Source organism: Miniphocaeibacter sp., assembly GCF_049276255.1.
Lineage (GTDB): Bacteria > Bacillota > Clostridia > Tissierellales > Peptoniphilaceae > Miniphocaeibacter.
Genome location: NZ_JBASWB010000035.1, coordinates 1 through 51,805 on the forward strand (window position 1 = coordinate 1; position 51,805 = coordinate 51,805).

Sequence of the window (51,805 nt, forward strand, 5' to 3'; positions counted from 1 at the left end):
ATTGTGTCTAAGATAAACTTGGTCAACAGATTGCATGAGACCTGTAACAAAATCAAAGATTTTGACTAGGGCTTCAGTCGTAATTTCAAGCCAATCGTAGCAAACTACTCTTGGAGAAATCTGACATTAGAGCTCAACAAAACTATATTTTTATGCCCATGATTTAAATAGAAAATAATAGTAAAACTACATAGAAACATAAACTTGGAGGTGATAAAATGGAAACTTTACATTATTAACTAATTAATAGAAAGGAGAGTTAATGTCTATAATAGATATAAAAAATTTAGAATTTACCTATATTGGTGATATAAAACCTATATTTGAAAATATTAGTTTACAACTGGATAGTAATTGGAAATTAGGTTTAATTGGTAGAAATGGTTATGGCAAATCCACATTTTTAAATATTTTATTGGGAAAATTGGATTATAGTGGTACTATTAGCAGTAAAGTTCATTTTGAATATTTTCCATATGAAATAAAAAATGAAGATTATTTAACTGTTGATGTAGTAGAGGAAATAAAGGGAAATTATGAGCTGTGGAAACTTGAAAGAGAATTAAATCTCTTAAATGTCGACTTGGATATTTTATATAGGCCCTTTAATACTTTAAGCGGCGGAGAACAAACTAAGGTATTAATTGCCTCTATGTTTATATCTGACAACAATTTTTTATTAATAGATGAGCCTACAAATAGTTTAGATATAAAGGGAAGAAGAATTTTAGCTGAATATTTAAATAAAAAATCAGGATTTATACTAGTTTCCCATGATAGAAATTTTCTAAACCATACAATAGATCATGTTCTTACAATAGAAAAGAAAAAAATAGTATTACAAAAAGGAAATTATGATACTTGGAAAGAAAACAAAGATGCTGAAGATGAATTTAATAGAAACAAAAACGAGAAACTAAAAAAGGAAATAAGCAGATTGGAAAAATCAGCTGAGGAAAAAGCTACTTGGTCTGATAGGGTAGAAGCTACAAAGGGACAAAAAATATCGGGAATAAAAGCAGATAAGGGGTATATTGGTCATAAATCTGCAAAAATGATGCAAAGGTCAAAAAATCTTGAGCAAAGATACAAAAAAACATTAAAGGAAAAAACAGGTCTACTTACTAACATAGAGTTTGAAGATGATCTAGTCCTAGAAACTGTAGCTCATCATAGTAAAAACCTTATAGTAGCAGAAAATTATTCAATATCATTTAACGATAAAAGTATATTTGAACCCTTTGATTTTGCAATAGAAAATGGGGAAATTGTAACAATTACTGGAGAAAACGGTGCGGGGAAAAGTAGTTTTTTAAAATCAATAGTAGGTTTTAATATAAAAAGAAATGGAAGCTTAAAATTAGCAAGTAATTTAAAAATTTCCTACTTACCTCAGGAATTCAACTGGATAAAAGGTTCCTTAGACGATTTTATTGAGGATAATAATATAAATAAGACAAAATTTCTAACACTGCTTAGAAAGATGGGCTTTGACAGAGATACCTTCAATAAGGACATAGGCTCCTATAGTAGTGGACAGAAGAAGAAAGTCCTAATATCTAAAAGTATATGTGAAGAAGCCAATATCTATATTTGGGATGAACCTTTAAACTATTTGGATATAATAACAAGACTACAAATAGAAAGAATGATTTTAAGCTATAAACCTACAATAATATTAGTAGAACATGATGAGGATTTTTTAAAAAATATAAATGCTAGAAATATAGAAATTAAAAAAATATAGGGAAAAAGTAGAAGACTTACTTAGGTCTTCTATTTTTTTGCTCTACTGTGTAGAGTATAGTCTATAATTGTAATAGGTGATGAAATGTATAAAATAAGTGAGTTTTCAAAAATTACTAATTTAACAATTAAGACCTTATATTATTATGATAAAGAAAAAATACTACAGCCTTTTTCAAGAGATGAAAAGGGACATAGACTTTATAATGAGAATAATTTTAAACAAGCTAAAATAATAAATATCTTAAGATATTTGGATTTTTCAATTTCTGAAATGAAAGAGGTTATGGAAAATTGTAAAGACCAAGAAGATTTGTCCTATTATTTACTTGAGAAAAAAGAAAATATACTGGCTAAGATAAAAAAAGGAGAGGAACAAATTAAATATATAGATTTATATTTAAGTAAAAAAATAAAGGAGGGGGAAAAGAAAGAGGATTATAGTTTTGAAGTGGTAGAAATAGAAGAAAAAATGGTTTTGTCCTATAAATATAAGGGAAAATATAGTGATGTTGGAAAATACATAGATGAAATATACAAAGTCGGTAAAGATAAGATAATAGGAAATTCATTTTGTTTATATTACGATTATGCTTTTGAAGAAGAGGCGGAAATAGAGGTTTGTTTGCCTGTTTGTAAAAAAATAGAAAACTATAATAACATTAAGTTTAAGGTAATTCCATCTGTAAAGGGAATTAAAACTACCCATATAGGTAGTTATGAATCAATTAATAAGGCTTATAAAAATATAATAGATTATTGTAATAACAATAATTATATTATGAAAACACCAACTAGAGAAATACATATTAAAGGACCAGGGAAAAATTTCAAGGGTAATCCTAAAAAATATATAACTGAAATAATAATACCAATAGGAGAGGAAAATGGAAAAGAAATTTGATTACAAAAAAGAATACAAGGATTTATACTTACCTAAGAAAAAGCCAAGTTTAATAGAAGTTCCAGAAATGGTTTTTATATCAGTCGATGGAAAGGGCAATCCAAATACATCTCAAGAATATAAAGAAGCAATGGAAATTCTCTATGGCTTATCATATACAATAAAAATGAGTAAAATGGATGGAAGCGAACCAAAGGATTATTTTGATTATGTTGTACCTCCACTAGAAGGATTATGGTGGTTTGATGATGAAAACTATAGGGGTGGAGCAATTAAAGATAAAAATGATTTTTTATGGACCTCATTAATTAGACAACCTGAATTTGTAACAGAAGAGGTTTTTTTATGGGCTAAAGAAAAATTACAAAATAAAAAACCCGACCTTAATCTATTAAAAGCAAAATATTTAAAATGGCGAGAAGGACTATGTGTTCAAATAATGCATATTGGCTCCTATGACAATGAAATAGAATCAATTAATAAGATGAATGAATATATAGAAAAAGAAGGCTTTCTTACTGACATTAACAACAATAGAAAACATCATGAAATTTACCTATCTGACCCTAGGCGATGTAAAGTTGAAAACTTAAGAACGGTAATACGCCATCCTATTAAAAAAATATAGAATATTTAAAAGTATTTTTTATAAATAATACTTAATAAAATTGAATTAAGGACATAATGGGTAGTAATAAAGTATACTTATTTATTATATAGATTTTTATAAATTTTATAACTAAGGATTTCATGAAAGGATTTTAATATGCTTTATAACTATTCATTACAAACAAAAAAGGAGTCATTTCATAATATTACTTCCTATGCTCAAAAATCCGTTTCAATTAGCGAAGTGAAAAATGGCCTTTGTGTAATTTTTTGTCCCCATACAACAGCAGGAATAACTATAAATGAAAATGCAGACCCTGATGTAGTAAAAGATATGCTTTATGGCTTAGAAAAGGCCTATCCAGACAGAAAGGAATTTCAACATTTTGAGGGAAATAGTTCTGCTCATTTAAAGGCAACAGCTGTAGGTTCATCAGTTACAGTTATAATTGAAAATGGAAAATTATTACTAGGAACATGGCAAGGTATTTATTTTTGTGAATTTGATGGTCCTAGGACGAGAAAATTCTATGTAAAAATATTATCACAATAATAACATATTTGGTTAAATATGTTATTATATATAAGGAAAATTTTTAGAAAAGGAAGGATATATATGAAAGACAAAATATTTGAAGTCTTACAACGTGTAGGGCGAAGTTTTATGTTGCCAATAGCAATTTTACCAGTTGCTGGATTGTTACTAGGAGTAGGAGGATCTTTTACTAATGAAACTATGATTGCCTCCTATGGACTAGAATCAATTTTAGGAAGTGGTACTGTATTAAATTCATTACTTACTGTAATGAGTAAGGCAGGAAGTGTAATATTCGATAATCTACCTCTTATTTTTGCAGTTGGTGTAGCAATAGGAATGGCAAAAAAAGAAAAAGAAGTATCAGCATTATCTGCTGTAATTGCTTTCTTTGTCATGCATACAGCAATTAACGCTATGTTGACTATATCAGGTAAAGTATTAGCAGATGGTTCAATAGCTCCATCAGTATTACCAGGAACAATAGCAGATGCAGTAGGAATACCATCATTACAAATGGGGGTTTTTGGCGGTATTATTGTAGGGCTTGGAGTTGCAGCACTACATAATAAATTCTACCGAATAGAATTACCAAGTGCTTTGTCGTTTTTTGGAGGTAGTAGATTTGTACCTATAATATCGACAGTAGTATATTTAGTAGTTGGAATATTAATGTTCTATTTATGGCCATTTATTCAAACAGGAATATATTCACTAGGAAAATTAGTTACAGGTACCGGATATATTGGAACATTAGCATTTGGAATAATTAAACGTGCCTTAATCCCATTTGGTTTACACCATGTATTTTATTTGCCATTCTGGCAAACTGCTGTTGGTGGAACAATGGAAGTTGCAGGACAGTTAGTAGAAGGTGGACAAAGAATATTCTTTGCTCAATTAGCTGACCCAAATACAGTACATTTTAGTGCAGAAGCTACTAGGTATTTTTCCGGTGAATTTATATTTATGATTTTCGGTTTACCTGGTGCAGCACTAGCCATGTATAAATGTGCAAAACCTGAAAACAAAAAACAGGCTAAGGGATTACTTTTATCAGCTTCATTAACAAGTATGTTTACAGGAATAACAGAACCATTGGAGTTTTCATTCCTTTTTGTTGCCCCTATGCTATTTGCAGTACAGGTTGTTTTAGCCGGAGCAGCATATATGATTGCCCATATATTTAACATTGCCGTAGGATTAACATTTTCAGGAGGATTAATAGATTTATTCCTATTTGGAATACTTCAAGGTAACGGTAAAACAAACTGGCTAAGAATTATACCAATAGGAATTATTTACTTTATACTATATTATGTAATTTTCAAATTTTTAATATTGAAATTTAACTTAAAAACTCCAGGAAGAGGAGAAGAAAGTGAAGTAAAATTATATACTAAGAAGGATGTAAAAGAACAAAAAGAAAAGGGAACTTCAACAGCTAGTGACCAAATTATAGATATTACTAGAGGCTTAGGTGGCTCTGGAAATATTGACAGTGTAGATTCTTGTGCAACTCGTTTAAGAATTACCGTAGGTGATTCAGCTAAGGTAGATGAAGAATTATTAAAACAAACAGGAGCAGCCGGAGTTATAGTAAAAGGTACAGGAGTTCAAGTAGTTTATGGACCAAAAGTATCTTTAATAAAAACTGAATTAGAAGAATATTTAGAAAGTGGTGAAGTTACTAGCCATGAGGCGGGAAAAGAAGAAGAAAAACAAGAAAAAGAACCGGTTGTAGAAGTTTCTTCAGAAATAATAACAGCACCAATAAAAGGTGAATTAAAACCAATTACTGAAACACCGGACCCAACATTTTCAGAAAAATTAATGGGTGATGGAGTGGTAATATTCCCGGATAATGGTGAAATAGTAGCACCTTGTAATGGTACTGTAAGCTTTGCCTTTGAAACAAAACATGCCGTAGGATTAACATCAGATTCAGGAGTTGAAATATTAATTCATGCTGGAATAAATACAGTAGAATTAAATGGAGAAGGCTTTGAAATGTTCGTTAATAATGGCGATAAAGTGAAGAAGGGTCAGAAATTAATTACCTTTGATTTGGATTTTGTTAATAAAAATGCAACATCATCAGCAGTTGTAATGATATTTACAAATATTGATGGAGAAAAAATTCATGTAGAAAATTATGGACCTGTAAATATAAATGATAATATTTTAGAAATTAAATAGTAATTACAAAAAAGCAGATAAATTTTATTATCTGCTTTTTTTGTGTTATTTTGGTAGTAAAAAGAACTATTAGAGAAATTATAAAAGATATTATAATGAAATTTTATTTTAAATATGATAATATGATAATTAATGTAAGCGCTTTACTTTTGTTATACATAATTATATTGGAGGATATTATGAAAGAAATTAAAAATTTTTTTGATGGATTATTGGAAAAGACTACTCCAAGTAGCCCTAAATGGGACAAAGAAATGGAAAAGGGAAATATAGAACCAAAGTGGAGTTATATAAACGGGTGTATGGTTATAGCGGCTCTTTATATGTTTGATGCTACTGGTGATAATAAATATTTTGAATTTGCAGATAATTTTATTGACTACTACATTGATGATGATGGAAAAATATTAGGTTATAATATTGATGATTACAATTCAGACAGTATTAATGAAGGAAAGACCTTATTTAAACTATATGACTTAACAGGTAAAGAAAAATATAAAAAAGCTTTAGATCTTTTATATTCACAGCTTGAAAACCACCCTAGAATAAAATCAGGGAATTTCTGGCATAAAAAAATATATCCAAACCAAGTTTGGTTAGATGGACTATATATGGTACAACCATTCCTACTAGAATATATAAATAGATATAAGAATGGTGAAGGATATGAAGATGTAATAAATCAATTTAAAAATGTTAATAAGTTTATGAAAGATGAAAAAACTGGCCTTTATTATCATGGTTATGATGAAAGTAGAGAAAGTTTTTGGGCAGATAAAGAGACAGGATTAAGTGAAAATTTCTGGACGAGATCCATTGGCTGGTATACTATGGCATTAATTGACGTTCTAGAAATATTAGACGAAGATTTAATTGAGGAAAGATTATTATTAAAGGGATATTTTAGAGAATTAATAGACTCTCTACTTAAATATGCTGATGAGAAAACAGGTATGTTTTATCAAGCTACAATTTATGGAGGTAGGGAAGGTAATTATTTAGAAACTAGCGGTAGTTGTGCAATTTCTTACTCTATTATGAAAGGTGCTAGATTAGGATATCTTCCAAAGGAATATTTTGAAAAAGGTAAAAGAATTTTAAATTCTGTAGTTAATAATAAATTAGTTAAAGAAAATGATGAATATATTCTTAAAGATATATGTCTAATTGCAGGTTTAGGTGGTATGCCAGGAATGGGCGATTATAAAATAAGAGATGGTAAATATGAGTATTATATTTCTGAACCAATTGTAGAAAATGATGCTAAAGGAATATCTACATTAGTCTATGCATATTCTGAATTAATAAGAGAAAATAAATAGTGAATAAATAAAAAATAGAAGTAGATGGTAACTACTTCTATTTTATTTAAATTTGACAAAACCGGTTTACCATATTATAATTCAAATTAAGAATAAAAAAGTAAACGCTTACAAAATAGGAGGATATTATGGAACTAAAAGAATTTAATAAAGATTTATTTAATTTAGAGGGGAAAGTTGCAATAGTTACAGGAGGATGTACAGGATTAGGTCAGGCTTATTCTTATGCATTGGCTTCATGTGGAGCTGATATTGTAGTTACATCCCATAGAATACCTTCAGATGAAACAAAAGATTTAATTGAAGGCTTAGGAAGAAAACTGTTAGTTGTACAATGTGATCTTTCGACAGAAGAAGGAAGAAATAAGTTAGTTGAGAGCACATTAAAAGAGTTTGGTAAAATAGATATTTTAGTAAACAATGCAGGAACAATAAAAAGAGCTCCTCTATTAGAGCATCCTGATGAGTATTGGGAAACTGTAATAGACTTGAATTTAAACTCCCTATATTATTTGGGAAAAAGAGTAGCTAAGGAAATGGTAGATCAAGGTGGAGGAAAAATCATTAATATAGCTTCAATGCTTTCATATCAAGGTGGAAAATTCGTTCCTGGATATGCAGCAAGTAAACATGGAGTTGTTGGACTTACACAATCCTTTTGTAATGAATTAGCAGGTTTAAATGTTCAAGTAAATGCAGTTGCACCAGGATATGTTATTACAAATAATACTGCACCAATATTAGAAAATGAAGAAAGAAAAGAATCTATATCTGCACGAATACCAGCAGGTAAATGGGCAAATCCAATAGACATTGCAGGAGCAGTTGTATTTTTAGCAAGTGGTGCTTCTGATTATGTTAATGGAATAGTAATACCTGTAGATGGCGGATGGTTAGCTAGTTAATTGTTAGGAGGATATTATGAAAATCGCATTAATAAATGAAAATTCACAAGCAGGTAAAAATGTTATAATATATGATGAACTTAAGAAAACAACAGATAAAAAAGGTTATGAGGTTATAAATTTTGGAATGTTTAATAATGAAGATCCAAATTCATTAACTTATGTTCAAATAGGTTTACTATCATCTATTTTATTATCAACTAAGGCTGTTGATTTTGTTGTAACAGGATGTGGAACAGGAGAAGGAGCCTGTGTTGCTTCTAATGCATTTCCAAATGTAGTTTGTGGACATGTAACGAATCCTCTTGATGCATATTTGTTCTCACAAGTAAATGGTGGTAATGCAGTGGCAATACCATTTGCACAAAATTATGGATGGGGTGGAGAATTAAACCTAAGGTATCTTTTTGAAAAATTATTTTTAGATGAAATGGGGGGAGGCTACCCTGTTGAAAGAAGAGAACCTGAACAAAAAAATGCTAAAATATTAGATGAAGTAAAGAAAGTTACTCATAGACCGCTAATAGATATATTAAAGAATATTGACAAAGAATTTTTAAAAGAAACTATAGATAGACCTTCTTTTAAAGAATATTTTTTTGAAAATTCAAAAGATGAAGAAATAAGCAATTATTTAAAAGAAATTATTTCTTAAAATAGGAGATACTCCTTCTTTAAGAAATATTAAAGGAGGAGCATCCTTATGAAAAAAATTACAATTAATGATATTGCAAAAATGGCAGGTACATCTAAAACTACTGTATCCTTTTATTTAAATGGCAAATATAATAAAATGAGTGAAGGTACTAAAAAGAGAATAGGAAAAGTTATAGAAGAGAACAACTATATACCTAATAATGCAGCAAGGGCTATTAATAATAAATCATCAAAAACAATAGGAGTAGTTATTTCCTCTATTACAAACGGATTCTCAAATAAGCTTGTTAGTGGAATTGAAGAATCTGCTTTAGAAAAAGATTATCAAATAATAGTAGGCTCGTCTCATTCTGAGCCTACTAGAGAATATAAGTGTGTAGAGAATATGATTAAATGTAATGTAGATGGTTTTATAGTTCAACCTTCAATGGAATTTAAAAAAACCTTGGATTTGATTAAAAGATATGATATTCCTATTGTATATGTAGATTCACACTTATATACTAATGATATTCCTTTAGTTAAAACCAACAATTATAAATCAACTTATGAATTTACTAAATATCTTATAAGAAAAGGATATAATAATTTTCTTATAATTGAAGCAGATCCAAGTAATCTATCAACAAGACTTGAAAGACATGATGGTTTTTATGATGCTTTAAATGGAACAAATTTACCTGTCCAAGAATTTGTAGTTAAAAATAAGAATGATAAAATGTTAGTAGAAAAACTAGTGGAATTTGCATCTAAAAATATAGATTTAACTAAGAGGACTGTAGTGTTTTCACCAAATTGTTGGATGTTACCTAAAGTGTATGAATCTTTAAAAAATTTTTATGGATTAATGCCAAATCAATTAGGACTATATGGATTTGACAACGATGAGTGGATTAATAGTGTTACACCTTCGGTATCTTCAATTATTCAGCCAGCATATGAGGAAGGGAAAGTTGCCTTTAAGTTATTATATGAATTAATTAAAGGCTATAGAAAAGGATATGTGAAAGAAGTTATAGATTGTGATTTAATTTTAAATCAATCAGTTTTATAATTTAATATTTACTATTGACAAACACAAGAAAAAAGTATATTATATCTGTAATAAGTAAACTGGTTTAACAAACATATAGAAATCTAGGTTTTGAAAGGAAAATGATTTCTTTACAATAGATTTCTATTTTTTTAAAAGAAAATGTAAGCGCTTTAAAAGTTAAGAAAGGATGATTAACAATGAAAATAATGTATACTCATTCACCTAAAGATATTCGTCATTATTCAACATCAGAATTAAGAGAGGAATTTCTAGCAACTGAAATATTTACACCAGGAACTATAAATAGTTATTATACATATAACGATAGAATGATTTTTGGTGGAATAATGCCACTGGATAAAACTTTAGAAATTGTAATGGATAAAGAATTGGGAGTAGAGTATTTTCTACAAAGAAGAGAACTTGGAGTTATTAATATTGGAGGGCCAGGTAAGATTATTGTAGATGGTAAAGAAGAAGAAATGGTAAAGCAAGATGGATATTATATTGGAATTGAAACTAAAGAACTTAAATTTCAATCATTAGATAAAAATAATCCTGCAAAATTTTACTTTGCATCAACACCAGGACATAAAAAACATCCAAATGTAAAAATAAGTATATCTCAAATTGTTCCTAGAGATATAGGTGAACAATCTACTATGAATAAGAGAAAAATTTATCAATATGTACATCCTAATAATTGTGAAAGTTGTCAATTACAAATGGGTTACACTATTTTAAATGAAGGAAGTGGTTGGAATACAATGCCAGTTCACACTCATGCAAGAAGGATGGAAACGTATTTTTATTTTGATATGGATGAAGACAGTATAGTTTTTCACTTTATGGGTTTACCAGATGAAACTAAACATATTGTTATGCAAAATGAACAAGCAGTTACATCGCCAAGTTGGTCAATTCATTCTGGTATAGGAACAAAAGCCTATTCTTTTATTTGGGCAATGTGTGGAGAAAATATTACTTATGATGACATGGATCATGTTGCAATGAAAGATATTAAATAAATAGAGGTGTATTATGGCAAATGTAATTTTAGAAAAAGTTGAAAAAACTTGTCCTAATGGATTTAAAGCTGTTCATGGAATCGATTTAGAAATTAAGGAAAACGAATTTATGGTTTTTGTTGGTCCTTCAGGCTGTGCTAAATCTACTACATTAAGAATGATAGCTGGTTTAGAAGAAATTACTGGTGGGAAAATTTATATTGGTGATGAGGTAGTAAACCAAGTAGAACCAAAAGATAGGGGAATAGCTATGGTGTTCCAAAATTATGCTCTTTATCCTCATATGACAACATATGATAATATGGCTTTTGGTTTAAAAATGCAAAAAGTTCCAAAAGATGAAATAAAAACTAGAGTTGAAGCAGCAGCAGAAAGACTACAAATAACTGACTTATTAGATAGAAAACCAAAGGAAATGTCAGGAGGACAAAAACAAAGGGTTGCTGTTGGAAGAGCAATAGTAAGAGAGCCTAAAGTATTCCTATTTGATGAACCTTTATCAAATCTAGATGCTAAACTACGTGTTTCCCTAAGAGTAAGTATTAAGGAGTTACATACTCAACTTAAAACAGAAGGTAAACCTGCAACTATGATATACGTTACTCATGATCAGGTAGAAGCAATGACTATGGGGGATAGAATTTGTGTTATGGAGACAGGGGTTATAAAACAAGTTGATACTCCAATGAATTTATACAATTATCCAGCAAATAAATTCGTTGCTACATTTATAGGTTCACCAATGATGAATATGTTAGAAGTAGAATTAGAGAAGGATAACAATGGAATATACTGTAATATTAAAGCTTGTGAGGGAGTTAAAAATTGTAAGGATTTTAAACTTTACTTAAATGATGACAAGGCAAAAAAAGTAGAATCCTATGTTGGTAAAAGAGTATGGTTAGGTTTTAGACCAGAAGCAGTAAAATATGAAAAAACAAGAACAGAAAATACTGTAACTGGCTTAATAGATGTTATTGAAAGAATGGGAAATGAAGAATATATATATTTTCATATAAATGATATGAAGTTAATTTCTAGAGAAGAAGCAAATACCAGTATGGGATTAAATATTGGTGATGAATTTGACTTTAGAATAGATGCAGATAAAATACATATATTCGACATGGAAACTGAAGATAATATCACTTTATAAGTAAATCTAAACTAAAACGGAGGATAACAATGAATAGCAAAAAAAATAGATTTATTAGTTTGCTTTTAGTAATGGTTATGTTAATGACAACTTTAACAGCCTGTGGAGAAAAGAAAAAGAACACAAGCAATACTTCGACCGGTGTAAGTGGAGATCAAGTTGAATTAAGATTTTCCTGGTGGGGAGGAGATTCCCGTCATGAAAAAACATTAAAAGTTATAGAATTATTTGAAGAAAAACATCCTAATATAAAAATAAAGGCAGAATATGCTGGTTGGGATGGATATCAAGAAAAACAAACTACTCAAATAGCTGGTGGAACAGAAGCAGATATAATGCAAGTAAACTGGAACTGGTTAACTCAGTATTCAGCAGATGGTTCAGGTTTTTATGATTTAAATGAAGTAAAAGACATTTTAAAATTAGAAAATTATGATGAAGATATGCTAGAATTAGTAACTCAAAATGGTGTATTAAATGCAATGCCAGTTGCCAAAACAGGAAAAGTATTTTATTGGAATAAAACTACCTTTGATAAAGCGGGAGTTGAAATACCAACTAACTTTGATGAGCTGAAAGTAGTAGCTGAAGATATGAAAGAAAAACTAGGGGATAATTTCTATCCGTTTGCTAGTATTGGTCCTTATTCAACATTTTTATTGACATTATACATAGCAGAACAGGAAACAGGAAAAACTTTTATAGAAAATAATGAAGTAGCATATACAGAAAAAGAATTATCACAGGCTTTAAAAGATTGTATGTCTTTAGTTAAAACAGGTATCTCACCATCAGTTGAAGAAACAGCTGGTGGAGGAAATGTAAGTGCGGATCAAATGCCAGCTTGGATAGAGGGTAGATATGCTGGTATTTATGAATGGGACAGTACTATAAATAAATATGAATCAGCCTTAGCAGAAGGTCAAGAGTTAGTTGTGGGAGAGTATTTAACAGGATTTGGAACTCATGATGCAGCGTTGACTAAGTTATCAATGGCTTTTGCTATTAGTAAAAATACAAAATATCCAGAAGAAGCTGCTACATTTATAAACTTCCTATTGTCAGACCCAGAAGCAGTAAAAATTATGGAAACAGATAGAGGAATTCCAGTAAATAAAGAAGCTATAAAAACTTTAGAGGATGAAGGTTTATTAACAGGAATAGCTTATGAAGGAAATAAATTAGCTTTTGAACACAAGGGTAAAGACATAAGTCCATATTTTGAAGATACTCAATTAAAGAAGTCCTATGAGGAGACTTTGGATCAATTAGGATATGGAAAGATAAATGAAGATGAGGCAGCTAAACAGATTATTGAAGTTGTAAATAATAAATTAGAATCTGTTAAGTAGTAATTGGGATAATTTTAGAAATAAGGAGGATAATAATGAAAAAGAGAAAAATTACATTTTTGAGTTTAGTATTAGTGTTGGTTTTAATGTTACCATTACTAACAGCATGTGGTGAGAAGAAGAAAGGTTCTGGTGGATCTGAAGGAGCTAGTGGCGATCAAGTTGAATTAAGATTTTCCTGGTGGGGAGGAGATTCCCGTCATGAAAAAACATTGGAAGTTATAAAACTATTTGAAGAAAAATATCCTAATATAAAAATAAAGGCAGAATATGCTGGTTGGGATGGATATCAAGAAAAACAAACTACTCAAATAGCTGGTGGAACAGAAGCAGATATAATGCAAGTAAACTGGAACTGGTTAACCCAGTATTCAGCAGATGGCTCAGGTTTTTATGATTTAAATGAAGTAAAAGACATTTTAAAATTAGAAAATTATGATGAAGATATGCTAGAATTAGTAACTCAAAATGGTGTATTAAATGCAATGCCAGTTGCTAAAACAGGTAGAGTATTTTATTGGAACAAAACTACCTTTGATAAAGCTGGAGTTGAAATACCAACAACATTTGACGAGTTATTACAAGCAGCAAAAGATATGAAGAGTAAATTAGGAGAAGACTTTTTCCCATTTGTTAATATAGATACATACTCATCATTCTTAATGACTCTATATATTGCAGAACAGGAAACAGGAAAAACTTTTATAGAAGATAATAAAGTAGCGTACACAGAAGAAGAACTAACTAAGGCATTAAAGAATTATATGTCATTAGTTGATGGTGGAGCAATGCCATCTGTTGAATATCTAGCTGGAGCAGGAAATGTAAGTGCAGATCAAATGCCAGGTTGGATTGAAGGAAAATATGCAGGAACTTATGAATGGGATAGTTCAATTAATAAATTTGTTTCAGCCTTAGCAGAAGGTCAAGAATTAGTTACAGGAACATACTTAAAAGGCTTTGGAGATAGTGATTCAGCAATAACAAAACTGTCAATGGCTTTTGCTATTAGTAAAAATACAAAACATCCAGAAGAGGCAGCAACATTTGTTAACTTCTTATTGTCAGATCCAGAAGCGGTAAAAATTATGGAAACAGATAGAGGAATTCCAGTAAATAAAGAAGCTATAAAAACTTTAGAGGATGAGGGACTATTAACAGGAATAGCTTATGAAGGAAATATATTAGCTTATGAGCATAAGGGAAAAGATATAAGTCCTTATTTTGAAGATACTCAACTAAAGAAATTATATGAGGAAACTCTTGAAGAAGTAGGATACGGTAGAATTGATGAAGCACAAGCAGCTAAGAAAATCATTGATGGTGTAAATCAAAAATTAGCAACTGTAAAATAGGATAAAGGCTAGTTTTCTAGCCTGATTATCTTATTAATAAGATAGGAGGTTATCTACCTATGAAAAAGAAAAAGGTAGGATTAATATATTTAACACCTTGGTTAATAGGGTTAATAGTTTTTACAGCATTTCCTTTTTTAGCATCTTTAGTTCTTAGTTTTACTGAGTACGATTTAATAACTGCACCTAAATTTATAGGATTTGATAATTTTATAAGGATGTTTAAAGATCCTGCATTTATTAAATCTTTTGGAGTAACGATTAAATATGTATTTATGACAGTTCCATTGAAACTGATATTTGCATTATTTATTGCATTTATTTTAAACTTTAAATTAAAAGGTGTAAACTTATTTAGAACTGCTTATTACTTACCTTCAATATTAGGAGGAAGTGTTGCAATAGCTGTATTATGGAGATTTTTATTTGCAGATACAGGTATTATTAATATGATTTTAGATAATTTTGGAATAGGTCCTGTTCCATGGTTAAATAGTGAGAAATATGCCTTAGTGACATTATCCTTACTTAGGATTTGGCAGTTTGGGTCACCAATGGTAATATTTTTATCAGCCTTACAGTCAATACCAGATTATTTATATGAAGCAGCAAGAATTGATGGGGCATCAAAATGGAAACAATTTTTCCAAATTACAGTTCCAATGATAAGTCCAACAATATTCTTTAACTTTATTATGCAATTAATACAAGCATTTCAAGAGTTTAATGGACCATATATTATTACAGGAGGAGGACCTTTAAATTCTACATATTTATTCCCACTATATATTTATGATAGTGCATTTAAATATTTTGATATGGGATATGCTAGTGCAATGGCATGGTTCTTATTCCTAGTAATAATGGTTATGACTGTGTTGGTATTTAAAACTGAAAAATACTGGGTTTATTATGATGGTGGTGACGAATAATGAAAAATATAGAACAAAAATATGATTTTGAAAAAGCGGAAAAGAAAAGAAAATTTAAAAATACAATTAATAAAACCATTAGATATACAGTATTAATATTAGTAGGTTTAATAATGCTTTATCCACTACTTTGGATGATAGGTTCATCATTTAAGGAAAATTCTGAAATATTTACTTCAATAGGTATTATTCCAAAGAAATTAGATTTTAGTGGATATGTAAAAGGTTGGGAGACATCTACTGAATATACATTTGCAAGGTATTTTTCCAATTCATTAATGATAGCAATACCAAAGGTAATCTTAACAGTAATTTCAGCAACATTATCAGCATATGCTTTTGCCAGATTTGACTTTCCAGGCAAGAAAATATTCTTTGCCTTATTGATTGCAACGCTAATGTTACCAAACTTAGTGTTGAGAATACCACAATATTTAATGTTTAAACAGTTTAACTGGTTAGATACTTTTAAACCACTAGTAGTACCCGCCGCCTTTGCGACGGAGGGGTTCTTCGTATTCATGATAGTTCAATATATAAAAGGACTGCCAACAGATTTGGAACAGGCAGCAAAAATTGATGGATGTAATTCGCTACAAACTTTAATATATGTATTGGTTCCAATTATAAAGCCATCTATGATTTCAGCAGGATTATTCCAGTTTATGTGGACAATGAATGACTTCTTAGGACCATTAATATATATATCTTCCGTAGGAAAGTATCCAATATCAATAGCACTAAAAATGTCCATGGATGCTACAACATCTGTACAGTGGTCATCAGTATTGGCAATGTCCGTAATAGCATTAATACCATCTTTACTAGTATTTTTCTTAGGACAAAAATACTTTGTTGATGGTGTATCTTCAACAGGTATGAAATAAAGGGTAGGTAATATGATAAAATACAAAATTTTAAAAGTAACAGATCGTTCTGTTACTTTTGAATTATTAAATAATAATTGTTATTTTAATGATGAAGAAATAACAGTACTTATTAATGACGAAGTAGCTTTAAAAACTACAAAAAATGTTAATTCGATTTATGGTTTAGACGAGGATACAGAATACAGAATAAAACTAGAATCCTCTACAAAAAATAGTGAAGAAATTATTTTCAAAACGAAAGAATATAAATTTGTTTTGGATATTTCAGAATTTGGTGCAAAAGGGAATGGAATAGAGGATGATACTATTTATATTCAAACGGCAATTAATGTTGCACCAAAAGGCTCACTAGTTGAAATAAATAAAGGTAAATATAATATAACATCTCTATTTATGAAATCAGGAGTAGATTTATATATTGATAAAGATGCTGAGCTTATTTCAGTTGGAAATAGAGAAAATCTTCCTATATTTCCTAGTAATATAGAAAAAAATGAAGATAGACTATACTTAGGAACATGGGAAGGTATTACAAGACAGTGTTTTGCTGGAACTTTAAATATCGTAGAATCCAGTGATGTATCTGTATTTGGACAAGGTAGCATTAATGGAATGGCTTCATATGAAAATTGGTGGAAGGATTTTGAAACTTTTAATATTGCCTGGAGACCAAGGCTTATAAGCATTTTAAATAGTAAAAATATTACACTAATGGATATAAATGTAAAAAATTCTCCTTCTTGGACAATACATCCAGTTTTATCTAAAAAATTAGAATTTATTAATTTGTATGTTGAAAATCCTAAAGATGCTCCTAATACAGATGGATTAGACCCAGAATTTTGTAAGGATGTTTTAATTAAAGGAGTTCATTTCTCTGTAGGGGATGATTGCGTAGCATTAAAGTCAGGAAAATTTGATTTTGCCATGGAAACTAAAGAAACAACAGAAAATGTTTTAATAGAAAATTGTTTTATGGAAGATGGTCATGGTGCAGTTACAATGGGAAGTGAAATGTCTGGTGGAATAAAAGATGTAACAATTAAAAATTGCTTTTTTAAGGGAACAGATAGAGGTTTTAGAGTAAAAACCAGAAGAGGAAGAGGAATAAGGGGAGTTATAGAAAATATAAAAATGAAAAATGTTATTATGGATGATGTGGATACAGCAATAGCATTAAATTCTTTTTATTTCTGCTGTGATCCTGATGGTAAAAGTGAATATGTATGGTCAAAAGAAAAACTTCCAATAGATGAAAGAACTCCACATATAAAGAGCTTATACTTAGAAGATGTGGAATGTAGAAACTTAAATGCCTGTTCAGCTTTTATATATGGACTTCCTGAAAAAATGGTAGAAGAAATTAGTTTAAAAAATGTTAAATTTAGTTTTAGAGAAGATGCAAGACCAGCATATCCAGAGATGTTATCATTCCAAGATAAAGTTTCAAAAAGAGGAATTATGGGTTTAAATATAAAGAAATTATATTTAGAAAATGTTGTGTTTGAAAATATTGAGGGAGAGCATTTAGAAATAGAAAATGTAGAAGAGCTAATTGAAAAATAGGAGGATGATATTATTATGATAGGTGTTAGATTACATGATGTAGGAAATTTTGACATAGATAATATAGGTAGTGAAGTAATTAAAAGAGACTTTACTACAATTCAATTAGCCTTTCAAAAAGCAATAAAGGGTTTTAAATATAAAGAGGGAATTTTAAATCAGGGATTAATTAGGAGAATAAATAAATCATTAAAGGATAATGGAGTATCGGTGGCAGTACTGGGATGCTATATTGATCCTGCAGCGGAAACACAAGAAAAAAGAGATGCGGAACTGGTGAAATTTAAAGAACATTTACGATATGCGAGACAATTAGATGCCTATGTTGTTGGGACAGAAACAGGACATATGAAAGAATGTTTTACTAGAGAAGAACAATTTAAATATTTAATAAATTTCATGCAAGATGCTTTAAAAGTTGCAGAGAGTTTTGGAGTTTTTATAGCTTTGGAAGCTGTTAGTATTGACACTATTAATAATGAATATATGATGAAGGCAGCTTTGGATATTTTAGATTCACCAAATTTAGTTGTTATATTTGATCCTGTAAATATGCTAGATGAAAATAATTATAAAAATCAAAGAGAAATATTTACAAGAGTATTTGAATTCTATGGTAATAAAATAGAGATAATGCATGCTAAGGATTTTAAAATGGGAGAAGATGGAAAGTTAATAAAAACTTTACCAGCTGGAACAGGAGACCTAGATTATAAATTCATTCTAAAGAAAATGCTAGACTATAAACCGGATATAGACATATTATTGGAAAATGCAACAGAAGAAACTTTTCATTCTAGTAAGAGGTATTTGGAAAAAATAATAGAGGATTATTAAAGGATAAGGATAATAATAAAGTTTTTGCTTTATTCTTATCCTTTGTTTAGGTATTGGAGTTAGTATGGAAAAGAAAGAGCAGTTAAAAAAGAACTATATTTTAAATGGAAATGTATGGAAGGTAATATTGTCAGTTTCATTTCCTTTGATTGTCTATAATCTATTTTTACAATTAGTAAGTTTTTTTGATTCATTAATGGCTAGTGAAATTGGAGCGACGGCAGTTTCTGCAATTAGTATAGTCGGTCAGGTTAATAATATTACCTTTGCCATAAGTACTTCTTTATCTATTGGGGGAACAATTTTCATATCTAGATTTATAGGAAGTGGAAAAAGTAAAAAGGCTAGTGAATATTCAAATCAATTATTCTTGATTTCTATAATTATGAGTTTCTTGCTTTTAATAATAATTTTGCCATTTTCAAAAAATATTTTAAAATTGCTAAATACTCCTGATAGTATTTTGGATATCTCCTTAGAATATTATGTAACGAGTATGATATATTTGCCAATTTTGTTTTTTAACAATGCCTATATAGCAATTATTAAGGCAACAGCCAATAATAAAAAAATATTGTTTTTAAACTTAATAGTATTAACAATAAAATTAATTTTAAATTACATATTTGTATATATACTTCGATTAGGAATAATTATGTTAGCTGTATCAACATTATTAAGTCAGCTAATAATAACATTTATAGCTATTAGAGAAATTAAATACGATAAAATAGGAATTAAAATAAATATATTCAGTACAAAATTAAATGCAAAAATATTGAAAAATATGGCTAGACTATCTCTTCCAATTTTTGTAGAGAAAGGTTCATTTTTTGCAGGTAAAATAATGGTTAATTCAATAGGAACTTTTTATGGGGAATTGGCAGCAGGAGCATTAGGTATATCAAATACCTTAAGTGGAATAGTAACAATAATGTTTTCAGCAATTCAAGATGCAGAATCTACATTAATTAGTCAAAATATTGGAAACAATAATTGGAATAGAGCTAAAGAAGTAATGAAAAAGTCATTAGTTTATCAGATTGGATTAGCAATATTAGGTATATTATTTTATACATTTTTTATGGATAAAATAATAGGATTATTTGCAAAGGGAGATTTAGAATTTTTCGAATTAATAAAACAGATATTTAGACTTGAATATTTAGGGTTTGTTACTTTAGCTATAACTGATGGTGTTATTGGTTTATTTTACGGAATTGGGTTAACTAAAATAACTTTTGTAATAAACTTTTTAAGACTATTTTTATTTAGATTGCCAGTATTATTATATATAATTAACTTTACAAACTTAGGCCCAGTAGCCTTAGGTTGGGCAATGCTAATAAGTAATTTCTGCGTTGGCATAGTTGCAGTCATAGTAGTTTTATATTATTTGAAACAAATTAAAATGAAAAAAATAGATGTTTATAATCAGATATAAATAGAATAAGATATTTAAAATACAAGAGTTAGTTTAAGCGCTCTTGTATTTTAAATTACTTAAATCTAATCAAATAAATAATTTTCTAAAACCTGGCTACTATAGTTAAAATTATTCATTTGTAAATAATAGATAGCTGAATCAACTAATGCTTTTCCAGGGGTTATTCCAACTATTTCACTTTCTAAAACAGTAACGCCGTATTTTTTAGCTTCAAATTTTATAATTTCAAAAACTCTATAAAGTGGGAGTTTATTATAGTTCATCATATTTATAGAAACTTGTACTATATTTTTATCTTCTAAGAAAAGACTAATTGCCTTACAATCTTTAAAACCACCACTTGAACCCCTTATTATTTTTGCAATATTGTTTGCTATTTCCAAGTTATTGGTATTTAAATTTACATTAAAGGCAATCATGGGATTTCTTGTACCAACTGCTGTAATACCGGCTGTAGGATGTATTTTACTCTCTCCAAAATCTGGAGTCCATTCCTCTTTTAATAATTTCTTTGCCATATTTTCAAATTCGCCTTTTCTAATACTGGCTAAATTATATCTATTTTCATTTTTTGCAGAATTTGCATAGAGCATAACCGGTATAGATAATTCATTATAAATTCTTTTTCCAATTTTTTCAGACAATTTAATTGTTTCTTCCATAGTAACATTTTTAATTGGAACTAAGGCTATAACATCTGTTGAGCCCATTCTTGGATGTTTACCGGTATGTTTAGTCATATCTATATTATCCCTTGCAACTTTACAAAGTTTAATAACAACGTCCTCAATGCCTTCCGGGGAACCTATTAAGGTAAATACAGACCTATTATGGTTTTCATCTGAAGAGTAGTCAAGAAGAAAAACACTAGCAGTGGATTTTGCAGCTTCGACTAATTTATTAATTGTTGTTAAATTTTTTCCTTCACTAAAATTAGGTATACATTGAACTATTTTTGTCATCGATTATCCTTTCTTACATAAAACTTAATTGCCTTATATTATCTTTTTGTAAATTTGCCATAGTAACTCCTAGCAGTCTTATAGGTTTTTCCAGTTTAATATTATCCAGTAAATAACAAGCATTATGATAAATTTCCTCAAAGTCATTTCTAGGATTTTCTAAAGTAATACTACGGGTAATAACCTTAAAGTCATTAAATTTTATTTTTATAGAAATGGTTTTTCCTATTATTTTTCTTGACTTTAATTCCTTGGATAAATCCATGGAAAATTCAAGAATTTTATTTTTAATATCGTCTTTATTGTCAATATCCTCTGAAAAAGTTCTTTCAATTCCTATGCTTTTTCTTTTTCTGGTAGTTTCGACTTCTCTATTGTCAATGCCTCGTATTCTGTCATAAATAACCAGTCCAAGTTTACCAAAATGATATTCCAACATTTCCTTATTTATTTGCATTAAATCCTTTACTGTATAAATTCCCATTTTATGAAATTTTTCCTCGGATTTTTTACCAATTCCGGCAATTTTACCAATAGGTAGGTTTAGAAGAATACCGGGAACCATATTCCTTGTTATTATTTTAATTCCTTGAGGCTTATTCCAATCGGAAGCCATTTTAGCAAGGGATTTATTATAACTTATACCAATGGAAACAGTAAGTCCTGTATTTTTGAAAATATCTTTTTGTATTTTTTTTGCCAGTACAGTAGGATTTAAATTAATATGAGAAATATCCATACAAGCTTCATCAATGGACATTTTTTCAATACGATTAGAGTATTTGTAAAGAATTGCAAAGACTTTTTTACTCATTTCCTCATATTTGTCATGTCTAGTAGGAACAATAATAACATGGGGGCAAAGTTTTTTTGCTTTAAAAATAGGCATAGCTGAATGAAGGCCATATTTTCTAGCCTCATAATTTGCAGTGGTAATAATACCTCTTTGACTTCTACCACCAACAACCATTGGCTTTCCTTTAAGGGAAGGGTTGTCAAGTTCTTCAACAGAAGCGAAAAAAGCATCTAAATCTATATGTAAAAAATTCAAATCATCATTCATACTATTCACCTACTTTAATTATATCAATAAAGAAGAAAAACATAAACGTATGTTCTGGAAATTAGAATTAATTTTACTTTACATACTATATAAATCATGACTGAAATTACAAATATTACAAAAAAGTCATTATTAGCCTAGTAAATGATAATTGTTATCAAATACTATTGACCTAGTATTTTTTTGATTATATTATAATGGTAAGAAATAGCTAAAAAGGAAGACTAAGTTACATAGAGTAGTTTATAAAATGAAAAAATCTACAAACTTTTACTAACATAGCTTTTAGGAGGAGGAAGATGAACTATAAAAATTATATTAAAAGACAATTTCAAACATTAATTCTTATTATATTAGTAATTGCTATAGCATGTATTTATTCTTTAATTAAAAATTAAAATAATTAGGTAAATTAATAAGATTACCTAATTATTTTTTAATTTCAACAAATTATTTTCTTTTATTAAATGTGATTTCCATCTATTTCCAAGAACTTCGTTAGTATCAAAAACTAAACAAAAGGCACTAGGATCAATTCTATATATGGCATTTTTTACAGCTAAAATAGTTTTTTCAGGAAAAGTACATAGTAAAATTTCTTTTCTATCTCCGGTATAGGCTCCTTTTCCATCTAAAATAGTTACTCCTAAATATAAGGGTCCGGTTAATTCATGAACTAGGTCATCAGTTTTATTTGAAATAACAATACAGGTTTTTGCCGGTTGCCCACCTGATTGAGTTATATCAACCATTTTTCCAATAATAAATAATGATATTAGGGAGTATAATCCTGATGATAGGTCAAAGAAATAAAAAGCTCCTAATAAGATAAATCCGTCTACTAATAGTACCGATGTACTTAGTGGAATTCTTAAATAATCATGAATAATCTGTTCAGGAATAGCAGTTCCACCAGTTGAACTACCACCTTTAAAGGTTAAACCAATTCCTAAACCTGTAATAATTCCACCAAAGATAGATGCTAAAATCGTATCTCCTACAAAGGGAGGTATATTTATTATTAATCGAACAAATACAGGTAGTAAAAATGAACAAAAAATAGTATTAAGGGTATATTTTTTTCCTAAAAAAATTAAACTTAAAATAATAAGTGGAAAGTTGGAAAAAAACAGAGTTTTATCGGGAGAAATGCCGAAAATATGGTAAAGTATTACACTTATACCATTTACTCCACCTGAAACTATTTCGTAGGGAATAAAAAACATATTTATGCCTAAAGCTATTAAAAAAGTTCCAATTATCATATAAATAAGATTTATAATTTCGTTTTTCTTAAAAAACTTCATTTTACACCTTCGTAAGTAATTTTATATATAAAACCTAAGTAATACGTTTCTATATTATAAGTAAATTGTAACATAATTATCAATAAAAAGAAATAAATAAAATACTTAGTTAAATTATAATTTATTACATTAAAGTGATTTAAAGGATTTAAAATAAAAAAACTGCCAAGTGGCAGTTTTTAAATACTAATATTTAGCTTTATAAATTCATGAATTTTTCCAATAATCTTACCATTTGACAAGTAAAACCATATTCATTGTCATACCATGAAACAGTTTTAACTAATTGGTAATCTCCAGCTGAAGTTACTTCTGTTTGAGTAGGATCAAAAACAGAACCGTAGGTGCTACCAATAATATCGGTAGAAACTATTTCTCTTTCCTCATAACCAAAGGAAGGATTGTCAATAGTATGTTTCTTTATTGCTTCATTTACTTCTTCAGCAGTTACTTTCTTCTTTAATATAGTTACAAGTTCAGTTAAAGAACCATCTACTACAGGAACCCTTTGAGCGTGACCTTGTAATTTGCTATTTAATTCAGGAATAACTAAACCAATAGCTTTAGCTGCTCCTGTTGAATGTGGAATAATATTATCTGCTGCAGAACGTGCTGCTCTTAAATTGCCACCTCTTACAGGTCCGTCTAAAACCATTTGAGTGGAAGTATAGGCATGAACAGTAGTCATTGTACCAACTTCAATGCCAAACTCCTTATTTAAAGCATATGCCATAGGAGCTAGGCAGTTTGTAGTACAGGACCCAGCTGAAATTATTTTATCGTCACTATTTAAAATATCGTCATTTACATTATAAACTATGGTTTTCATTGGTCCTGCTGGAGCAGAAATTACAACTTTTTTAACGCCGGCGTCAATATGTGCTTGAGCTTTTTCTTCAGAAGTATAAAAACCAGTACATTCTAAAACAATATCTACACCATTTTCCTTAACCCAAGGAATTTTACTAGCATCTGGTTCTGCATAAACAACTGTTTCTTTCCCATCAACTATTATGGAGTTTTCAGTTGCTGTAACTTCTCCAGGATATCTTCCATGAGTTGAATCAAATTGTAATAAGTGTGCTAATAATTTAGGACTTGTTAGGTCATTAATTGCAACAACTTCAATATCACTTGAAACTTCTCTAATTCTACGAAAAGCCAATCTTCCTATTCTACCAAAACCATTTATTCCAACTTTTATTGTCATAATAAAACCTCCTTAGTTTTATCATCACTATTAAAGATACCCTATACATATATAATATATTCAAAGTAGTGAATATATTATATTTCAAGATAATCCTGCCATCTATTTCCAAGGACTTCCTTTGTATCGATTAAAATACAGAAAGCCTTAGGATCTATACTATAGATGGCATTTTTAACATCAATAATTGTTTTTTCTGGGAAAGTACATAGTAATATATCCTTATCCTCCCTATTATATGCTCCTTTTCCTTTAGAATAGTAACACCAAGATAGAGAGGAACTGTTAATTTATGAATTAGTTCTTCAGTTTGGTTTGTTATGACTATAGCAGTTTTAGCAGGACGACCACCCATTTGAGTAATATCTACCATTTTTCCGATTATAAATAGAGAAATTATAGAGTATAATCCTGTTGAAAGATCAAAAAAGAAAAATGCACCTAGTAACACAAGACCATCAATTAAAATAACAGCAAAACTTAGTGGAATTTTAAAGTATTTATGTACTATCTGTTGAATAATAGCTGTGCCTCCAGTGGAGCTTCCGCCTTTAAAAACAAGACCGATGCCAAGTCCTGTAATACAAGCGCCAAAAATTGATGCTAGTATAGTATCCCCTTGAAATACAGGAATATTATTTATTAGTTTAACAAATACAGGAAGCAAAAAGGAACAGAAAATCGTATTTACTGTATACTTCTTACCTAAAAATAAAATACTAAGTAATAATAGGGGAAAATTTGAAACAAATAGGGTAATATCCGGTGAAATTTTTAAAATATGAAATAGTATGACACTAACTCCATTCATGCCGCCTGATACAATTCCATAGGGAATAAAGAATACATTTATTCCTAAAGCTATTAAAAATGTTCCAAATATCATATATATATAATTTAAAACCGTATTATTTGTAAGATTTTTCATATAGACCTTCCTAATTTATATTATTCGTATTTTCAAGTAAATTGTAATATAAATAACGATTAATCTATATAATTATTAAAATATAGTTAATTAAATATTTCATACCATATTTAATTGATCTTAAAAAAATAAAAAGCTTTAATTTATTAAAGACTTTATTTTAAATAGGTTAAGAATAGAAATATTATAAATTTATAGATATTAAAGGGTAGTTTAGGAATAATAAATGACAAATTGGGAATTTTAATAATAAAATTTACAGTTTAAACTATAATATAGATATAAGGTAAATTGGAGTAGAAATATGATTGATATTTATATATGTGAAGATAATTTAGTTTTCCAAAATATTTTAGTTACTGAAATAGAAAAATATATTCTAATACAGCAGTATGATATGAAAATAAGGAAAGGCTTTGAATCACCGGAAACTATGTTAAAGGAATTAAAGGATAATACTAGAAGAAATATATATTTTTTAGATATTGGGTTTAAAGAGAATGAGCAAAATGGTCTAGGTCTTGCAATGGAATTAAGAAGAAAAGACCCTAGAGGGTTTATAGTTTTTGTAACTGTACATGATGAACTGGCTTTGGACACCTTTAAATATAATATAGAGGCTTTAGACTATATTATAAAAGATAATAGGGATAGTTTTAGGAAAAGATTGAATAGGGTATTAGACAGTATTCATAATAGAATAATTTCAGAAAAAAATAGTGATAAAAGCTACTTCACTATAGAACTACATGGTGAAATAAGATATGTGCCTGTAGAGGATATTCTATATTTTAAAACTTCAGATAATAAGCATAGAATAAATTTGTATATGGAAAATAAAGTAATGGAATTTTATGGAAATTTAAATGAAATTGAAGGGGAATTAAATAAAAAATTCTTTAGAGTTCATCGTTCCTATTTAGTATCTTTAGATAAAATTATAAATCTAAACTCAAAAGAATATTATATAGTTTTAAGTAATGGAGATAGGTGCAGAGTATCAAGAAAGAAAGTTAAAACATTGAAAGAGATACTAAAATAGGAGAAAACCATGGAAAGAGAAATTATTTATCAGATTATTATATTGTTAGTATATTGTTTATTTTATTTTTTTACTCTTTATATGTCAATAAAGACAGTAGAGTTGTTATTTAACAAAAAATTCAAGAATATTGCTAGAATAACCCTATCTTTTATAATTTTAATAATATCCTTAGCCTTAAATATAAAAATCTCCTATGAAATGTTTTTTGGAAGTAGAAGTATTTTTTATTATATTGTGCTAGGTAGTATTGTAAGCATTATATACTATCCTATAATTTTTAAAATATGGAAATACAATAGAGAATCTAAATATAGATTGCTCTTGTCCATTTTAATTTCTTATATTAGCTATGGATTTTTTTACAGTATGTCAAGTATTTTATTAATGACTGGAGAATATGTAGTGGAAAACATATCATTAAATGGGTACTTAATAGGGTTATTAACCTATGTTATAACCTTATCATTACAGATAATACTGTATAGGATATTACGAAGGAAAGAATTAAATAAATTATTATATAGTATTGAATTTAATGGTTTACTGGAGTTATTTATAATAATTTCCTTTCTTATAGGCGTTGCTACGAGTATATATACCGATGAACTATTTTTAGAATCTTTATATAGCGGTGAGGTTAAGGATAATATAGTCTTTATTAAAATAGCTATTAGTTTTTTAGTGGAAATTTTAATAATTATGATTTTAATAGGGATTTCATCCTATATTGTATTCAAAAACAAACAGTTGAAAATAAAAGAGACAGAGTTGTTAAATCAAAAGTTCTATATAAGAAAAATGGAGAAGGTACAAGAGGTAAGTAGTGCTTTAAAGCATGATTATAAGAATGTTGTTTCAGGAATATATTATTATGTTCAACAGGGGAATTTAGAGGAAATAAAGGAATACTTAGATAATGTAATTTTAAATTTCAAGGATGAAACTGGTAAAAGCATAGATGAAATAAACAGTCTGGGAAAAATAAAAATTGTTGAGTTAAAGGGTTTGATACTTTCTAAATTAATTAATATGGAGGATAGGAATATTGACTATAGCTTATATATTTTAGATGAAATTGACCATATTGAGATGGATATTATAGATTGTATTAGAGCTATAGGGATTTTAATAGACAATGCCATAGACCAGGTTAAGGAACTAAAAAATGGTAAAGTAGATATTTCCATAGTACAGAATAACTTAGGCTTTACTATTATAATAAAGAATACAATAAGGGATGAAATAGAGCTATCAAAAATTTTTAATAGAAACTATTCTACAAAGGGAGTGGACAGGGGAATAGGGCTATTTAATTATAAAAATATCATTAATAGATATTCCAATGCAAACAGAGAAACTATTGTAGATAGTAATAATTTTATTCAAATTTTACGTATTTATAATAAATAATGTTAAATGAGAATAAAAATAAGCCGTTCAGGATTAAAATAATCCAAAACGGCTTTTTTTAGTTATTATTGTTATATGGTAATAAAAAATTAGGAGGAATTAGATGGCAAAAGAAGGAAGGGTTTTAGAAGTAATTGAAGAACTAGGTTTTACTCCAGAGGAAGACAGAAACATTATTGTAAAATACAGGTCTGATAATTTAGCTGGGAAAATAGAGGATTTTTTCTCTGGGGATTTTTATATATTACAAATATGTGAAAATGAAATAATTTTATTAAAAGTTTTAAAGGGAATGTTAGGTTTTAAAACGAATTTAAAGAAAGAAAAAATAAGTTTGGCAATACCTAAAGATGAAATAGAGAAGGTAGATGTTACAGAAGGCCAGTTTAACTATGATATAGATATTTATACTAGGAATAGTGTAATAAAGTTAACGGCACAAGTAAAGGGATTAAGTAGTTTAAGAACAAGTGGAAGTCTATCAATAGAAAGCTTTTTTAAAGGAACAACATGGCATGGGGAAAATGTAGATGAAACAGTTAAGGAGCTTAAGACAATAAAAAATCAATAAAAATCCTGATTTATCAGGATTTTTATTGATTAATCATATAATATTAAAATGTTTTTATAAAACACAGTCGTATTTATAAATATAACAAAGGCAGAACGCTAATTCTACATTATATAGTATACCCATTATATTTTTTAATATTACAATATAATAAGTTTTTTAGTTGTTATTTTATTAAATTTTTTAATCGATCTCTAACGGTTTGTGTTATTGAGTTACTTCCTCCAACAATAGTTATGTCTGTTACTTGACCTTTAATAAAATTTTCAACAGATGGTTTCATTGAATTTTTAGCTACCATTATAGTAGGAATGTCATTTTTAGTAGCATATGGAACAGCTACTAAAGCATCTGCATATTGCTCGCCACTGGCTATAACAATTCTACTAGCTTCTGGATACACTCTTTTAGCAACAGCAAGAGATGTTTCATATCTATCAGAACCATAGATTCTTTCAACCTTATACTTATTGCTTAAAGATATTTCAATATCTTTTGATACAGAGTTACTTCCGCCACCAATAAAAATATTGGATAAGTTAAAATCGGATATAGCTTTAATTGTTACATTAGGAAGTGAGCTTGGAGATGTTAATAAAATAGGGGCATTTTCAGATACTGCTAAACTTACTACTGAAACAGCATCTGGGAAATTAGTTCCATCTACTAAAACAGAATTTTCATTTTCTCCTGTTATGGCTCTTATTTTTTTAGCTACTTCAACAGCGGTTTCAAATCTATTGGAACCAGATAGTCTTTCAACATTATCTTTATCATATTCACTTAAAGAATTTTCTACCGCTTTAGATATGGATGAATATCCACCAGATAAAATAATGTCTTTAGCACCTAAACGATCAATTTCTGTAAATACTTCTGCAGAAACACTGTTGCCATTTATTAAAATAACAGGTGCATCGATTTTAGCACCAAGAACCGTTGCAGTTAAAATATCCGTATCTTTATAACCGTTTGCTAATATAACAGTATCTGCTGATTTATATTCCCTAGATACTTTTAAGGAAGTGTCAAATCTATCTTTACCAGATAGTTCTAAAATATTATCTTTATTAGAAGGTTTATCAGGTTTATCCACATCAGGTCTAGAGTTATCAGGACTAGTATTATCAGGTTTACTATCATCAGGAGTTGTAATATTTTCTAATACCGGTATGGTTTCTTTTACAATAGCTGAGATATTTAAGTCCTTTTCTTTAGCAGAGACCTCAAGCCTTTGTTCAACATCTTTTTTGTCAACAATTGCTTGATAATATTCACTATTAACAGGGTTTAATTTAACTGAAACATTATCTATTTTGGCAGCAATATATACTGTATTTCCTATATTACTAGGATAAACCTTTATAATTGCCTTACTGGAATCTGAAGGATCAGTGCTAATAACAACTTTAGGAGCTGGTGTTGGACCAATATAAGGTATAATTCCTTTAACTATATCAGAAAGAGCCATTCCTTCTTCTTGAACAGAAACTTCTACTTTTTGGTCTTTATCTATTCTGTCTACAGAAACAGTATAGTAAGCTCCACCGGATTGTTGTGTTAATTGAACTTCTTTACCATCTATTTCAAGAATTATTTTCTTAACTTTATCTGGATTTTTAGGAGTCACCTTTACTATTACACGAGTATCTTGTGCAGCATCTGTTTTTATTTCCAATTTTGGAGCAATGGTTTTTAGTACAGGGATTTTCCCTTTTGCAATCTCTGAAAACTTTCCCCCTTTATAGACTTCTGCAACTTCAACTAATTGTTCAACGTCTTTTTTAGGAATAGTAGCAGTATAATAATTCCCTCCATCTTTAGCCTCTAATTTATATTTTTTAGAGCTGTTGTCTACTTTCATATTTACTCCACTTATTTCATCAGGGTTATTTGGTGTTACTGTTATAACCGATTTAGTTTCATCAGTCGAGTCATCAGTTATTTCCAACTTAGGAGCTGGAGGTTTACTGTTTGCAGATGAAATATTAAATAAAAAGAATGTAGTTAATATTCCAACAAACAATACAAATAAAAATCTTCTTAAACTTATACTTTTCATTGTGAATCTTCCTTTCAAATAATAAAATTTAAATTGATATATAATATAAAAATAAATCAATATATAGTATAACATATATTATATGATAAATATATTCTATATTATATTTATCTAAAAATCAATTATATAAAATAAAGACTAGCTATTATTTGTTAACAAATAATAGCTAGTCTTTATTTTCAAATAGTATTCTATTTCACTATAATTTTTATTTTTTCTTTTAATAAGATAAATTCTGCCCAATTACTTTTTCCAACTTGTTCTCCATCTGTATGACAGTGAAGCTCTTTAGAAGTTTCAATTTTAAAATATTTTCCCTTTGAAATATAAACATCCTTACTTTTAACATGCTTGCCTGAAAATGCTCTAAGGGTTAAAAATGCCAATTTAAATTTATTTCTAGTATTTATTATACAAAAATCAAAAATATCATCGTAACCTTTTGCATCAGGACAGAACTTTACTCCCTTACCTTCATATGGTGTATTCATAATTACAGAAAAAAAGGGAGAATTGAAAATATTTGTTTTTCCTTCCTCTATAACTGTAAAAGCTACTGGCTTAAACTGAAAAATTACCTTTAAAGTACTAAAGATATAGACTAATTTACTAATAGGTGTATTTTTAAATATTTTCCTAAATTTTGAATTATTAACAGTGTAGGTTATTTGGGCATCAAATCCAATTCCGGAAGATACAATAAATTTTCTTTCAGAAAAACTATTTTTAGTTTTCCCAATATTATAATTAAGGATTTTTTTAGGAGACAAAATTATTTCCAAGTAATTTTGCAAACTTGTTTTATAACCATAGGACCTTACAAAATCATTACCAGAACCTATGGGAATAACTCCTAAGGTAACTAAATCAAAGTTTTTCAAACCGTTAATTACTTCATTTATAGTACCATCTCCACCAATAATACCAATGGTTATTGGTTTCACTAAATTCTTAGAAATTTCATCAGCAATAAAATCTGCTCTTTTTTCCCTAGTAGTTAAGGCAAAATCATATTCTATTTTTCTATTATCTAAAATTTTTTTTAATTCTTCCCAAGTTTTCTCACCTAGTCCTGAACTAGCATTGGGATTAATAATAAAATAAATCATATATCCAACTCCATTACTTCATTAATTATAACCTATTTAGAAATAAAAGATATATATTGACAAAAAAAAGAAAAATCATATAATATGTTAGGGAGCTAACTAGAAAAGGTGAAATTATGAATAAAATATATTGTGGGAAAAAAATTAATATAGCGTCAAAAAAAATTAAGTGGGGTTTTGACCAAATGGCAGAAAAATACGGTGTAACTGGTACACAAGCTAGAATTTTAAATTTTATTGTCAGAAAAGGTAAAAACTATGAGATTTATCAAAAAGAAATAGAGGAAGAATTTAATTTAAGACGTTCAACAGTAACTGGAATAATTCAATTAATAGAGGGAAAAGAACTTATTACCAGGACAATTTCTAAAGAAGATGCTAGAGTAAAAAAAATAAAATTAACAAAAAAGGGGATAGACTTACAGAAGAAAATATCTGTTGAAATTAATAATTACGAGAAAATACTAACAAATGGAATTAGTAAAGGGGATTTGGAAATACTTTCAAAAGTATTAGATAAAATAATGAGTAATATAGAAGAGAATATTTAGGGGGTGCATATGTTAAAAAATATTTTAAAATCCGTAAGGGAATATAAAAAAGATAGTTTTTTAGCGCCGTTATTTGTTTCCTTTGAAGTTATATTAGAAGTTTTAATGCCTTTTATGATGGCATGGATAATAGACAAGGGCCTGGCAAAACAGGACATGGAATATATAACAAAAATAGGAATAATTCTAATAATAATGGCAATTTTGTCTTTAATATCAGGAGTTTTAGCAGGTAGATTTGCCGCTAGTTCATCAGCTGGATTTGCAAAAAACTTAAGACTTGATATATTTAAAAAAATTCAAACATTTTCTTTTCAAAACATTGATGAATTTTCAACATCAGGATTAGTAACAAGATTAACAACAGATGTTACAAATATACAAAATGCCTATCAGATGTTAGTTAGAACAGTAGTTAGGTCACCGTTGATGTTAATATTTGCCTTAGTTATGGCACTAAGAATTAATTTTAAAGTTGCAATGATATTTTTAATTATTATTCCATTTTTAGGAGTAATATTATTTCTTATAATATTAAAAGCCCATCCAATTTTTGAAAAAGTCTTTGATGAGTATGATAACTTAAACAAGGTTGTACAAGAAAATGTTTCAGGAATAAGAGTTGTAAAATCCTATGTAAGAGAAGATGAGGAAATTAAAAAATTTGACAAAATGTCACTTTTAATTTTCAACCTATTTAAAAAGGCAGAAAAAATAGTTGTTTTCAACAATCCGGTTATACAGTTTTCAATATTTACAGCAATAATTTTTATTTCATGGATTGGCTCAACACAAATAATTTCAGAAACTATGACAACAGGTCAACTTATGAGTTTAATAACCTATGCTTGGCAAATATTAAATAGTCTAGTAATGTTTTCAATGTTATTTGTAATGATAATTATTGCAAGAACATCTATGGAAAGAATATCGGAAGTATTAAATACTAACCCAAATCTAGTTAATGGAGAAAATCCAATAGAAGAAGTGGAAAATGGGGAAATAGTATTTGAAAATGTTGGATTTAGCTATGTTGATGATATAAATAAACTAGCCTTAAGGGATATAGACTTTAAAATAGAATCAGGGGAAACAGTAGGAATAATTGGTGGAACAGGTACTGGTAAATCTACCTTAGTTCAATTAATTCCAAGATTATACGATGTAACATTAGGACAGGTTAAAATAGCCGGTAAAAATGTTAAGGACTATGATTTAACTGTTTTAAGGGATTCTGTAGCCATGGTATTACAAAAAAATGTACTTTTCTCTGGAACTATTAAAGAAAATTTAAAATGGGGAAATAAAGATGCTAGTGATGATGAAATAATTCATGCATGTAAATTAGCTCAAGCCCATGATTTTATTATGAGTCTACCAGATGGTTATAGTACTATATTAGACCAGGGAGGAACAAATCTTTCTGGAGGACAAAGACAAAGGGTTTGTATAGCAAGGGCCTTGTTAAAAAATCCTAAAATCTTAATTCTAGATGATTCTACTTCAGCTGTCGATACTAAAACCGATGCATCGATTAGAAAAGCCTTTAGGGAGGAAATTCCTAATGTTACTAAAATAATAATAGCTCAAAGAATTCATTCTATTGAAGATTCAGATAAAATTATTATTTTAGACCGAGGGAAAATTGTGGCTATTGGCTCACCAGAAGAGCTAATGAAAACCAATAAAATATACCAAGAAATATATAACTCTCAACAGAAAGGAGGATTATTTGATGAACAGTAGTAGAGGAAAAACTGCAAAAAGATTATTAAAGTATGTATTTGGAACATATAAAATACAATCTGTAGTTGTAGCAATTACAATATTTATTAGTTCAATTTCCTATCTAGTAGGACCTTTGTTTGTAATGTATCTTATAGATAATGTAATAACTCCTTTAATTGGAAGTCAAAATCCTGACCTTTCACATTTAATAAGAACAATTATTTTAATGGGAGCCTTGTATTATACAGGAGTAATAGCAAATTATATCTACAGTAGATTAATGGTAAATATTGGCCAAGGGGTCTTAAAAAGAATTAGAGATGACCTTTTCAAACATATGCAAAGTTTACCAATAGAATTTTTTGATAAAAATAGCCATGGGGATTTAATGTCACTTTATACAAATGATGTTGATGCTTTAAGACAGATGATTACCCAAAGTATACCAGATACCTTCTCGTCTTTAATAACAATAGTAACTGTATTTATAGCAATGGTTATAATAAACATACCACTTTCTATTTTAGCAGTTGTTATGGTAATAATAATGATGATTGCAGCAAAAACAATAACATCAAGAAGTGGAAAATATTTTGTTAGACAACAAACGGACATTGCAAATGTAAATGGTTTTATAGAGGAAATGATTAATGGTCAAAAAGTTATAAAGGTTTTTAACCATGAAAATAGCACAGTAGAGGATTTTGAAAAATTAAATGACAGACTTTGCCACAGTGCTACAAATGCCAATAGATTTGCCAATATAATGATGCCAGTAGTAAATAATATTGGTTTTATCCAGTATGTTTTAACTGCCTTTGTCGGCTCTGTTTTAATAGTAACAGGCTTTAGTGCAATAACAGTTGGAACAATTGCATCATTCTTACAACTAACAAGAAGTTTTGCCATGCCATTTGGAAGAATATCAAACCAGGCCAACTTTATAATAATGGCATTAGCAGGAGCAGAGAGAATTTTCAATGTTATAGACATAGAACCGGAAGTTGATGAAGGTAATGTAACACTGGTTAATGCAGAATTTAAAGACGGAGAATGTACAGAAACCGATTGTAAAACAAGAACATGGGCTTGGAAAGTTCCAGTAGAAGATGGCTATAAATATGTAGAATTAAAAGGTGATGTAAGATTTAAAGACGTAACCTTTAGTTATGATGGTAAAAAAACCATCCTTCATGATATAAACCTTTTTGCAAAACCGGGACAGAAAATTGCCTTTGTAGGTTCAACAGGAGCAGGAAAAACCACAATAACAAATTTAATAAATAGATTTTATGACATTCAAAAGGGACAAATTCTTTATGATGGAATAGACATTAAAAGAATAAAGAAAGATGATTTAAGACGTTCACTTGGAATGGTACTACAAGATACTAATCTTTTTACAGGAACAATAATGGAAAATATTCGTTACGGTAGATTAGATGCAACAGATGAAGAAGTTAAAATGGCAGCAAAACTTGCTAATGCAGATTTCTTTATTAATCTTTTACCTGACGGGTACAACACCATGCTTACAGACAATGGAGAGGAACTATCCCAAGGACAAAGACAACTACTGTCAATAGCAAGAGCAGCAGTAGCAGACCCACCGGTTTTAATACTAGATGAAGCAACATCCAGTATAGACACTAGAACAGAAGCAATAGTTCAAAAGGGAATGGACAGCCTTATGATAGGTAGAACTGTATTTGTAATAGCCCACAGACTTTCAACAATTAGAAATTCCAATGCAATTATGGTACTTGAAAATGGAAAAATAATTGAAAGAGGGGACCATGAGGACTTAATAAAAGAACATGGAACATATTATCAACTATATACAGGAGCTTTGGAGTTAGATTAATAATAATTACAAGAAAAAGGATATGGTTAAACTTAAATAGTTTACTATATCCTTTTGTAATTAAGATTTTCATTATATTGATAAATTAAACAAACTTAACCTGACTAGTAATAAATAGAAGTACAATTAAAAGTACAAAAGCTATTATAATAAGCTTATTTCATTTTTTCCACTTTTTTCCATCTTTAACATTTTCGTCAATATTTTTAACCATTTTAATATCCTCCTTTATAAGCTCGTCTAAGGAAAGATTTAAAAAATCCCTTAGTTGTATTAACATTTCAATATCAGGGTAGGTCCTTTCATTTTCCCAACTGGAAATTGTCTTGTCAGAGACATTTAAATTTTCAGCTAATGTTTTTTGTGTAAGTCCTAAATCCTTTCGTTTATTCATTATATTTTTTTCGATTGTCATATTCATCTCTTTTTATTAACATCATATACTTGTGTATTACAAAAACCTACCTATGATTTGTAGAATGGCTAAAAATAAAGGAATTCTATAATTAATAGAGTTGGTTTTATTGCTGTAATGGAATATATTATATAATAAAAATATAAAATTATACTAATTAGTAAATTAAATTATGATATAATTACTAGTAAAATTATAAACAAGGGGGGAATTATGAGAAGAATTAAAGCTGAAATTATTTCAATAGAAAATACAGAAGAAGATTACTATTCAATAAAATTAAAACCTTTAGATGAATTTAGCTGGAAAGCCGGACAATTTGTTATTGTAAAAATGCCGGAAAGTAAAATAAATGAAAATGATAAAAGAACCTTGTCCATAGCCTCAGCACCGGAAGAGGGTTTCATAATGCTAGGAACAAGAACAGGGGAAAATATTAGTGATTTTAAAAGGGAATTACTGTCAAAAAAACCAGGAGATATTATAGCAATTGAAGGACCTATGGGGATGTTTGTTAAAAAGGAAGAAATGTGTCCAATGGTTTTAGTAGCCGGTGGAATTGGTATAACACCTGTTAGGGGATTACTAAAATCCCTAGAAGATGAAATAGGCTGTATGATGGAGTTGGTATATTCTTCAAAGAATTACTATATGTACCTAGATGACCTTGAAGAAATTTCCGAAAAGAATAATAGACTTGTTCTACATACAACTAAAAATCGAGTGGAAACAAACGAAGAAATAGATAAAATAATAGAAAAATATGGAAACGAACCTTATTATTACATTTCTGGAACAACAGGAATGGTTCAAAGTGTAAAAGATAAGCTTAAAGAAAATAATATAGAAAAAACCAGGGTAATAGCCGATATGATGATTGGGTATTAATGACCTAACCCAATTTGTGAAACAAATTGTAGGTAGGTCAGCAGATTGTTGTAAACAAATATAAAATTTGACAACAAGTTGCATGAGACCTGTAGCAAAATCAAAGCTTTTAACTAGGGCTTCAGTCGTAATTTCAAACCAATCGTAGCAAACTACTATTGTAGAAATCTGACATGAGACCTGTAACAAAATCAAAGATTTTGACTAGGGCTTCAATATGCAGGGAAGTCCAAATCTATGATTTGGCAAACGTAGCCTGCTAATGACGAAAATAAAGTAAGCCAATTTGTGAAACAAATTGTAGGTAGGTCAGCAGATTGTTGTAAACAAATATGAAATTTGACAACAAGTTGCATGAGACCTGTAACAAAATCAAAGATTTTGACTAGGGTAAGGAAGTCTAAATCTATCTGCTAAGTACGAAATCTATTAACCAATATGTAAGGTGGATATTATACCTATTTTGAAATTTAAAAACCCCAAAATCCTTATTTGGATTTTGGGGTTCGTTTAATTTTTTTACTTTTCTCTTATCTTAAGAAACCATTTACTATTTCTTGTTCAGCTTCTTCTTCAGTCATTCCAAGAGTTAACAGTTTATTTATTTGTGCACCGGCTATTTTACCTATTGCAGCTTCATGAATAAGGGAAGCGTCAACATGGTTTGCAGTAACATCTGGAACAGCCTTAACCATGGCATTGTCCATAATTATAGCATCACATTCAGAATGTCCTGTACATGAGTTATTTCCATTAATTACAGAGTAGAAATACTGTTTTGAATTATCCTTTGCTACAGAACGGGAAGAAAGTGCTGCACTTGAATTTTCGCCATTTAAGTCAACTTTAAAATCCGTAATAGCTGATTGAGTTCCACTAGTCATAATTATTTCTTTTATTGTTAAAGAAGCATCGTCTGCAATAGTAGCCTCAGTAACTCTTTTAGTAGAATTAACTCCTTCAATTTGAACGGATTCCATTTCTAAATTACTGCCTTCATCTAGATGGATAATAGTAACAGGGTTTAGAACATTTTCACCACTGCCACCACCTTCGCCATAGTGTTTTTCCACATATTTAACCTTAGAATTCTTACCTATATGAAAAGTATGAATACCGTCATGTTGTGTTAAATGGGTACCGTCGTTATGAATACCACAACCGGCAATAATTTGTATATCACAATTATCGCCAATGTAGAAGTCGTTGTAAACCATATCAACTACTCCACTATTGTCAATAACAACAGGAATATGGGCAAATTCATTTTTAGTTCCCGGTTTTACATAAATATTAATGCCTTTTCCATCTTCTCTGCCTTCTATTTGAATATTTTTAGTACTGGCCCTACCTTCACTTTTACCATTTACTCTTATATTATATGCACCGGTAGGTTCGCCGGACATGTCCGCAACAGTATTTAAAATACGTTCTCTAACTTCGTTCATATTAAACCCCCTTTACATATAATTCACAAATATCTTGTGTACTTAATAAACTAGGTAAAATTTCATCCTTTTTACCTTCAGCAGTAATTGTTCCATTTGCAAGAACAACAACTTTATCAGCAATATCAAGAATTCTTTCTTGATGGGAAATAATCATAATAGAACCCTTAGTAGTTTCTTTTAACTTTTTAAAAACTTCTATTAAATTATTAAAGCTCCATAAATCTATACCCGCTTCCGGTTCATCGAAAATTGAAAGTTTAACTTGTCTTGCCATTAACATAGCAATTTCAATTCTTTTCATTTCTCCACCGGAAAGACTATCATTTAATTCTCGGTTTACATAATTAATTGCACATAGGCCTACTTGAGACAAATAATCACAAGCTTCATGTGTACTTAGGTTTTTACCGGCAGCAAATCTTAAAAGATCCCTTACAGTTAGCCCCTTAAATCTAACAGGTTGTTGAAAAGCAAAGCCAATACCTGTGTTTGCTCTATCGGTTATATTTAAATTGGTTACATCCTTACCATCAAGAAAAATTTGTCCGGTAGTAGGTTTTTCTAAACCCATAATAATTTTAGCTAAAGTAGATTTTCCACTACCATTTGGACCTGTTATAACAACAAAACTGTCAGTGTCTACAGTTAAATTAACATTTTTTAATATTTCCTTAATAGAACCATCTTCATCAATGGCATTATAACCAATGTTTCTAAGTTCTAACATTAAATTACCCCCTTTAGTAATTCATTATCAAAATAACATTTACCGGAATCGAAATTACATTTCGTAACAGGTAAATCGGATATTCTGTCTAAAAATTCTGTAATTGTAGATATTTCTTCCGGTGTTAAACTAGAAAGATAATTACAAATTTCCTTATTAGCATCTTTATGGTATTGAATAAACCCTGAAACTATTTTATAACCTAGTTCAGTTAATTTATAATATTTTTCTTTCTTATTTCCTTCTTTTAAATATCTTGTAACAATACCTTTTTCCTCTAATTTGTTACCATATTGTGTAACAGCACCTCTAGTTATATTTAACTTTTTTGATAACTCCATTGCATTTGATTCAGGATTATTATATATTGCATTTATGAAGTTAATCTCAGATTGGTATAATAGTTGCCCTGAACCATAATCTCTTGGTGATTTTTCATCATTTAAATAAGAATCTAAATTATTAAAGTATTTACTTATAACTTCACACAACATAAATATTCCTCCCCACTAGAAGAGTATAGTCTTTTTTAACCAATAAGTCAATATTGTTTAGTCGCTAAACAAAAATAAATTTATAATAAATAAAACATTTAAAAGACATATAAAATAGGTATATATAATGTAGTAGAATTTTAGAGGAGATTGTAATGAAAATTTTAATTGCAGATGATAATAAAAAAATAAATGAAAACTTAGCAAGTTATTTAGAAAAATCCGGCTTTGAAACTATATCTACCTATGATGGAGAAGAAACACTAAAGGTATTTGAAGAAGAAAACCCGGACCTGATATTGTTGGATATAATGATGCCAAAAAAAGATGGATTTGAGGTTTGTAGGGAAATTAGAAAAACCTCTATGGTTCCGGTAATAATGGTAACAGCAAGAGGAGAGGATTTTGAAAGAATAATGGGTCTGGAAATAGGAGCCGATGACTATATAGTAAAGCCTTTTTCACTAGAGGAAATACTTGCCAGAATAAAAGCCATAATTAGAAGGATTTCCTTTGAAGAAGATAAAAGTCAAATATTGGAGTATGATAATCTATATATGGATTTAGACACCTATATAGTAAAATTAAATGGAGAAGTTATTCCTTTAACAAAAAAGGAAACGGAAATTCTTTGGACATTAGCAAGTAATAAAAACAAGGTTTTTAGTAGAAATAATCTTTTAGACTCCCTTTGGGGCTATGATTATTATGGTGACACTAGAACTATAGACAGTCATATAAAAAGACTAAGGGCAAAGTTAAACAAATATGACCATCCAAGTTGGGACATTGAAACAATAAGAGGAGTAGGATACAAATTTGAAGAGAAAAAAGAAAAATAATGTATCAGCAAAAAGACTTAGTTTATATTTTGGTATAGTACTGGTTATATTTTCATTAATAATTGGATTTATTTTCTTTGGAATATCTAAAAAACAGACAATAGAATTACAAGAAAATTTATTAATAGAAAGAGCTGAAACAATAGCTGAAAATATTAGCACCTTAGACTTAGGAAAAGGGCAAATGGGTGGTTATGGCATGTATTTAAAATCCATTAACTCAATTGCCGGTGCAGATGCTTGGTTAGTAGATGAAAATTTAAATGTAATAACATCCCACTCACAAATGCATAATAATATGCATTCCCATGAAAATGGTAACGGCACAGGTATGGGGAGAATGTATAAAAGAAATATGCAAAATAATGAAGAGGATAATTTACCGGAAGATGATATATACGACACAGAAATAAATTTACCGGAAAATGCAGAAAAAATAATTAAACAGGCATTATCAGGTCAAGTAGAGGTAAGTGAAGTTTTTTCAGATATTTTAGGGGAACAAACAATTACCGTTGGTGTTCCAATAGTATCGGACAATGGTGACAACAAGCAAGTAGTACTTCTTCATTCTCCGGTAACAGGAATAGAAGATGCAGTGGAGCAGGGAGTAAAAGCCCTGGTTATGTCAATAGGAATTGGGCTTCTAATAGCAATACTCCTATCAATATATCTTTCAAAGGTTTTTACCGGACCAATTCTTTTAAAAGAAGCAGAGGATATTATAAAATTAGAAAATGATAGGAAAAATTTTTTAGCACAAATTGCCCATGAATTAAAAACTCCAATAACTGTAATGAAAAGTACCTTGGAAAACTTTAATATAAAAGAAAACCCAACAGTAGAAGAACTACAAGAATATAATTCACAGGTATTGGGAGAGGTAAATTCCCTCCAAAGACTAGTTGGAGATTTACTTGATCTAACAAAATTAGAATCACCTGATTTTTCAATAGAAATATCGGAAATATCCCTAACGGATTTAATTGACGATATTATAAGAAGTAGTAGGAAATTAGCATTGGGAAAAAATATAACAATAATTAAAGAAAATATTCCTAACGTTTTAATAAGGGGTGACTATGGTAGACTGAGACAGATGTTTTTAATATTAATAGATAATGCAATAAAATTTTCTGAAGAAAATGCTGAAATAAAAGTAATAGGTGAAAAAAACAGTATTTCAATTTGTGATAATGGTATAGGAATAAAAGAGAGGGATTTAGAGCTTGTTTTTAATAGATTCTATAAAGATAATTCTGAAAAAAATTCTAAGGGAACAGGCTTAGGACTTTCCATAGCAAGGGAAATAGCAGAAAAACATTCAGGTCAACTAACAGTAAAGTCCCGATATAAAAAAGGAACTTGTTTTATATTTAATTACGAAAAAATATTAAAATGACACATAAATGACATTATGTCTTTATATAATGTATTTAAACAAAGACATAAGGGGGAATAAAATGAAGAAAATAAGTAAAAAATTAATAGTAATATTGGCTTTAGTAATGGCACTAGGAGTTGGAACAACTGCCTTAGCAGTAGAAAATAACAGGGTTTCCCATCCGGACATTCTTTCAAATATTACTAATAAACCACTAGAGGAAATAATAGAAATAAGAAACAATACCGGAAAAACCTACGGACAAATAGCTGAAGATTTTGGTGTATTGGAAGAATATAAAGAAGAAATGTTTACAATAAAGAAGAACTTTATAAATGAAAAAGTAGACAATGGCTATTTAGATAGAGAAGAAGCTGACAGAATAATTGCAAATATGGAAAGCAATAAAGATCTTTGTGATGGTGAAAATTTAGGTTATAGAAAACTATGTGGAAACTATGGTTTAGGAATTGGCATGTTAAACAAAAAAGGTAGAGGTAACGGTTTAGGAACCGGACAAAGATTACAAGATGGTACAGGAAGAGTTGAAAATAATAATTCTGGAAGAAATAAAAATAATCCTGTAAATAATGGAACAGAACAAAAACAAAATACAAATGTTAACGCTCAAAATGCTAACGTAACTACCGGTAACACTGCTAATCAAAACAATGCACAACAAGGTAATGTAAATAATAATACACAACAAGAAAACAATAATCAAAACACTAGACCAAGAAATAATAGCCAAAACAACAACTATTATGGACACCATGGTAATAATGGAGGAGGCAACGGACAAAGACTACAAGATGGTTCTTGTGGAAACACTCCAAGTGGACAAGGTAGGAATTGTAGAAGATAAGTTAATAAAACTTAAAAAGATACTGGATTTTCCAGTATCTTTTTTACTATTAAATATTATTTTTTTGGATAGTACTTTCTAAAATTAAAGATTAAATTTAATATTACTGAAGAAAAGGCTACGACAAATAATCCGTTACTAAACAACATGGAAAGTACAGAAGGTAATTTTTCCAAAGCTTCAGATGCAAAATTTGCACCAACACCTAAAGCAATACTTGTACCAACTATAATGGAGTTAGCATTATCATTAAAGTCTACTGATGACAAAATAGATATCCCTGCTGCAGTAATTGTACCAAAAAGTCCAAGAGTAGCTCCACCAATAACAGGTTTTGGTATACATGTTATTAAGGCACATAGTTTAGGTGATAAACTTATACCTAAAAGTATAATTCCACTGGTAATTACAGTTGATCTTGCACCAATACCTGATAGCTTAATAATTCCAATATTTTCATTAAACATAGAAGAAGGAAAGGAGTTAAAACCCCCGGAAATAATTTGGCTAAAAGCTTGGCCTCTAATACCATCAATTTTCTGTTTATCTGTAGTTTTATATTTTGTTACTTCATCATGAAAAGCATATGCCCCAAAACATTGAATCATATTTATAAAACAAAACAATGTCATTATAAATATGGCGCCTATTCTAAATTCCGGAAAACCCAGTTTAAAAGGAACAATTAACTCAAATAATTTTGCTTCGCCTACTGAGCTTAAATCCAGAAGTCCAAGAGGAATAGATATTATAGTTCCGGCTACAATACTTATTAAAATAGATAAATTTTTAATTAGTTCACTTCCAAAGTAACTAAGTAAAATGATAATTAAAAGTACAATCATCCCTAAAATTAGATTTTTAATACTTCCAAAACCTTCAATATGAGCACCACCACCTGCCAGGTCAGTAAAAGCTGTAGGTGCTAAAGTTATACCGATAACTGTTACGAAAGAACCAACAACTACAGGTGGAAAAAATTTAATTAATCTTTCTAAAAAAAATGTACTTAAAAACAGTAATACACCGGATCCAATAACCGCTCCAAATATTGTTGGGAAATTGTATTCACTACCTATAGCTATCATAGGAGCTAAGGGAGCAAAAGCTGAACCTAAAACAATAGGTAATTTAGATCCAATGTGTTTTCCAACACCAATAACCTGTATAAAAATTGCTAAAGCACTTGTAAATAAATTTGAGGCTATTAAAATAGTAATCATTGTTGAGTCTAACTGTAAAGCGTTTCCCAATATTAAAGGTACTGCTATAGTACCCGGAAACATAGTTAGAACATGTTGTAACCCCATAATAATATTTTTACTTAAAGATACCTTAGCATTAATATCAATACCTTTAGTTTTTTCCATAGTTATACCTTTTTAATCCCAAAAACCTTTATGTACTTCAGCTGCTTCTACTTCTAATTCCGGGAAAGGTCCTATAACCTTAATATCCTTTTGACCCTTTGCAAAAACATCTCTACATGGTAAATCAAAAGTAGGGTTAATGTCGTTACTACCTGTTAATTCCAACAATCTTTTTTCTTCCATTGCATAAACAACAGTTCCTATATTACCCCAATATATTGCGCCTGAACACATAGCACATGGCTCAGCAGTTGTATATAAAGTACAGTCCCATAAAAAATCTTTAGAATATTTTTGAGATGCCCTTTGAACTAATGTACATTCAGCATGTCCGGTACAAATATTTTCTGTAAGTTCAATATTTTCTTGCTCCATTAAAATATTTCCGTCTTTATCTACTAGTAAAGCTCCAAATGGAGTATTGTTGTTAGCTCTTGAATTTTTTGAAATCTCAATAGCTCTCTTTAAAAATTCTTTGTGTTGTTCATTAGTAAACATAAAATCCCCCTAAAATTATTATATTAAGATATTACGTAAGACGTATTACCTTATAAAAATAATAACATTAATTATGAAAATATGCAACAGTATTTTTATAATGATATACTTAAATATATGCTATAGAAAGGAGAGCTATTTGTGTTTATTAATAACAGAATTAAATTAAGTGAACAATTAAAAATCGAACTTTTAAAATATATTGAAAATATGAGGGAGAGGGGAGAAGATAAACTTCCATCTGAAGATAATTTATCCAATATGTATAAGGTAAGCAGAACTACAGTACGAACAGTACTAGGTGAATTGGAAAATGAAGGAATAATTGTAAGAAAACATGGCAAAGGTACATTTTTAAATGAAAAATCCCTACCATTAAATACACAATTTTCACCGGTTGCCCTTTATGTTGATATGATAAAAGAATTTGGATATAAATCTAAAGTAGAACATATAGGAGAACCTGAAATAGTAGAAAAAGTAGATAAAAATATTTATAAAAAATTAGAAGTAAAAGAAGATGAAAAAATTGTTCTAACAAAAAAAATCTTTTTTGCAGACGATAAACCCTGTGTATTTTGTATAGATTATTTTCCATTGAAATTGCTAAACAATGAAAAAGATTTAGCATATATTAAAGACTATGAAGATTCATTATTTGATTTTTTTAAAAGTAAACTCAGTAAAGAAATAATCGGTGATCAGGTGGAAATTATAACAACAACTAGAGATGAAACAGAAATATTATCCGAATATTTTCCTGAAAATGTTAAATCATTTTTACAGCTTAATTGTATAAACTTTGATGAAGAAAGAAATCCGATTGTTTATGCAGAAGAATATATAGATACTAATTTAATTAGATTTTATAGTTTAAGAAAGAAATAATAGGCAAAACAACAACTATTTTAGATATCTTGGAAATAATGGAGGAGGCAAGGGACAAAGACTACAAGATGGTTCCTGTGGCAATACTTCAAGTGGACAAGGTAGGAATTGTGTAAGATAAGTTAATAAAAGATTTACAAATCTCTCATATAAAAATATGGGAGATTTTTTTTATTTCAAATAAAAATCAAAAAACTATTGACATAAAAAAGCACTTCATGTATTATGTACTTAGTTACTCAACTAACTAACCAACTAAGAGGAGGTGGTTTTATGGATATGACTTCTGACAGACCTATATTTTTACAAATAGTAGATATGGTAGAAAATGAAATAATATCGGGAAATTTAAAAACAGAAGATCAGGCTCCATCAACAAATGAATTCTCAAAAATGTATAATATTAACCCTGCAACAGCAAGAAAGGGTTTAACAATACTGGCAGATGAAGGAGTATTGTATAAAAAAAGGGGTTTAGGAATGTTTGTAACAGAAAAAGCAAGAGAAATAATAATAGAAAAAAGACAAAAGGAATTTTTAGACAATTTAGTACCGGAATTAATAAGGGAGGCTAAAAGACTGGATATAGATAAAAACAAGTTAATTGAATTAATAAGACAAATGGAGGTTGATGAATAATGTTAGAAATAATAGATTATGGAAAAAAATACGGACAAAAAGAGATTCTTAAAAATATAAATTTAAAAATGGAAGACAGTAAAGTATACGGCTTAATAGGAAATAATGGAGTAGGAAAAACAACCTTACTACAATCTATATCCAACTTGAAAATAGGCTATACAGGTGAAATTAAATTTAATGGTCAGACTGTATTGGAAAACCAGTCAGTAGTTGAAGACATAGTCTATATTTCAGAAGATATGTTTGGAGAAGCCTTTTATACAGAATATAGGATTAAAAAACTTTTTAAAATCCTTTCACAGTTGTATAAAAATTGGGATTGGGAATTTAATACCTACCTTGTAGAAAAATTTAATATAAATTTAAAATCTAAATACAAAAAGCTTTCAAAAGGTGAAAAGAACCTGGTGAATTTAGTAATTGGCTTAACAACAAGAGGTAAAATAACAATATTTGATGAGCCAACATCAGGACTTGATGCAAAAACAAGGTATGCCTTTTATCAGGTCTTAATGGAGGACTTAGAACTTAATCCAAGAATAATAATAATTTCCACCCACATAATAGATGAGGCAGCAAATTACTTTGAAGATGTAATATTTTTAGCCGATAAAGAAGTGAAAATATTTGACTCAGTAGAAAATATTAACAAAAATGCCAAATCCTTTATGGGCTCACCGGAGAAGCTAGAAATACTAAAGGACAAAAATATAATAGATGTAGAAAAATTTGGTGGAATGGAAAAATATTATATTTATGACAATTTTACAAAAGAAGAATTAGAGAAAATAGAAGAAAGTAATATAACAATTGAAAATATAACATTACAGAATTTAATTGTTCATACTAACTAAGGAGTATCACATGGAATGTTTATTAAAAATACAACTTAAAGAATATTTTAAAAACTTGATAAATTTTTTAATAGCATCTGTAGTTTTAAGTACAGTATTGAGTTTAATCTTATTTTTTGTTGAAGATATTAAAATCGGACTAAATAAGGAAGTCGTAAAATTAGTTCTTGCTGCTGGGGCATTACCCTTAATAACAATGTTTGCTTTAATTGTAACTGTCGGAATGGTAATAGAATATGTAGTATCGGTAAAATTACATTTACTAGCAGGTTACAGTAGGAAAAGTATATTTAATGTAAATATTATTATGATACTAGTAATGATTTTCACTAGTTGCCTAATAATAGCTACTATAGCATCTTTTGGTTTTAAAATAGGCGATGAAGAATTAATTTATCATAGCATGGATTTAAATATATTTTTTAATAGTTTTATTGGAACTTTTTTACAATTGCTATTATTAACCTTAACTGCAAGTTTTATTGCTATTTCCTTTAAGAAAAATATGGTATTAGGATTTATAATTTTAATTTATGGCTTTTTATCATTAAATATCGTAGGTTTAACAGATCTGGATATTTCAATAGATATATTATTAAAAGAATTTACTATGTCCTTTAAAGAATATATTTATTACCTAGTATTTTCCCTTGTATCACTAATAGGATATAAAGAAGTTTTAAGGAGATATTAAAATGAATAATTCAGTTAGGTTTTTCAAAACTAAAAAAAAGGAATATTTATGGGACTTTTTATCCTTTCTTTTAGTTTTACTTATATTACTTGCTCTTTCTAAAATAAATATAGTAAGGGATTCTATAAGAATAAAAAGTACTTTTTTAGAATGGGATGAAATAATAAAATCCCTAGTAAATATATTTACAGTAATATATGCCATAGACTTTGCCATTAATATAGACTTACAAATATTAACGGGACAAACAAGAAGGTCCATTTTTACAAATAATGTGAAAATAATGGTCTTACTTGGAATAATTTATAGCTTATTTATAAGCCTACTGGCAGTTTTGGGAATTAATATAAAAGTTACCGGAATGTTATTTAGTAAAATCGGTGAAATGGAGTTTTATAAATATTTTCTAGACTATTTTTTACAATTTTTAACAATATATTCACTAGCAAGTTTAATAACCTACTCCTTTAAAAAGAACTATATACTTGGTGGAGTAGCAATAGGAACTTTATTTGTATTTGTCTTGGTATTTTATAACTTTATTCCAGAAACTAATAGCCTAGTAAATAATTTAATCTTTTCTCTACCCTTACTATTAATTGGAATAGTTGCTAATAAATTTATAATAGATTATTATTAAAAATAGAAATAGTGTATTATATATAATAATTATTATTTAAATTAGGAGAAAAAATGGAAACAAAGAGTGTAAGTTTTAAACAGGTATTTAAGGAAATAATATCAACAGTTGTACTAGCGGCAATTATAGCATTTCTAATTTTGAAATTTATAGGTGGAACAACAATAGTCGATGGTATTAGTATGGAGCCAACATTAAAAACAAATGACTTTATCCTAGTAAATAGAATAGGATTTCTTCTAGATGACTTAAAATATGGAGATATTATTCAGTTCCATAGTCCTTACAAGGAAAAGAAGGACTTTATTAAAAGAGTTATAGCTGTAGAAGGAGATACAGTAGAAATTAAAAATAATAGGGTTTATGTTAATGAAAATGAACTTGTAGAAAACTATACAATGACTAAGGGAATAACCGGTTTTACAAATGAAAAATATTGGGAAATAGGAAAGGATGAAGTTTTTGTATTAGGAGATAATAGGGAGCATAGTAATGACAGTCGAGCCTTTGGTCCAATAAAAAAAGACTCAATAGTTGGAATTGCATTTTTAAGGCTCTATCCATTTAAGGAAATTAAGAAGTTCTAAATAATATAAACTTCAGAGGTGAAATATGAACAATTATAAAAAATTATCAAAATATGTTTTTAAAAGTATATTACCACCTTTAACAATAGGAGTTTTAATATTTATATTTTTAAATATATTTGATGAAGCAAAAATGAATTACAATAATCTTCCAGATATTTTTAATGATAATTTTGTATTTAAATTATTGGTCTTATTAAAAATAGGTGTAATACTTGCAATATTAACAATTGGCATATCTGCAATTATTAATATACAAACTCCAATCTTAGTAGGTTATTCAAGAAGGGAAATATTTAAAACAACAGTATTTTTAATACTCTTGCTTTCAACTATATTTTCAGTTTTAATAACAATAGCTGGATTATTAGCAAGAGAACCCTTTAACTTAAACATGGCTTTAGGAAGTTTTTTTAAATTCTTTGCAATAAACTTCTTACTTGCTAGCCTTACTGTGTTTTATGCATCAATATACAAGGTGAATATAGTAGCCGGAGTTTTAATTACAACAGCAAGTGTACTTGCTTTAATAACTGTTTTTATTATTAACTTTCGTGGCGAACTAGTAATACTAAATTATATAAACTTATTAACAGCAATTAAAAATTATAGTTTATTACTTGTTTTTTCAATAGCTTTATTATTTGTCTATAAAAAAATATTAAATAAGATTTAGAAGATGTTACTTTTTAAGTAATGTCTTTTTTATTTTATAAATTTAGAAATAATTGCCCCTACAATTATCATAACTACAAGGGCTAAAATCATAGCTAATAAGTTTTTTTTATCATTATTGTCTGACATAAAATCTCCTCCTTGCCTATATTTTATAAAGTAAAAACTTAAAATACAAATATTTTTCGCTTATATATTAAAAATAAATAAATTTACTAATATATTAAACAACATTAGCCTAAGAATGTGATAAAATGGTACAAAGGAGGATGTATAATGAAGAAACTTAAAAATAAAATAATATTAATATTATTGTTAGCATTTACATTAACATCATGTAATAAAGAAGAAACAGAACCATTAGGGAAATTAATAATGGAAGAATCCGATTATGCATACTTACAAGAGTATTATGATTTGGATTTAGAGAAAAAATCAACAGTAGATGTAAAGGGAATAAATGAAAGCTTTGAAACAATATTTGGAGAAGAAGCAGTAAAAATTGAAGGGGATTATTCTGCAGATAAATTAATAGAAGTATCAATAAAAAATGCACAATATGAGGAATTAGCTCTCACCTATAACAAGGACAAGGTAAATGAAAAATTAAACAATTACTATAAAGTAAAAGTAAATAGTAAAAATAAAAACTACTTAGCCTGTGCATTGGATTTAGGAATAGTAAATAGTGACATAGTTAAGGAAATATACAAAGAAAATAAACTGGATACCGACAATTTTGCCTATATAATAACTAGAGTAATAAATAGTACAGGAGTAGGGCGAAACTGTATAGGTAGTATTTATGACACGGACATTGGTTCTAAAATAAACAATACATGGGAATCCTTCTTACTCTTTAAAGATGAAAAACTAGAAGAAGTTGGCTATGAGGCAGTAAAAAATGGAACAGTAACAGGTTATAACTTAAAAACATCAGAAAATGATTCTAACTTTATAAAAGATAAAACCATAGTTTATGGACATTCAGACATAAAACATGCCCATCAACTAGTTGGACTATTAAGAAGTGAAAACATACAGGCTAAAATTCAACTAGAGCCAAAAATTTCAATCTACAAATACTTACTTGAATGGGGACCAGTTCCGGAAGCAAGTCCAACCTATGAAGTAGTACAGGATGGAGAGGACTATTTTGTACATGCAGTTGAATATGATTTAGCAATAGAATTTTTATCAGAAGATGAAATGGAAAAATTTAATGATATTATAGAAAAATACGCTAAGAAAAATGAAGGTAATGAAGAAGCAAAAGGACTATTATACGAATCTTGGTGGCAACCATTGTATTCAACAACAAATAGCAATATGAACAAAGAAGAATATGTAGAAATAGTTGATAATATAGTAAAAAATGGAATATATGAAATACATTCTTTTTCAACAGTAGAAGACAAGGAAAAAGTAAAAGCAGAGCTAACAGAAAACAATGACTTTGAAAGCGAACAAAGAACAATATATTGTAACAAAGCCTTTTACAATTACTTAATAGGGGAAGACTATCAATAAACTAAAGAAGTGAATTTTATTTCACTTCTTTTTTTGTCTTAGTAAAAAAACTTACCTTCCTAAATATATAAA

50 protein-coding genes are annotated in these 51,805 nt (G+C 28.8%); 36 read left to right on the forward strand and 14 right to left on the reverse strand.

Annotated features, from left to right (window positions below):
• The first annotated feature begins 262 nt into the window (after positions 1–262).
• The 18 genes from abc-f to WAO56_RS03460 all read left to right on the forward strand — a co-directional run bounded on the left by abc-f (position 263) and on the right by WAO56_RS03460 (position 20,476).
• Positions 263–1,747, forward strand: a complete 1,485-nt coding sequence (abc-f, locus tag WAO56_RS03375) for a ribosomal protection-like ABC-F family protein (RefSeq protein ID WP_422143412.1) — start codon at positions 263–265, stop codon at positions 1,745–1,747.
• 84 nt (positions 1,748–1,831) lie between these two features.
• Positions 1,832–2,650, forward strand: coding sequence for a MerR family transcriptional regulator (locus tag WAO56_RS03380; protein ID WP_422143413.1), 819 nt, complete (start codon positions 1,832–1,834; stop codon positions 2,648–2,650).
• Positions 2,634–3,278 carry a GyrI-like domain-containing protein gene (locus WAO56_RS03385; protein ID WP_422143414.1) on the forward strand — a complete coding sequence of 215 codons (645 nt, stop codon included), beginning with the start codon at positions 2,634–2,636 and terminating at the stop codon, positions 3,276–3,278. Before WAO56_RS03380 ends, WAO56_RS03385 begins: the two co-directional genes overlap by 17 nt.
• A 138-nt stretch (positions 3,279–3,416) precedes the next feature.
• Positions 3,417–3,812 (forward strand): secondary thiamine-phosphate synthase enzyme YjbQ, encoded by a 396-nt coding sequence (locus tag WAO56_RS03390; protein ID WP_422143415.1) that lies wholly within the window; start codon positions 3,417–3,419, stop codon positions 3,810–3,812.
• Positions 3,813–3,875: 63 nt separating this feature from the next.
• Complete coding sequence (locus WAO56_RS03395) at positions 3,876–5,993, forward strand: glucose PTS transporter subunit IIA (RefSeq protein ID WP_422143416.1); 2,118 nt, start codon at positions 3,876–3,878, stop codon at positions 5,991–5,993.
• Between the two features lie 179 nt (positions 5,994–6,172).
• Positions 6,173–7,318: a glycoside hydrolase family 88/105 protein gene (locus tag WAO56_RS03400; protein WP_422143417.1), complete on the forward strand. Its 1,146-nt coding sequence runs from the start codon at positions 6,173–6,175 to the stop codon at positions 7,316–7,318.
• A gap of 128 nt (positions 7,319–7,446) precedes the next feature.
• The gene (gene kduD / locus WAO56_RS03405; RefSeq protein ID WP_422143418.1) at positions 7,447–8,223 is read left to right on the forward strand and encodes a 2-dehydro-3-deoxy-D-gluconate 5-dehydrogenase KduD; all 777 of its coding nucleotides are present in this window, start codon (positions 7,447–7,449) and stop codon (positions 8,221–8,223) included.
• Between the two features lie 16 nt (positions 8,224–8,239).
• Positions 8,240–8,878 carry an RpiB/LacA/LacB family sugar-phosphate isomerase gene (locus tag WAO56_RS03410; RefSeq protein ID WP_422143419.1) on the forward strand — a complete coding sequence of 213 codons (639 nt, stop codon included), beginning with the start codon at positions 8,240–8,242 and terminating at the stop codon, positions 8,876–8,878.
• Between the two features lie 48 nt (positions 8,879–8,926).
• Positions 8,927–9,934, forward strand: coding sequence for a LacI family DNA-binding transcriptional regulator (locus WAO56_RS03415; RefSeq protein WP_422143420.1), 1,008 nt, complete (start codon positions 8,927–8,929; stop codon positions 9,932–9,934).
• 179 nt (positions 9,935–10,113) lie between these two features.
• Positions 10,114–10,944 (forward strand): 5-dehydro-4-deoxy-D-glucuronate isomerase, encoded by an 831-nt coding sequence (gene kduI, locus WAO56_RS03420; RefSeq protein WP_422143421.1) that lies wholly within the window; start codon positions 10,114–10,116, stop codon positions 10,942–10,944.
• Positions 10,945–10,957: 13 nt separating this feature from the next.
• Complete coding sequence (locus WAO56_RS03425; RefSeq protein ID WP_422143422.1) at positions 10,958–12,100, forward strand: ABC transporter ATP-binding protein; 1,143 nt, start codon at positions 10,958–10,960, stop codon at positions 12,098–12,100.
• 29 nt (positions 12,101–12,129) lie between these two features.
• Positions 12,130–13,452, forward strand: a complete 1,323-nt coding sequence (locus tag WAO56_RS03430) for an extracellular solute-binding protein (protein ID WP_422143423.1) — start codon at positions 12,130–12,132, stop codon at positions 13,450–13,452.
• 35 nt (positions 13,453–13,487) lie between these two features.
• Positions 13,488–14,807, forward strand: a complete 1,320-nt coding sequence (locus tag WAO56_RS03435) for an ABC transporter substrate-binding protein (protein WP_422143424.1) — start codon at positions 13,488–13,490, stop codon at positions 14,805–14,807.
• A gap of 59 nt (positions 14,808–14,866) precedes the next feature.
• A complete protein-coding gene (locus tag WAO56_RS03440) occupies positions 14,867–15,739 on the forward strand; it encodes a carbohydrate ABC transporter permease (protein WP_422143425.1) in 873 nt (290 codons plus the stop codon).
• Positions 15,739–16,626, forward strand: coding sequence for a carbohydrate ABC transporter permease (locus tag WAO56_RS03445; protein WP_422143426.1), 888 nt, complete (start codon positions 15,739–15,741; stop codon positions 16,624–16,626). The genes WAO56_RS03440 and WAO56_RS03445 overlap by 1 nt, the downstream gene beginning before the upstream one ends.
• 12 nt (positions 16,627–16,638) lie before the next feature.
• A complete protein-coding gene (locus WAO56_RS03450) occupies positions 16,639–18,195 on the forward strand; it encodes a glycoside hydrolase family 28 protein (RefSeq protein ID WP_422143427.1) in 1,557 nt (518 codons plus the stop codon).
• A 15-nt stretch (positions 18,196–18,210) separates the two neighbouring features.
• Positions 18,211–19,032: a sugar phosphate isomerase/epimerase family protein gene (locus tag WAO56_RS03455; RefSeq protein WP_422143428.1), complete on the forward strand. Its 822-nt coding sequence runs from the start codon at positions 18,211–18,213 to the stop codon at positions 19,030–19,032.
• Between the two features lie 64 nt (positions 19,033–19,096).
• Positions 19,097–20,476, forward strand: a complete 1,380-nt coding sequence (locus WAO56_RS03460) for an MATE family efflux transporter (protein WP_422143429.1) — start codon at positions 19,097–19,099, stop codon at positions 20,474–20,476.
• A 65-nt stretch (positions 20,477–20,541) separates the two neighbouring features.
• On the opposite strand, the gene ftcD is transcribed toward WAO56_RS03460, so the two are convergent.
• From ftcD to WAO56_RS03490, 6 genes are all read right to left on the reverse strand, one after another.
• Positions 20,542–21,441 (reverse strand): glutamate formimidoyltransferase, encoded by a 900-nt coding sequence (gene ftcD / locus WAO56_RS03465; protein WP_422143430.1) that lies wholly within the window; start codon positions 21,439–21,441, stop codon positions 20,542–20,544.
• Between the two features lie 13 nt (positions 21,442–21,454).
• Positions 21,455–22,504 carry a DNA polymerase IV gene (locus WAO56_RS03470; RefSeq protein WP_422143431.1) on the reverse strand — a complete coding sequence of 350 codons (1,050 nt, stop codon included), beginning with the start codon at positions 22,502–22,504 and terminating at the stop codon, positions 21,455–21,457.
• A 425-nt stretch (positions 22,505–22,929) separates the two neighbouring features.
• The gene (locus WAO56_RS03475) at positions 22,930–23,811 is read right to left on the reverse strand and encodes a YitT family protein (protein ID WP_422143432.1); all 882 of its coding nucleotides are present in this window, start codon (positions 23,809–23,811) and stop codon (positions 22,930–22,932) included.
• Positions 23,812–24,010: 199 nt separating this feature from the next.
• Positions 24,011–25,021 carry a type I glyceraldehyde-3-phosphate dehydrogenase gene (gene gap / locus WAO56_RS03480; RefSeq protein ID WP_422143433.1) on the reverse strand — a complete coding sequence of 337 codons (1,011 nt, stop codon included), beginning with the start codon at positions 25,019–25,021 and terminating at the stop codon, positions 24,011–24,013.
• 77 nt (positions 25,022–25,098) lie between these two features.
• Positions 25,099–25,239: a DUF2179 domain-containing protein gene (locus tag WAO56_RS03485; protein ID WP_422143464.1), complete on the reverse strand. Its 141-nt coding sequence runs from the start codon at positions 25,237–25,239 to the stop codon at positions 25,099–25,101.
• Entirely contained in the window at positions 25,176–25,949 is a 774-nt protein-coding gene (locus tag WAO56_RS03490) for a YitT family protein (RefSeq protein ID WP_422143434.1), read from the reverse strand. Before WAO56_RS03490 ends, WAO56_RS03485 begins: the two co-directional genes overlap by 64 nt.
• 304 nt (positions 25,950–26,253) lie before the next feature.
• On the opposite strand from WAO56_RS03490, the gene WAO56_RS03495 reads away from it, so the two are divergent.
• The 3 genes from WAO56_RS03495 to WAO56_RS03505 all read left to right on the forward strand — a co-directional run bounded on the left by WAO56_RS03495 (position 26,254) and on the right by WAO56_RS03505 (position 28,975).
• On the forward strand, positions 26,254–26,991 hold the full coding sequence (locus WAO56_RS03495; protein WP_422143435.1) for a LytR/AlgR family response regulator transcription factor: 738 nt from the start codon (positions 26,254–26,256) through the stop codon (positions 26,989–26,991).
• A gap of 9 nt (positions 26,992–27,000) precedes the next feature.
• A complete protein-coding gene (locus WAO56_RS03500) occupies positions 27,001–28,404 on the forward strand; it encodes a sensor histidine kinase (RefSeq protein WP_422143436.1) in 1,404 nt (467 codons plus the stop codon).
• 103 nt (positions 28,405–28,507) lie between these two features.
• Positions 28,508–28,975, forward strand: a complete 468-nt coding sequence (locus WAO56_RS03505) for a hypothetical protein (protein ID WP_422143437.1) — start codon at positions 28,508–28,510, stop codon at positions 28,973–28,975.
• Positions 28,976–29,141: 166 nt separating this feature from the next.
• Here the strand turns inward: WAO56_RS03505 and WAO56_RS03510 are convergent, their stop codons facing one another.
• Positions 29,142–31,037: a cell wall-binding repeat-containing protein gene (locus WAO56_RS03510; protein ID WP_422143438.1), complete on the reverse strand. Its 1,896-nt coding sequence runs from the start codon at positions 31,035–31,037 to the stop codon at positions 29,142–29,144.
• A gap of 191 nt (positions 31,038–31,228) precedes the next feature.
• Positions 31,229–32,146: a diacylglycerol/lipid kinase family protein gene (locus tag WAO56_RS03515; protein ID WP_422143439.1), complete on the reverse strand. Its 918-nt coding sequence runs from the start codon at positions 32,144–32,146 to the stop codon at positions 31,229–31,231.
• A gap of 116 nt (positions 32,147–32,262) precedes the next feature.
• Between WAO56_RS03515 and WAO56_RS03520 the strand changes: the two genes are divergently transcribed.
• The 3 genes from WAO56_RS03520 to WAO56_RS03530 are packed head-to-tail and all read left to right on the forward strand — an operon-like array spanning position 32,263 to position 36,289.
• Complete coding sequence (locus WAO56_RS03520; RefSeq protein ID WP_422143440.1) at positions 32,263–32,697, forward strand: MarR family winged helix-turn-helix transcriptional regulator; 435 nt, start codon at positions 32,263–32,265, stop codon at positions 32,695–32,697.
• A gap of 9 nt (positions 32,698–32,706) precedes the next feature.
• Positions 32,707–34,443, forward strand: a complete 1,737-nt coding sequence (locus WAO56_RS03525) for an ABC transporter ATP-binding protein (protein ID WP_422143441.1) — start codon at positions 32,707–32,709, stop codon at positions 34,441–34,443.
• Entirely contained in the window at positions 34,433–36,289 is a 1,857-nt protein-coding gene (locus tag WAO56_RS03530) for an ABC transporter ATP-binding protein (RefSeq protein WP_422143442.1), read from the forward strand. Before WAO56_RS03525 ends, WAO56_RS03530 begins: the two co-directional genes overlap by 11 nt.
• A gap of 160 nt (positions 36,290–36,449) precedes the next feature.
• Here the strand turns inward: WAO56_RS03530 and WAO56_RS03535 are convergent, their stop codons facing one another.
• Complete coding sequence (locus WAO56_RS03535) at positions 36,450–36,704, reverse strand: helix-turn-helix domain-containing protein (protein ID WP_422143443.1); 255 nt, start codon at positions 36,702–36,704, stop codon at positions 36,450–36,452.
• Positions 36,705–36,917: 213 nt separating this feature from the next.
• On the opposite strand from WAO56_RS03535, the gene WAO56_RS03540 reads away from it, so the two are divergent.
• Positions 36,918–37,592 (forward strand): FAD-dependent oxidoreductase, encoded by a 675-nt coding sequence (locus WAO56_RS03540; protein WP_422143444.1) that lies wholly within the window; start codon positions 36,918–36,920, stop codon positions 37,590–37,592.
• 530 nt (positions 37,593–38,122) lie between these two features.
• On the opposite strand, the gene WAO56_RS03545 is transcribed toward WAO56_RS03540, so the two are convergent.
• The 3 genes from WAO56_RS03545 to WAO56_RS03555 are packed head-to-tail and all read right to left on the reverse strand — an operon-like array spanning position 38,123 to position 40,264.
• Entirely contained in the window at positions 38,123–39,040 is a 918-nt protein-coding gene (locus WAO56_RS03545; protein ID WP_422143445.1) for a SufB/SufD family protein, read from the reverse strand.
• 1 nt (position 39,041) lies between these two features.
• Positions 39,042–39,770: an ABC transporter ATP-binding protein gene (locus WAO56_RS03550; protein WP_422143446.1), complete on the reverse strand. Its 729-nt coding sequence runs from the start codon at positions 39,768–39,770 to the stop codon at positions 39,042–39,044.
• Positions 39,770–40,264 (reverse strand): MarR family transcriptional regulator, encoded by a 495-nt coding sequence (locus tag WAO56_RS03555; protein ID WP_422143447.1) that lies wholly within the window; start codon positions 40,262–40,264, stop codon positions 39,770–39,772. The genes WAO56_RS03550 and WAO56_RS03555 overlap by 1 nt, the downstream gene beginning before the upstream one ends.
• Positions 40,265–40,419: 155 nt before the next feature.
• Here WAO56_RS03555 and WAO56_RS03560 point away from each other — a divergent pair, with 155 nt between their 5' ends.
• From WAO56_RS03560 to WAO56_RS03570, 3 genes are all read left to right on the forward strand, one after another.
• The gene (locus WAO56_RS03560; protein ID WP_422143448.1) at positions 40,420–41,106 is read left to right on the forward strand and encodes a response regulator transcription factor; all 687 of its coding nucleotides are present in this window, start codon (positions 40,420–40,422) and stop codon (positions 41,104–41,106) included.
• Positions 41,084–42,508 (forward strand): sensor histidine kinase, encoded by a 1,425-nt coding sequence (locus WAO56_RS03565; protein WP_422143449.1) that lies wholly within the window; start codon positions 41,084–41,086, stop codon positions 42,506–42,508. Before WAO56_RS03560 ends, WAO56_RS03565 begins: the two co-directional genes overlap by 23 nt.
• A gap of 61 nt (positions 42,509–42,569) precedes the next feature.
• Positions 42,570–43,355 (forward strand): DUF2680 domain-containing protein, encoded by a 786-nt coding sequence (locus tag WAO56_RS03570; RefSeq protein ID WP_422143450.1) that lies wholly within the window; start codon positions 42,570–42,572, stop codon positions 43,353–43,355.
• A gap of 56 nt (positions 43,356–43,411) precedes the next feature.
• On the opposite strand, the gene WAO56_RS03575 is transcribed toward WAO56_RS03570, so the two are convergent.
• Positions 43,412–44,725 carry a uracil-xanthine permease family protein gene (locus WAO56_RS03575; protein WP_422143451.1) on the reverse strand — a complete coding sequence of 438 codons (1,314 nt, stop codon included), beginning with the start codon at positions 44,723–44,725 and terminating at the stop codon, positions 43,412–43,414.
• Positions 44,726–44,737: 12 nt separating this feature from the next.
• Entirely contained in the window at positions 44,738–45,223 is a 486-nt protein-coding gene (locus WAO56_RS03580; protein WP_422143452.1) for a nucleoside deaminase, read from the reverse strand.
• A 141-nt stretch (positions 45,224–45,364) separates the two neighbouring features.
• On the opposite strand from WAO56_RS03580, the gene WAO56_RS03585 reads away from it, so the two are divergent.
• The 8 genes from WAO56_RS03585 to WAO56_RS03620 all read left to right on the forward strand — a co-directional run bounded on the left by WAO56_RS03585 (position 45,365) and on the right by WAO56_RS03620 (position 51,733).
• The gene (locus WAO56_RS03585; RefSeq protein ID WP_422143453.1) at positions 45,365–46,111 is read left to right on the forward strand and encodes a GntR family transcriptional regulator; all 747 of its coding nucleotides are present in this window, start codon (positions 45,365–45,367) and stop codon (positions 46,109–46,111) included.
• Between the two features lie 273 nt (positions 46,112–46,384).
• Positions 46,385–46,750 (forward strand): GntR family transcriptional regulator, encoded by a 366-nt coding sequence (locus tag WAO56_RS03590; protein WP_422143454.1) that lies wholly within the window; start codon positions 46,385–46,387, stop codon positions 46,748–46,750.
• Positions 46,750–47,607 carry an ATP-binding cassette domain-containing protein gene (locus WAO56_RS03595; RefSeq protein WP_422143455.1) on the forward strand — a complete coding sequence of 286 codons (858 nt, stop codon included), beginning with the start codon at positions 46,750–46,752 and terminating at the stop codon, positions 47,605–47,607. The genes WAO56_RS03590 and WAO56_RS03595 overlap by 1 nt, the downstream gene beginning before the upstream one ends.
• Before the next feature lie 10 nt (positions 47,608–47,617).
• Entirely contained in the window at positions 47,618–48,301 is a 684-nt protein-coding gene (locus tag WAO56_RS03600; protein WP_422143456.1) for a hypothetical protein, read from the forward strand.
• Between the two features lies 1 nt (position 48,302).
• Positions 48,303–48,941 carry a hypothetical protein gene (locus tag WAO56_RS03605; RefSeq protein WP_422146269.1) on the forward strand — a complete coding sequence of 213 codons (639 nt, stop codon included), beginning with the start codon at positions 48,303–48,305 and terminating at the stop codon, positions 48,939–48,941.
• 53 nt (positions 48,942–48,994) lie between these two features.
• Positions 48,995–49,528, forward strand: a complete 534-nt coding sequence (lepB, locus tag WAO56_RS03610) for a signal peptidase I (RefSeq protein ID WP_422146270.1) — start codon at positions 48,995–48,997, stop codon at positions 49,526–49,528.
• A 25-nt stretch (positions 49,529–49,553) separates the two neighbouring features.
• Positions 49,554–50,204 (forward strand): hypothetical protein, encoded by a 651-nt coding sequence (locus WAO56_RS03615; protein ID WP_422143459.1) that lies wholly within the window; start codon positions 49,554–49,556, stop codon positions 50,202–50,204.
• A gap of 275 nt (positions 50,205–50,479) precedes the next feature.
• A complete protein-coding gene (locus WAO56_RS03620; RefSeq protein WP_422146271.1) occupies positions 50,480–51,733 on the forward strand; it encodes a hypothetical protein in 1,254 nt (417 codons plus the stop codon).
• Positions 51,734–51,805 lie beyond the last annotated feature (72 nt).

Bases quoted from the DNA above. Each gene is read 5' to 3' on its own strand.
- WAO56_RS03520 (WP_422143440.1), top strand. From the start codon at position 32,263: ATGAATAAAATATATTGTGGGAAAAAAATTAATATAGCGTCAAAAAAA.
- lepB (WP_422146270.1), top strand. From the start codon at position 48,995: ATGGAAACAAAGAGTGTAAGTTTTAAACAGGTATTTAAGGAAATAATA.
- gap (WP_422143433.1), bottom strand. From the start codon at position 25,021: ATGACAATAAAAGTTGGAATAAATGGTTTTGGTAGAATAGGAAGATTG.
- WAO56_RS03575 (WP_422143451.1), bottom strand. From the start codon at position 44,725: ATGGAAAAAACTAAAGGTATTGATATTAATGCTAAGGTATCTTTAAGT.
- WAO56_RS03560 (WP_422143448.1), top strand. From the start codon at position 40,420: ATGAAAATTTTAATTGCAGATGATAATAAAAAAATAAATGAAAACTTA.
- WAO56_RS03555 (WP_422143447.1), bottom strand. From the start codon at position 40,264: ATGTTGTGTGAAGTTATAAGTAAATACTTTAATAATTTAGATTCTTAT.
- WAO56_RS03385 (WP_422143414.1), top strand. From the start codon at position 2,634: ATGGAAAAGAAATTTGATTACAAAAAAGAATACAAGGATTTATACTTA.
- WAO56_RS03550 (WP_422143446.1), bottom strand. From the start codon at position 39,770: ATGTTAGAACTTAGAAACATTGGTTATAATGCCATTGATGAAGATGGT.
- WAO56_RS03600 (WP_422143456.1), top strand. From the start codon at position 47,618: ATGGAATGTTTATTAAAAATACAACTTAAAGAATATTTTAAAAACTTG.
- WAO56_RS03595 (WP_422143455.1), top strand. From the start codon at position 46,750: ATGTTAGAAATAATAGATTATGGAAAAAAATACGGACAAAAAGAGATT.
- WAO56_RS03450 (WP_422143427.1), top strand. From the start codon at position 16,639: ATGATAAAATACAAAATTTTAAAAGTAACAGATCGTTCTGTTACTTTT.
- WAO56_RS03570 (WP_422143450.1), top strand. From the start codon at position 42,570: ATGAAGAAAATAAGTAAAAAATTAATAGTAATATTGGCTTTAGTAATG.
- kduD (WP_422143418.1), top strand. From the start codon at position 7,447: ATGGAACTAAAAGAATTTAATAAAGATTTATTTAATTTAGAGGGGAAA.
- WAO56_RS03435 (WP_422143424.1), top strand. From the start codon at position 13,488: ATGAAAAAGAGAAAAATTACATTTTTGAGTTTAGTATTAGTGTTGGTT.
- WAO56_RS03620 (WP_422146271.1), top strand. From the start codon at position 50,480: ATGAAGAAACTTAAAAATAAAATAATATTAATATTATTGTTAGCATTT.
- WAO56_RS03455 (WP_422143428.1), top strand. From the start codon at position 18,211: ATGATAGGTGTTAGATTACATGATGTAGGAAATTTTGACATAGATAAT.
- WAO56_RS03415 (WP_422143420.1), top strand. From the start codon at position 8,927: ATGAAAAAAATTACAATTAATGATATTGCAAAAATGGCAGGTACATCT.
- ftcD (WP_422143430.1), bottom strand. From the start codon at position 21,441: ATGACAAAAATAGTTCAATGTATACCTAATTTTAGTGAAGGAAAAAAT.
- WAO56_RS03615 (WP_422143459.1), top strand. From the start codon at position 49,554: ATGAACAATTATAAAAAATTATCAAAATATGTTTTTAAAAGTATATTA.
- WAO56_RS03475 (WP_422143432.1), bottom strand. From the start codon at position 23,811: ATGAAGTTTTTTAAGAAAAACGAAATTATAAATCTTATTTATATGATA.
- WAO56_RS03460 (WP_422143429.1), top strand. From the start codon at position 19,097: ATGGAAAAGAAAGAGCAGTTAAAAAAGAACTATATTTTAAATGGAAAT.
- WAO56_RS03510 (WP_422143438.1), bottom strand. From the start codon at position 31,037: ATGAAAAGTATAAGTTTAAGAAGATTTTTATTTGTATTGTTTGTTGGA.
- WAO56_RS03380 (WP_422143413.1), top strand. From the start codon at position 1,832: ATGTATAAAATAAGTGAGTTTTCAAAAATTACTAATTTAACAATTAAG.
- WAO56_RS03540 (WP_422143444.1), top strand. From the start codon at position 36,918: ATGAGAAGAATTAAAGCTGAAATTATTTCAATAGAAAATACAGAAGAA.
- WAO56_RS03505 (WP_422143437.1), top strand. From the start codon at position 28,508: ATGGCAAAAGAAGGAAGGGTTTTAGAAGTAATTGAAGAACTAGGTTTT.
- WAO56_RS03515 (WP_422143439.1), bottom strand. From the start codon at position 32,146: ATGATTTATTTTATTATTAATCCCAATGCTAGTTCAGGACTAGGTGAG.
- WAO56_RS03605 (WP_422146269.1), top strand. From the start codon at position 48,303: ATGAATAATTCAGTTAGGTTTTTCAAAACTAAAAAAAAGGAATATTTA.
- WAO56_RS03580 (WP_422143452.1), bottom strand. From the start codon at position 45,223: ATGTTTACTAATGAACAACACAAAGAATTTTTAAAGAGAGCTATTGAG.
- WAO56_RS03425 (WP_422143422.1), top strand. From the start codon at position 10,958: ATGGCAAATGTAATTTTAGAAAAAGTTGAAAAAACTTGTCCTAATGGA.
- WAO56_RS03400 (WP_422143417.1), top strand. From the start codon at position 6,173: ATGAAAGAAATTAAAAATTTTTTTGATGGATTATTGGAAAAGACTACT.
- WAO56_RS03495 (WP_422143435.1), top strand. From the start codon at position 26,254: ATGATTGATATTTATATATGTGAAGATAATTTAGTTTTCCAAAATATT.
- kduI (WP_422143421.1), top strand. From the start codon at position 10,114: ATGAAAATAATGTATACTCATTCACCTAAAGATATTCGTCATTATTCA.
- WAO56_RS03445 (WP_422143426.1), top strand. From the start codon at position 15,739: ATGAAAAATATAGAACAAAAATATGATTTTGAAAAAGCGGAAAAGAAA.
- WAO56_RS03395 (WP_422143416.1), top strand. From the start codon at position 3,876: ATGAAAGACAAAATATTTGAAGTCTTACAACGTGTAGGGCGAAGTTTT.
- WAO56_RS03545 (WP_422143445.1), bottom strand. From the start codon at position 39,040: ATGAACGAAGTTAGAGAACGTATTTTAAATACTGTTGCGGACATGTCC.
- abc-f (WP_422143412.1), top strand. From the start codon at position 263: ATGTCTATAATAGATATAAAAAATTTAGAATTTACCTATATTGGTGAT.
- WAO56_RS03470 (WP_422143431.1), bottom strand. From the start codon at position 22,504: ATGAATGATGATTTGAATTTTTTACATATAGATTTAGATGCTTTTTTC.
- WAO56_RS03530 (WP_422143442.1), top strand. From the start codon at position 34,433: ATGAACAGTAGTAGAGGAAAAACTGCAAAAAGATTATTAAAGTATGTA.
- WAO56_RS03535 (WP_422143443.1), bottom strand. From the start codon at position 36,704: ATGACAATCGAAAAAAATATAATGAATAAACGAAAGGATTTAGGACTT.
- WAO56_RS03590 (WP_422143454.1), top strand. From the start codon at position 46,385: ATGGATATGACTTCTGACAGACCTATATTTTTACAAATAGTAGATATG.
- WAO56_RS03390 (WP_422143415.1), top strand. From the start codon at position 3,417: ATGCTTTATAACTATTCATTACAAACAAAAAAGGAGTCATTTCATAAT.
- WAO56_RS03525 (WP_422143441.1), top strand. From the start codon at position 32,707: ATGTTAAAAAATATTTTAAAATCCGTAAGGGAATATAAAAAAGATAGT.
- WAO56_RS03430 (WP_422143423.1), top strand. From the start codon at position 12,130: ATGAATAGCAAAAAAAATAGATTTATTAGTTTGCTTTTAGTAATGGTT.
- WAO56_RS03410 (WP_422143419.1), top strand. From the start codon at position 8,240: ATGAAAATCGCATTAATAAATGAAAATTCACAAGCAGGTAAAAATGTT.
- WAO56_RS03500 (WP_422143436.1), top strand. From the start codon at position 27,001: ATGGAAAGAGAAATTATTTATCAGATTATTATATTGTTAGTATATTGT.
- WAO56_RS03440 (WP_422143425.1), top strand. From the start codon at position 14,867: ATGAAAAAGAAAAAGGTAGGATTAATATATTTAACACCTTGGTTAATA.
- WAO56_RS03490 (WP_422143434.1), bottom strand. From the start codon at position 25,949: ATGAAAAATCTTACAAATAATACGGTTTTAAATTATATATATATGATA.